The 57,671-nt window shown below is 71.2% G+C and carries 45 protein-coding genes (1 of these 45 running past the window's edge); 23 read left to right on the top strand and 22 right to left on the bottom strand.

The features are described from left to right. The 5 genes from ACFKCF_RS44640 to ACFKCF_RS44620 form a co-directional block, all read left to right on the top strand. Positions 1-962: the 3' portion of an MFS transporter gene (locus tag ACFKCF_RS44640; protein WP_394501451.1), read on the top strand. 367 nt of this gene lie to the left of the window's left edge; only the last 962 of its 1,329 coding nucleotides appear in the window; its start codon lies beyond the left edge, outside the window; the stop codon is at positions 960-962. Positions 963-1,027: 65 nt separating this feature from the next. Further along, entirely contained in the window at positions 1,028-1,960 is a 933-nt protein-coding gene (locus ACFKCF_RS44635; protein ID WP_394501450.1) for an SPFH domain-containing protein, read from the top strand. A gap of 103 nt (positions 1,961-2,063) precedes the next feature. Beyond that, on the top strand, positions 2,064-2,831 hold the full coding sequence (locus ACFKCF_RS44630; protein ID WP_394501449.1) for a sirohydrochlorin chelatase: 768 nt from the start codon (positions 2,064-2,066) through the stop codon (positions 2,829-2,831). A gap of 43 nt (positions 2,832-2,874) precedes the next feature. Continuing rightward, on the top strand, positions 2,875-3,423 hold the full coding sequence (locus ACFKCF_RS44625; RefSeq protein ID WP_394501448.1) for a GNAT family N-acetyltransferase: 549 nt from the start codon (positions 2,875-2,877) through the stop codon (positions 3,421-3,423). A 78-nt stretch (positions 3,424-3,501) separates the two neighbouring features. Beyond that, the gene (locus ACFKCF_RS44620; RefSeq protein ID WP_394501447.1) at positions 3,502-3,957 is read left to right on the top strand and encodes a hypothetical protein; all 456 of its coding nucleotides are present in this window, start codon (positions 3,502-3,504) and stop codon (positions 3,955-3,957) included. A gap of 204 nt (positions 3,958-4,161) precedes the next feature. On the opposite strand, the gene ACFKCF_RS44615 is transcribed toward ACFKCF_RS44620, so the two are convergent. The 8 genes from ACFKCF_RS44615 to ACFKCF_RS44580 all read right to left on the bottom strand — a co-directional run bounded on the left by ACFKCF_RS44615 (position 4,162) and on the right by ACFKCF_RS44580 (position 18,101). Further along, complete coding sequence (locus tag ACFKCF_RS44615) at positions 4,162-4,725, bottom strand: TetR/AcrR family transcriptional regulator (protein WP_394501446.1); 564 nt, start codon at positions 4,723-4,725, stop codon at positions 4,162-4,164. A 53-nt stretch (positions 4,726-4,778) separates the two neighbouring features. Continuing rightward, positions 4,779-10,619 (bottom strand): CHAT domain-containing protein, encoded by a 5,841-nt coding sequence (locus tag ACFKCF_RS44610; protein ID WP_394501445.1) that lies wholly within the window; start codon positions 10,617-10,619, stop codon positions 4,779-4,781. Between the two features lie 80 nt (positions 10,620-10,699). Next, positions 10,700-12,484: a hypothetical protein gene (locus tag ACFKCF_RS44605; RefSeq protein ID WP_394501444.1), complete on the bottom strand. Its 1,785-nt coding sequence runs from the start codon at positions 12,482-12,484 to the stop codon at positions 10,700-10,702. Beyond that, positions 12,481-13,986 carry a glucoamylase family protein gene (locus ACFKCF_RS44600; protein WP_394501443.1) on the bottom strand — a complete coding sequence of 502 codons (1,506 nt, stop codon included), beginning with the start codon at positions 13,984-13,986 and terminating at the stop codon, positions 12,481-12,483. Before ACFKCF_RS44600 ends, ACFKCF_RS44605 begins: the two co-directional genes overlap by 4 nt. Before the next feature lie 11 nt (positions 13,987-13,997). After that, positions 13,998-14,819, bottom strand: coding sequence for a carbohydrate ABC transporter permease (locus ACFKCF_RS44595; RefSeq protein WP_394501442.1), 822 nt, complete (start codon positions 14,817-14,819; stop codon positions 13,998-14,000). Continuing rightward, positions 14,816-15,739, bottom strand: coding sequence for a carbohydrate ABC transporter permease (locus ACFKCF_RS44590; RefSeq protein ID WP_394501441.1), 924 nt, complete (start codon positions 15,737-15,739; stop codon positions 14,816-14,818). Before ACFKCF_RS44590 ends, ACFKCF_RS44595 begins: the two co-directional genes overlap by 4 nt. A 40-nt stretch (positions 15,740-15,779) precedes the next feature. Then, on the bottom strand, positions 15,780-17,045 hold the full coding sequence (locus ACFKCF_RS44585; RefSeq protein WP_394501440.1) for a sugar ABC transporter substrate-binding protein: 1,266 nt from the start codon (positions 17,043-17,045) through the stop codon (positions 15,780-15,782). A 21-nt stretch (positions 17,046-17,066) separates the two neighbouring features. After that, a complete protein-coding gene (locus tag ACFKCF_RS44580; RefSeq protein ID WP_394501439.1) occupies positions 17,067-18,101 on the bottom strand; it encodes a LacI family DNA-binding transcriptional regulator in 1,035 nt (344 codons plus the stop codon). 141 nt (positions 18,102-18,242) lie between these two features. On the opposite strand from ACFKCF_RS44580, the gene ACFKCF_RS44575 reads away from it, so the two are divergent. Further along, on the top strand, positions 18,243-18,647 hold the full coding sequence (locus ACFKCF_RS44575; RefSeq protein WP_394501438.1) for a nitroreductase family deazaflavin-dependent oxidoreductase: 405 nt from the start codon (positions 18,243-18,245) through the stop codon (positions 18,645-18,647). A 48-nt stretch (positions 18,648-18,695) separates the two neighbouring features. On the opposite strand, the gene ACFKCF_RS44570 is transcribed toward ACFKCF_RS44575, so the two are convergent. Continuing rightward, positions 18,696-22,031, bottom strand: coding sequence for a S8 family serine peptidase (locus tag ACFKCF_RS44570; protein ID WP_394501437.1), 3,336 nt, complete (start codon positions 22,029-22,031; stop codon positions 18,696-18,698). A gap of 91 nt (positions 22,032-22,122) precedes the next feature. Here ACFKCF_RS44570 and ACFKCF_RS44565 point away from each other — a divergent pair, with 91 nt between their 5' ends. Further along, entirely contained in the window at positions 22,123-23,292 is a 1,170-nt protein-coding gene (locus tag ACFKCF_RS44565; protein WP_394501436.1) for a TrmB family transcriptional regulator, read from the top strand. Positions 23,293-23,612: 320 nt separating this feature from the next. Here the strand turns inward: ACFKCF_RS44565 and glgA are convergent, their stop codons facing one another. Further along, on the bottom strand, positions 23,613-24,785 hold the full coding sequence (glgA, locus tag ACFKCF_RS44560) for a glycogen synthase (RefSeq protein ID WP_394501435.1): 1,173 nt from the start codon (positions 24,783-24,785) through the stop codon (positions 23,613-23,615). 183 nt (positions 24,786-24,968) lie between these two features. Here glgA and glgC point away from each other — a divergent pair, with 183 nt between their 5' ends. Further along, the gene (gene glgC / locus ACFKCF_RS44555) at positions 24,969-26,204 is read left to right on the top strand and encodes a glucose-1-phosphate adenylyltransferase (protein ID WP_394501434.1); all 1,236 of its coding nucleotides are present in this window, start codon (positions 24,969-24,971) and stop codon (positions 26,202-26,204) included. 361 nt (positions 26,205-26,565) lie between these two features. On the opposite strand, the gene ACFKCF_RS44550 is transcribed toward glgC, so the two are convergent. Continuing rightward, positions 26,566-27,159, bottom strand: coding sequence for a TetR/AcrR family transcriptional regulator C-terminal ligand-binding domain-containing protein (locus ACFKCF_RS44550; protein ID WP_394501433.1), 594 nt, complete (start codon positions 27,157-27,159; stop codon positions 26,566-26,568). 126 nt (positions 27,160-27,285) lie between these two features. On the opposite strand from ACFKCF_RS44550, the gene ACFKCF_RS44545 reads away from it, so the two are divergent. After that, complete coding sequence (locus ACFKCF_RS44545; protein ID WP_394501432.1) at positions 27,286-27,909, top strand: VC0807 family protein; 624 nt, start codon at positions 27,286-27,288, stop codon at positions 27,907-27,909. Positions 27,910-28,826: 917 nt separating this feature from the next. On the opposite strand, the gene ACFKCF_RS44540 is transcribed toward ACFKCF_RS44545, so the two are convergent. Then, a complete protein-coding gene (locus ACFKCF_RS44540; RefSeq protein ID WP_394501431.1) occupies positions 28,827-30,074 on the bottom strand; it encodes a hypothetical protein in 1,248 nt (415 codons plus the stop codon). A gap of 539 nt (positions 30,075-30,613) precedes the next feature. Between ACFKCF_RS44540 and ACFKCF_RS44535 the strand changes: the two genes are divergently transcribed. Then, entirely contained in the window at positions 30,614-32,092 is a 1,479-nt protein-coding gene (locus ACFKCF_RS44535) for an Nramp family divalent metal transporter (protein ID WP_394501430.1), read from the top strand. Here the strand turns inward: ACFKCF_RS44535 and ACFKCF_RS44530 are convergent. From ACFKCF_RS44530 to ACFKCF_RS44520, 3 genes are all read right to left on the bottom strand, one after another. Further along, on the bottom strand, positions 32,064-34,127 hold the full coding sequence (locus ACFKCF_RS44530) for an alpha/beta hydrolase-fold protein (protein ID WP_394501429.1): 2,064 nt from the start codon (positions 34,125-34,127) through the stop codon (positions 32,064-32,066). The two genes, ACFKCF_RS44535 and ACFKCF_RS44530, sit on opposite strands and share 29 nt — an antisense overlap. Positions 34,128-34,256: 129 nt before the next feature. Then, positions 34,257-35,231, bottom strand: a complete 975-nt coding sequence (locus tag ACFKCF_RS44525; RefSeq protein ID WP_394501428.1) for an ArsR/SmtB family transcription factor — start codon at positions 35,229-35,231, stop codon at positions 34,257-34,259. 179 nt (positions 35,232-35,410) lie between these two features. Beyond that, positions 35,411-36,457: a sporulation protein gene (locus ACFKCF_RS44520; RefSeq protein WP_394501427.1), complete on the bottom strand. Its 1,047-nt coding sequence runs from the start codon at positions 36,455-36,457 to the stop codon at positions 35,411-35,413. 129 nt (positions 36,458-36,586) lie between these two features. Between ACFKCF_RS44520 and ACFKCF_RS44515 the strand changes: the two genes are divergently transcribed. The 5 genes from ACFKCF_RS44515 (at position 36,587) to ACFKCF_RS44495 (ending at position 41,441) form a co-directional block, all read left to right on the top strand. Then, positions 36,587-37,147 (top strand): RNA polymerase sigma factor, encoded by a 561-nt coding sequence (locus ACFKCF_RS44515; RefSeq protein ID WP_394501426.1) that lies wholly within the window; start codon positions 36,587-36,589, stop codon positions 37,145-37,147. Next, complete coding sequence (locus ACFKCF_RS44510) at positions 37,144-38,007, top strand: hypothetical protein (RefSeq protein WP_394501425.1); 864 nt, start codon at positions 37,144-37,146, stop codon at positions 38,005-38,007. The genes ACFKCF_RS44515 and ACFKCF_RS44510 overlap by 4 nt, the downstream gene beginning before the upstream one ends. Positions 38,008-38,307: 300 nt before the next feature. Next, positions 38,308-39,603 carry a xylan 1,4-beta-xylosidase gene (locus ACFKCF_RS44505; protein ID WP_394501424.1) on the top strand — a complete coding sequence of 432 codons (1,296 nt, stop codon included), beginning with the start codon at positions 38,308-38,310 and terminating at the stop codon, positions 39,601-39,603. Between the two features lie 73 nt (positions 39,604-39,676). After that, the gene (locus ACFKCF_RS44500) at positions 39,677-39,925 is read left to right on the top strand and encodes a hypothetical protein (protein WP_394501423.1); all 249 of its coding nucleotides are present in this window, start codon (positions 39,677-39,679) and stop codon (positions 39,923-39,925) included. Positions 39,926-39,962: 37 nt separating this feature from the next. Continuing rightward, positions 39,963-41,441, top strand: a complete 1,479-nt coding sequence (locus ACFKCF_RS44495; RefSeq protein WP_394501422.1) for a S8 family serine peptidase — start codon at positions 39,963-39,965, stop codon at positions 41,439-41,441. Between the two features lie 43 nt (positions 41,442-41,484). Here the strand turns inward: ACFKCF_RS44495 and ACFKCF_RS44490 are convergent, their stop codons facing one another. Continuing rightward, the gene (locus ACFKCF_RS44490) at positions 41,485-42,078 is read right to left on the bottom strand and encodes a TetR/AcrR family transcriptional regulator (protein WP_394501421.1); all 594 of its coding nucleotides are present in this window, start codon (positions 42,076-42,078) and stop codon (positions 41,485-41,487) included. Between the two features lie 81 nt (positions 42,079-42,159). Between ACFKCF_RS44490 and ACFKCF_RS44485 the strand changes: the two genes are divergently transcribed. From ACFKCF_RS44485 to ACFKCF_RS44470, 4 genes are all read left to right on the top strand, one after another. Continuing rightward, positions 42,160-42,975 (top strand): alpha/beta hydrolase family protein, encoded by an 816-nt coding sequence (locus tag ACFKCF_RS44485; RefSeq protein ID WP_394501420.1) that lies wholly within the window; start codon positions 42,160-42,162, stop codon positions 42,973-42,975. An 88-nt stretch (positions 42,976-43,063) separates the two neighbouring features. Then, the gene (locus tag ACFKCF_RS44480) at positions 43,064-44,467 is read left to right on the top strand and encodes an arabinose isomerase (protein ID WP_394501419.1); all 1,404 of its coding nucleotides are present in this window, start codon (positions 43,064-43,066) and stop codon (positions 44,465-44,467) included. A gap of 109 nt (positions 44,468-44,576) precedes the next feature. Beyond that, positions 44,577-45,191, top strand: coding sequence for a TetR/AcrR family transcriptional regulator (locus ACFKCF_RS44475; RefSeq protein WP_394501418.1), 615 nt, complete (start codon positions 44,577-44,579; stop codon positions 45,189-45,191). Between the two features lie 227 nt (positions 45,192-45,418). After that, the gene (locus tag ACFKCF_RS44470) at positions 45,419-47,512 is read left to right on the top strand and encodes a SpoIIE family protein phosphatase (RefSeq protein ID WP_394501417.1); all 2,094 of its coding nucleotides are present in this window, start codon (positions 45,419-45,421) and stop codon (positions 47,510-47,512) included. A gap of 15 nt (positions 47,513-47,527) precedes the next feature. Here the strand turns inward: ACFKCF_RS44470 and ACFKCF_RS44465 are convergent, their stop codons facing one another. The 6 genes from ACFKCF_RS44465 to ACFKCF_RS44440 form a co-directional block, all read right to left on the bottom strand. After that, entirely contained in the window at positions 47,528-48,748 is a 1,221-nt protein-coding gene (locus tag ACFKCF_RS44465; protein ID WP_394501416.1) for a MalY/PatB family protein, read from the bottom strand. 83 nt (positions 48,749-48,831) lie between these two features. Next, on the bottom strand, positions 48,832-49,158 hold the full coding sequence (locus ACFKCF_RS44460; RefSeq protein ID WP_394501415.1) for a hypothetical protein: 327 nt from the start codon (positions 49,156-49,158) through the stop codon (positions 48,832-48,834). Between the two features lie 52 nt (positions 49,159-49,210). Further along, a complete protein-coding gene (gene secD, locus ACFKCF_RS44455; protein ID WP_394501414.1) occupies positions 49,211-51,421 on the bottom strand; it encodes a protein translocase subunit SecD in 2,211 nt (736 codons plus the stop codon). 39 nt (positions 51,422-51,460) lie between these two features. After that, positions 51,461-51,796 (bottom strand): hypothetical protein, encoded by a 336-nt coding sequence (locus ACFKCF_RS44450; protein WP_394501413.1) that lies wholly within the window; start codon positions 51,794-51,796, stop codon positions 51,461-51,463. A 109-nt stretch (positions 51,797-51,905) separates the two neighbouring features. Beyond that, entirely contained in the window at positions 51,906-52,556 is a 651-nt protein-coding gene (locus ACFKCF_RS44445) for a LysE family translocator (protein WP_394501411.1), read from the bottom strand. A 63-nt stretch (positions 52,557-52,619) separates the two neighbouring features. Then, positions 52,620-53,636, bottom strand: coding sequence for a homoserine dehydrogenase (locus tag ACFKCF_RS44440; protein WP_394501410.1), 1,017 nt, complete (start codon positions 53,634-53,636; stop codon positions 52,620-52,622). A gap of 476 nt (positions 53,637-54,112) precedes the next feature. Between ACFKCF_RS44440 and ACFKCF_RS44435 the strand changes: the two genes are divergently transcribed. From ACFKCF_RS44435 to ACFKCF_RS44420, 4 genes are all read left to right on the top strand, one after another. After that, complete coding sequence (locus ACFKCF_RS44435) at positions 54,113-54,718, top strand: aminotransferase class V-fold PLP-dependent enzyme (protein WP_394501409.1); 606 nt, start codon at positions 54,113-54,115, stop codon at positions 54,716-54,718. 250 nt (positions 54,719-54,968) lie between these two features. Continuing rightward, positions 54,969-55,703, top strand: coding sequence for a FadR/GntR family transcriptional regulator (locus ACFKCF_RS44430; RefSeq protein WP_394501408.1), 735 nt, complete (start codon positions 54,969-54,971; stop codon positions 55,701-55,703). 26 nt (positions 55,704-55,729) lie between these two features. Then, a complete protein-coding gene (locus ACFKCF_RS44425; protein ID WP_394501522.1) occupies positions 55,730-56,452 on the top strand; it encodes a maleylpyruvate isomerase family mycothiol-dependent enzyme in 723 nt (240 codons plus the stop codon). Between the two features lie 5 nt (positions 56,453-56,457). After that, a partial coding sequence (locus ACFKCF_RS44420; RefSeq protein ID WP_394501407.1) for an AAA family ATPase occupies positions 56,458-57,671 on the top strand: 1,214 nt, incomplete at its 3' end.

Genomic DNA, 57,671 nt, shown 5'->3' with positions numbered 1-57,671 from the left:
AGGGCCTGGGGCTCGGCGGCGAGTGGGGCGGCGCGGTGATCATGTCGCTGGAGCACGGCGACGGGCGGCGGCGCGGCTTCAACGCGAGCTGGCCGCAGGTCGGCGTGCCCGCCGGATACGTGCTGGCCACCGGGTTGCTGACGCTCCTGTCGTTCACGCTGTCCGACGCGGCGTTCCTGTCGTGGGGCTGGCGGGTGCCGTTCCTGCTGTCGGGCGTGCTGGTGTTCGTGGGACTGTGGGTCCGGCTGAGGGTCAGCGAGTCGCCGCTGTTCGCCCAGGTCGAGCAGCAGGGCGCCAAGGCGGAGATGCCGCTGCTGGAGGTGCTGCGTACGCACCCGCGGGCCCTGCTGTCCGCCTTCACCGCACGGATCGGGGTGGACGTGGCCTTCTACACCTTCACCGCGTACATCATCGTCTACCTCACCACGGTGCTGAAGCTGCCGCGTTCGTACGCGCTCAACGCGGTGCTGATCGGGTCGGCGCTGCAGCTCGCGCTGATCCCGCTGGCCGGCGCGCTGTCCGACCGGTTCGGGCGGCGGCCGGTCTACTTCGCGGGCGTGGTGGGCGCGGCGGTGTGGGTGTTCGCGTTCTTCCCGCTGCTCGACAGCAGATCGTTCCCGCTGATCGCGCTGGCCGCGGTGGTCGCGCTCGTCACCCACGCCGCCATGTACGGGCCGCAGGCGGCCTTCATCGCCGAGCTGTTCAGCACGCGGCTGCGCTACAGCGGCGCCTCCATGGGCTACCAGGTGGCCGGCATCGTCGGCGGCGCCCTGGCCCCGATCATCGCCCTCAGCCTGTTCGACACGTACAAGACCACGGTCGCGGTGTCGATCTACGTGGTGGCCGCGCTGGCGGTCACCGCCCTGGGCCTGGCCATCGCCCCGGAGACGCGCGACCTCGACCTGGCCGCGGAGCCCGAGGTCAAAGCCACCCTGCCCGGCCAGGTGGGACCGTTCGCCTGAGCCGTACAACGCCGCGAGAGCCGCGGGCGGCGGCTGCCGACGCCGCCCGCGCGGAAGGGGTACTGATGAGAATCGCCCTGATCGTCGTCGCCGCGCTCATCGCCGTCCCCCTGCTCGTCGGGGGCCTGGGGGGCTTGGAGAGCACGGGCGGCGGCGAGGTGGCCGTCATCCGCGACGGCGGCCCGCTCGACGACAACAAGGTACGCCAGGTGATCGACCCCGGCTCCGGCCTGACCTGGACCGGCATGTGGTCGTCCACGCACCTCTATCCGGGGCAGCAGCGCTTCTACACCATCACCGCCGACCCCAAGCGGGCCACGACGCTCGGTGTGGACGTGGTGACGGTGCCCAGCAGCGATGGGGTGAACCTCGGCATCGAAGGCACCCTCTATTTCACGCTCAACCTGGACCACGAGACGCTGAAGACGTTCGACGACAAGTACGGCACCCGTACCTTCCGCGCCCAGGACGACCGCTCGCTCTACGCGTGGGACGGCGACGAGGGCTGGTCGGCGTTCTTCGGCCAGGCGGTCCGGCCCGTGATCGACAACGCGCTGCGCGGTCAGATCGGCGCCATGCGCTGCGCCGAGCTCGTGCCGTCCTGCTCGCTGCTGGAGAGCTCCACGCTCAAGCCGCAGGACAGCAACGCCAACATCGTCAAGGTGCAGAACGCGGTCAACGCCTCGCTGGCCCGCGACCTGCCGGCCACGCTCGGCGGCGACTTCCTCACCGGGCTGCGCTTCACGCTGGCCAAGGTGACGCTGCCGGGCGAGGTGCAGCAGGCCGTGGACCGCTCGCTGGCCGCCTCGGCGGCCGTCTCCGAGGCGCAGGCGAAGGTCGCCCAGGCCAGGGCGGAGGCGGACGCGAACCGGGCCAGGCAGGACGGTTACGACAAATGCCCGGCGTGCGCGGAGATCGAGAAGCTGAAGTCGCTGCCGCAGGGCATCACGGTCTACGCCCCCGGGAATCCCCAGTCCGTCGTGGTTCCGTCTCGGTAGTCAAGGCGTGGTTGACTCGTTTTGCGCGCAGCGTCTGGGTTGTGACGGAATCGCCACCTATTCACAGAACAACTTCCACCTAATACGCATAAACTGCGCGGCTGTGAGCCTGCCTGTACGTGAACGTTCCCCCCGGCCGGGCGGCGGTCGCCACCGCCGTCCCGTCCCCACGTCCCTGCCGCCGGACGCCCCCATGCTCGTGCTCGCCACCCCCGGCGCCACGTCCGGCGTGGCCGAAGAGATCGCGGGCGTGGTACGCGTCGACCACCCCCAGATCGAGGTGCGGCTGACGAGCGTCACCGACCTGGCGGACTCCCTGCCCTCCGGCCGCGACGCCGTCATCGTGCCCCTGCTCACCTGGGACGACCCGGTCGTCCTGGCTGAGATCGGCAAGGCCGTCGCGGCGAGCGGCAGCGGCGCCGTCGTCACCGAGGCGCTCGGACCGCACCCGCTGCTGGCCGAGGCCCTGCACATCAGGCTCGCCGAGCGCGGCCTGGCCAGGGCCGACCGCGTACGGCTGCTGAACGTCTCCAGCCCCGTGGACGCCGTCATCATGGCCACGGTGGGCGGGGAGCGCGCGGTGCACGCGGTGCAGGCCACGGCGGTGCTCCTGGCCTCCAGGCTCACGCTGCCGGTCGTCTCGGCCTCGCTCGACAGCGAGCCGGGCATCGCGATGGCGGCCCAGCGCCTGCGCGCGGCGGGCGCCGAGCGCCTGGCCATCGCGCCCTGCATGATCGGCCACGAGGCTCCCACGGGGATCGTCGAACAGGCCGCCGCCTCGATCAGCGCGGGGCACGCGGAGCCGCTCGGCGCGCACAGCGCCGTGGCCGAACTCGTCGCGCGGGCTTATGGGAGCCAACTCGCCACTTGACCAGGGCTTGTAGAGATCACGGGACTCGCGTTACCGTCTGCAAATGCGGCGGGTGGTGTACAACGGCGAACGGCTCGGCCTCCGTGACGTCATGGAGGCCGACGTGGCCGCGCTGCACGCCGTCTACGGCGACACCGCGGCCATGCAGCACATGCCGTTCGCACCCCGCAGCGCGGCCGAGGTGGCGCGGCTCGTCGACCAGGCCCTGGAGGCGGCTGCGGCCGAGCCGCGCCGGCTCTACGTGCTGGCCGTGATCGACATGGCCCGCCGCGACGTGATCGGGGTGGCCCGCCTGCAGATCGAGGCCGACCACCCGCACAGCGCCGAGATCGGCTTCGGCCTCCACCCCGACCAGTGGGGGCGCGGGGTCGGCACGGACCTCGTGCGCTTGTTGCTGTCGTTCGGGTTCAAGCAGCTCGGGCTGCACCGCGTCTGGGGCGCCCGCTCCCCCGCGAACTTACCCGCCCAGCTCGCGATGCTGACGGCCGGGATGGTCGAGGAAGGCCGCATCCGGCACCACGTGCACACGCCGAACGGGTGGCGCGACTCGATCGTGCACTCGGCGTTACAGGACGAGTGGACCGAACGCTAGAGCGCCACGGGGAGTGGCGTGAACGGGGATTGTCGGTGCCGGGTCCTACGATGAGCCTCCTCACGGAGGGATAGTCCAATGCTCGACGCGCTGATCGTGCCCCTGTTCGTCACCACGGACCTGCCGCCCGAGTCGGAGCTGGCCGAGTTCGGGGAGTTGCTCGCCGAGACGGCGCGCGTGCTCCGCCACGAGGGCGGCGACTACGAGGCGTTCCTCGCGGGCAAGGTGTTCTGGCTGGACCGTCCCGTGCTGCCCGAGCAGCGCCCGGCCGCCGAGGCGGAGCTGCGCTTCGCGGGCATGCTGGGCTACCTCGCCGCCTCCGGCCCCGGCCACACCTCCCGTGACGTGGTCGGCGACGTGCGGCGGGCGATCGGCGAGGCCGTCACCGGCCGCTACGGCGACGTGGGGGTCGCCCCGGCCGTGTTCGCGATCCGCGACCAGGACGTCCGCGAGCGCACCCCCGATTCCGCCCTCTACTTCGACACCCGCGACGCCACCCCCGATCTGGTGAGCGCGACCAGGACCTACCTCTAGCCAGGCGGGCGCGCCTCGTGCGATCGTGCACGGCGATCAGACCCACGGGCCGCCACCGCGCCACACGGTGGCGGCTGACGACGAGGAAAACCTCGCATGGCCGTGCTCGGCGCGCTCTGCTTCGGGCTGGCCATCGGCTTCTTCGGCTATCTGGTCGCGGCCACGCTCATGCCGGACTCCAAGTGGCTGGGCGACTGAGCCGGCTTACGGGGCCAGCAGGCAGTCGAGCGCAAGAGCGGCCATCCGCCCCGGCCGGCCGGGGTCGGCGCGATGCCGCTCGGCGGTGATCGCCGCGAGGACGACGGCCTGCACGTCCTCGGCGTCCACGTCCGCCCGCACGGTGCCGGCCTCCTGGGCCCGCGCGAGCAGCTCGGCGAACGCGCGGCGCAGGTCCAGCGCGAGTCGCCGGGTGAGCTCCGACAGGTCGACCTCCGCCCTGGCGAGCGCGTCGGCGAGGTCCTGCTTGGCGCGGGCCTCACCGATCAGGCCGAGCAGGAACGGGAAGAACGCCGAGCCGTCCTGATCCTCCTGCACGGCCTGGCGGGCCTGCTCGAGGAGGCCGCCGAGGCGGTCGGCGAGCACCGCCTCGACCAGCGCCTCCTTGGCCGGGAAGTGGCGATGGACGGTGCCGGGGCCGACCCCGGCCCGGCGCGCGATCTCGTCGAGCGACACGGCCAGGCCCTCGGTGGCGAAGGCCTCTCGGGCGGTCTGCAAAATCCGCTCCCTGTTGCGCCGCGCATCGGCACGCATCGGCCGCTGGCTGTCCATCTTCCTCCTCGCGTCCTGCTGCGTCCCACCGTAGGGGCCGGCTCGCCGTCGCGTCAGGAGGGCAGGCCCACCAGGACGTACGAGGCCCACAGGTCGGGCTCGGCGGGTCCGTAGAGGTCGCGCAGCTCCAGCACGGCCTCCCGCAGCGCCCGTGCCGGGCCCAGGCCGGAGCGCAGCCTGGTGTGGACGTCGCGCATCAGAGCCCTGGTGACCTCGTCGGGGACCGGCCAGAGCGGGAGGAGCACGGACCTGGCGCCCGCGTGGAGGAACGCGTAGGCCAGGGCGGCCACGTCGTCACCGCCGCCCGGCGCGGGGCCGCGTTCGTGGGAGCCGAGGACGACGAGCCGGGCGTCGACGGCCATGCTCATGAGCCGCCTGCCGGTCAGGAGACCGTCGGCGAGCCTGACGCCCGAGCCGAACGGGTCGGCCGGGTCGAACACGCCCGGGCACGACAGCTGCACCACGTCCCAGGTTCCGGGGAGCCGGGCCGCGGTGGCGGCCGAGCCGGTGTGGGGCGGGACGCCCAGCAGGGCACCGGCGTCCTGCGCCGCCGCTTCGAGCGTGCCCCGAACCTCGCCTTCGGGGACGGCCCGAACCTCGCCTTCAGAGACGGCCCGAGCCTCCGAGGTGTATCCGAGCACCAGCGACCGGGTGCCCGTCGCGGGGCCCCGCCGGGTGAGGCGGGTCAGGGCCGCGACGGAGGGGGCGTAGGACACGGGGGCACGTTCGAGGAGCGAGCGGCCGTTCGGGGCGAGCGCGTGGAGCGGGACGCGGTGCAGCTGGGCGTGCGGGACGAGGTGGAGGTGGTCCAGGTCGTCGCCGAGCGCGTCGAGGGTGTCCGACAGCAGGAGGTCGGCCAAGCGGCGCCAGACGGCCGCGCGGTGGCGGCGCGCCTCGATGTCCAGCAGCCCCGGGCGGCGGCCGGCGGTGGTGGCGGCGAAGTCGGCCAGCAGCTCGTGGCCGACGGTGGTGGGGAAGGCGCGCGGCCCGGACCAGCCGGTGCGGTGGGCGAGCACCGTCACGCTCTGCTCACCGAGGTGGAAGCCGACCACGGCGATCCCGCCGCCGGATCGGCCTCCGGAGGTGACGAGGGCGTCGAGGTGGAGCCGGTCGAGCGGAGGAGCCCGGTGCAGGGCGACGTAGTCGGGGGCGAGGGGTTCCATCCGGCGCCACAGCGCCTCCACCTCGGCCTCGGCGGTGCGGGCTCGCCCGAGCAGCCTCGCGGCTTCCCCCGGGTCTCGGGTGTTGCGGGCGGCCGCTCTGAGCGTCCGCACGGTGTCGAGTCCGCGCCGCTCGGCCTCCACGAGCTCGGCGGGCACGCCGTCCGGCAGGTGGCGGTGACCGAGGTGGGTGGACAGGGTGGCGGACTTGGCGTGCTCCAGGTGCCGCCAGGCCGCCAGGCCGCGGCCCAGGCGTACGGCCAGCCGGATCGCGCGGTCGCGACCGGCGGCGTGGCCCAGGTCGCCGGCCCGTTCGGCGTCGGCGAGCGCGCTCGGCAGGTCGCCCAGCCGCTCGGCGGCGACGGAGCGGTCGTGCAGGGCGATCCCCAGCTCCAGCTCGTGTCCGAGCTCCTCCAGCGGCCCGATCGCCTCCGACAGGTGCCGGTGGGCTCGGGCGTAGGAGGTGGTGGCCACGTAGAGCGCGCCCAGGCGGCCGAGGGCGAGCGCCTCCCCCGGCCGATATCCGATCTCCCGGGCCAGGGCCGCGGCCTCCGCCAGGTCGACCTCGGCGCGGGAGGTGTCCTCGAGGCGGGCGAGCAGGACGAGCGCCAGGACCACCCCGCGGGTGCGGCCGCGGGCGTGTTCGATGTCCAGGGCGCGCTCGGCGAAGAGCCTGGCCTGGTCCGCCGAGTCCCGCAGGGCGCAGACCAGGCTCAGGTCGGCGTAGCTGTCGGCGAGGTCCGCACGGGAACCCGCTTCCTCCACGATCGCGATGGACTGCCGGTAGAGGGCCTCCGCCTCCGCCAGTTCGCCCAGCTTGAGGTGGAGTGCGGCCCGTCCGGCCAGCAACGGGGCCCGCAGCGCGCCCCAGACCGGCGAGGACAGCAGTTCGAGCCCCTCGTCGAAGGCGTGTGCCGCCTCCGGCCAGCGGGCCTGGTCGGCGCGGACGCGACCGAGCAGGTCGAGCGCCCGCACGAGGTCCGCGGGGAGCGCGGCGTCGGCGTCGCGGGCCCGGGCGACCGCCTCGGTGAGGTGGTCGGCGGCCTCGTCCAGGCGGCCCAGGTCCCGGGCCGCCGCGCCGAGGTTGCGCAGATGGTCGATCACGAGCGCGTCGCGCAACTCGTAGCCGCGGGCGGCGTACGCGCGGGCGGCCTCCAGGTCCCCCAGCGCCCGGCAGAAGGCGGAGAGCTTGGCCAGCAGGACCGAGTGGTACTCGGAGGCGGGCGGGCGGCCGTTGACGGGGTAGGCGGCGAGCGTGCGGGCGGTCTCCAGGTCGCCGGCGAGCGTCTGCTCGGCGAGCGTGCGGGCGGTCTCCAGGTCGCCGGCGGCCTCCGCCTCCTCGATGCGGAGCCAGGTCTCCAGCCGTTCGGCCCGGTCGCCGTCCGCCGCCCTGATCGCCTGGCTCAGGGTCGCGTGGCCGCGGGTCGCGTCGCCGAGCGTGAGCTGGATGCGGGCCAGCCGCGACAGCAGCTCCGCGTCCAGGCCCCCGCCCATGACCGCGACGAGCTCGAAGGCGCCGCCGGACGACGCCAGGTCAATGGATGGGGTGAGGCTGGACAGGCCGGCTTCGAGGGCGGCTCGGGCGCGGCGGAAGTCGCCGCGCTCCTCCAGCGCGAAGCCGAGCTTGATCGAGGTGAGCGCCGCCAGCCGGGGCTGGTCACCGGCGCGGAATCCGGCCACCGCCAGCTCCAGCGCCTCCACCTGCGCGTCCAGGTCCCCGGTACGGGCCGCCAGCGCTGCCAGCCGGTCGCGGACGACGGCCTCCTTGAGCGGGTCTCCGGCGGACAGCCCCAGGGCCGAGTTCAGCCGTTCCGCCGCCTCGTCCCACGAGCCGAGCCGCAGGTCCAGCGCGGCCCGCCCCAGCACGGCGATGAGGACGGCCCCCACGTCACCCTCGGCGGCGGCCAGCTCCAGCGCCCGCTCCAGGTCGGCCGGCGCGTCGTCGTAGCGGTCGAGGGCGGTCAGGCAGGAGGCGCGCATGGTCAGCGCGGACGACTCCTTGACCGGGGCACGCAGCCTGGCGAACGCCTCCGCCGCCGCCCCGAACTCCTCCAGCGCCTGCCCGGCCTCCCCCTCCGCGTACGACAGCGCACCCAGGTTGTAGCGCGCCGAGGCGGCCCCGTCGTAGTGGCCGAGCGACTCGTACTCGCGCTCGGCCAGCCCGAAGGCCGTCCTGGCGCCGTCGACGTCGCCGCGGCCACGGCGGCGGCCCGCGATGCGGTACCACTCGTCGGCGGGCTCGCGCCGCTCGCCCCTGCGCCGCACGATCTCCACCAGCCGGGTCTCGCACGCGGCGGCCTGGCCGGGATGACCGCGCTCCACCAGCAGGACGGCGTGCGCGTCGAGCACCCGGCAGGCGTCCTCCCACGCCCCGGCGGCCTCCAGCTCGATGGCGCAGGCGGCCATGCGTTCCGCGGCCGCGGTGAGGTCGTCCTGGTCGAGGGCCGCCCGGGCGGCGTGGACGAGCGCCATGGCGGCCGGGACGACCTCGCCCAGCTCCCGATGGAGCTCGCGGGCCCGGACCGCGCAGGCCACGGCGCCGGCCGGGTCGCCGGCGGCCAGGAACGCCTCGGCCGTGTGCCCCTGCTGGGCCGCCTCCTCCGCCGCCAGCCCGGCGCCCTCGCACAGGGCGATGGCGCGGTGGTGGTGTTCGAGGGCGCGGACGGGGTCGCCGGCTCTGAGCAGCACGACGCCCATGCTGCCGAGCTGGAGCGCCTCGGCCCGGACCTCGCCCAGCGAGCCGTAGACGGCCGCCGACCGCGCGAACGACTCCAGCGCCGACCCCAGCTCGCCCAGCTCCTGGTACGCGCGCCCCTGCTCGGCCAGCGCGTACGCCACCCGAGCCCCCTCAGCGGGGCCGAACGCCTCCGCCGCCCGCCCCAGCACGACGCAGGCCACCCGCGGCCGCCCCAGCGAGGCCAGCCGCAGCCCGGACTCCAGCAGGAACTCGCCGGGCGAGCCGGCCTGCCGCTCGGCATAGCGCAGCAGCTCGACCGCCACCTCGTCGTCCCGCGTGGCCATCGCCAGCTCGGTCGCGGCCGCCGCGAGCCGCTCGTCCGGCGCAGGCGTCCCGTCGAGTGCCGCGCCGAGCTGCGACAGCAGCTCCGGGTCCCCCTCCCCGGCGAGCTCGAGCACCTCCCCGAGGTCCCCCGGGTCGCCCTGCGCCGAGAAGCGCGCCAGCAGCGCCCCGCACAGCACCCGCCGCGCGGGCGCCGGGTCCTGGCCGGACTTCACGGCCAGCTCCAGTCCCTGGCGCGCGGAGGCCACCGCCTCGTGCAGGTCCTCGACCCGTCCCGAGTGCGCGGCCCGCCACCGCAGCACCTCCGAGACGAGCCCGTACGCCTCCGCCCGCGGCGACAGCAGCTCACCGGCCGCCAGGGCCTCCCGTAAGGCGGCGATGGCCTCATCGGCGTGCCTGGCGTCGAGGTCGAGCTTGAGCGCCTGGCCGAGCAGCATCAGAACCCCGGGCCTGGCCGGATCCCGCTCCCCGTGGGCCGCGAGCGCGGCACGCGCGGCTGTGATCGGCTCCGCGGGGTCCCCGCCGGTCACGACGGCCCGCCTGAGCAGCGCGTTGGCCAGGTTGGCGAGCAGCCTGGCGCGGTCGGGGTGCCCGCGCGGAGCCTGCCCGGCCGCCTCGCGCATGACCTCGACGGCGGTCTCCAGGTCGTCGGGGTCGCCGGTGACGCCGTAGCGGTTCCAGCGGCGGTCTCCCAGCAGCCCGAGCCGCACGACGGGGTCGGCGCCGAGCCCGAGCGCCGTCTCGCCGGGCGTCACGTGCAGGGCGGCCAGCATCTCCGTCCCGGCCTCGAGCGAGCGCTCGTCCCCCGTGACGACGAACCACTCGACCAGCCCGGCCGCGTACGGCGCGAGCACGCCGGGGTGGGCCCACTGCTCGTGCCAGAAGTCCAGCGCGCACTGCCCGACCCTGATGAACGCCAGCAGATCGCGGTCGGCGTACGAGCCGGCCGAGCGCGCCCGGGTGAGCTCGGCGAGCGCCAGCAGCGCCTGCGACCGCTCCTGGCCGGCCGGCGCCTGCGCGGCCGCCACGTACGCCCCGGCCAGCTCCTTGTCGCCGAACGCCGCCAGCCCGAGCGCCGTGGCCAGCTCGTCCACGTGCGCCGGATCGGCCAGCGCCGCCCTGAACAGCACGTGCACGGCGTCGTCGACGACCTCCAGCTCCCCCGTGGCCCCGAACAGCCGCACCAGCCCGTCGCCCAGCAGAGCCAGCGCGCCGGGCGCCCAGGCCGGGTCGGGCGAGCGCGCCGACTGCCGGAGCAGCAGCTCGCCGAGCCGGTCGGCCACCTCCGGCGTGGGCTGCGCCATGGCCCGCCGCACGAGGGCGTGGACCAGCAGCTCCACGTGCGGGTACGCGGCCGGGTCCACGTGCTGGAACATCTCTTCGACCAGCCCCGCCCACGTGCCGGCCGAGTCGCCGGGGGGCGCGTTCGAGCCGCGCAGCCGCTCCGGGAGCCGCCCGGGATCGACCACGGCCACGGCGGCGAAGAACGTGCCCGCCACCGCCGCGTCCTGCGTGAACCGCTGGTCCAGCCGGTAGCGGGCCAGGTGGAGCAGGCCGATCAGGCGCCAGGTGACGGCGTCGGTCCGGTCGCCGGCGCACGCCCGCATCGCCTGCTCGGCCTCGACCAGCGCCGCGGGGTCCCAGATCAGGTCGGGATCCGCGGCCTGCTCGAACCGCTCGATGCGGGCGGCCAGCGCCCGAGCCGGTTCGGTCATGGGCACAGGCTCTCACCGGCGTGCGCGCCCGTACAGAACCGTGCTTTTGACCTCCACATCGCCCCGTACGGTATCGCCCTTTACGGTGTCAGCTCGATGAAGGACACGCCCGGCATGGGCAGGTCGAATTCGAGGGTGACCGTGCTCCCGGCGGCCGTGGCCGGCGGGGCCAGCTCGTCCAGCGTGTTGGCTGCCCGGAGCTTGTCCCACTGCTCGTCCGCCGGCCAGTCGCCGCCGCCCATCGCCTGCCAGGCCGCCTGCACGTTGGAGTGGTCGCGGTCGATGCGGTGGTGGGTGAGCGTGTACTCCCCGTCGCCGAGCCCGTCGACGGTCAGGGACACCGTACGGGTGAGCTCGGGGGCGCCGTCGGCCTGGGCGTGGTTGAGGGTGCCGTTCCAGACCAGCACGCCGATCCTGCCGTCCGCGTGCCGGGCCGCCCACGCCTCGACGCCGCCCACGTCGCCGTCGAGCGTGGCGGCCAGCTCCGCGTCGCCCAGCCGGGAGGCCAGGGTGAGCGCGTGGAAGCGCGGCTTGCGCAGGTTGCCGACCGTCAGCAGGCCGAACCCGCCGTGGAACAGCCGCGGCGGCCGGCCCAGCTCCTCGAAGTGGTCGGAGGCCACCCAGTGTGACAGCGCGGCGATCCGGCCGGCGGCCGACTTCATGCCGTGCAGCAGGAACGCCGCCCCGAACGGCCCGTCGCCGATGCCGTGGAAGTGGGTGGGCGTGGGCCCCCATTCGGTCCACCAGACGGGGACGTCCACGCCGTACCTTTCCAGGACGGGACGCCAGTCGAGCGGCGCGTTGCCGTAGGTGTGGCTGGAGACGAAGTCGAGCGCCGCGCCCGACTCCTCGACGTGGGCGAGCAACTCCTCCACCCAGCCGTCGGCCGCCGAGGCGGGCCCGCCGACGCGCAGGTCCGGGTGGACGTTCTTCACGGCCGCGGCGGTGACGTCGTAGAGCAGGAAGTACTCCTCGGGCGTGCCGGTCCAGAAGACGGCCAGGTTCGGCTCGTTCCAGACCTCGAAGGCCCAGTGGTCGATCAGCTCGTGGATCCCGTACCGCTCGGCCAGGTGCTCGACGAGCGCCCTGACCAGGTCGCTCCACGCCTCGAAGTCCTTCGGCGGCGAGACGACGGCACCGTAGCCGAAGACGGTCCTGGAGGGATCGGCGGCCAGGTCGCGCGGCATGTAGCTGAGCTCCACGATCGGCCGCAGGCCCAGCGCCACCACCTTGTCGTAGACCTCGTCCACGCGGCTGAAGTCGTAGACCGCCTGACCGTCGACCTCGCGGTAGACGCCCAGGTCGTCGCAGAGGATGGCGTGCGCCCTGACCGTCTGGACGCCGAGCTCGTCGCGCATGACGCGCAGCGCCTCGGCCAGCTCCTCGCCGATGGGCCGGCCGCCGCACTCGTCGGTGCTCAGCAGGTGCGACAGGTGCTCCGACCCCACCATGTACGCCCACGGGCGCGGCAGCTCGCGGGTCACCCGCCCCGCGTCCACGTGGATCGACACCCCGGCCGGCCCTTCGAGCGGGACGGCGTGGACGGGCTCGGACAGCGGGCCGGCGTGGTCCACGGCGGCGACCGCGGCCACCTGGTAGGACGCCGCTCCGTGGCCGGTGTCCACGTACCGGCAGGACGGGACGGCGGGCACGTCCACATCCGGCGGCGTGGCCGGCGCCCCGTCCCTGTGCACCACGTAGCCGATGGCGCCGGGCACGGCGTCCCAGGTCAGCGTCACCTGGCCCGCTCCCGGGAGCGCCGACAGGCCCGTCGGGGCCGGCAGCTCGGGCCGGGCGGCCGGGGTGATCGCGCCGGACTCCTGGCCGATGCGCTCCTGCCAGTCGCGGTGGGCAGCCATGTTCATGAAGAGACGTTCCATTCCTCGATTTCCATTACCGGGCGCAGCTTGGCCTCCACGCCCGAGCCCGCGAAGTAGCGGTGCAGGTCGCCGCCGGTGAGCACGTTGCCCAGGGCGGCCATCACCATGCCCTGGTCGAGTGCCAGGTACCACTTGGACACGGCCCCCGAGCGGACCGCGACGGCGTCGTAGAAGCCGCCGGGGCCGTAGGAGTCGAAGTTCCGGCGGAGCTTGTCCAGGTTGTCGATGGCCGCGGCCTTCGCGTACGGCAGCGCCAGGAAGCTGGCGTGCGGCGTCACCACGCCGTCGCCGTAGGCGGCAGGCTCCGCCTTGGCGGGGCGGCAGCCCTCGTAGCCGGGGTCGGTGCCGGTGCGCTCGCGGTCGGAGGTGTAGCCGGGCTCGTCCATGCCGAGCGGGTCCACGCCGTACTCGCGGTAGCCGCCGTGCGGGTCGTTGGACGGCGAGAAGCCCCAGTAGCCGTACTTGGCCTCGTCGAGGCCGTGCTCGATCTGGGCGCGGACGAACACCGGGTGGTTGCGGCCCCAGCTCCTGGGCGCCCACTTCGCCTCGGGGACCACGAGGTCCGGCATGAGGGCCTCGAACATGGAGCCGCCCCAGTTCGGGACGAAGCGCATGCCGCGGTAGGCGTACGTGCCCTCCCAGACGTTCACGCCCAGATACTTCTTCCACGAGCCGACCGGCTTCTGGTCCTGCCAGCCGAAGTCGCAGCCGTTGTCGGGGAAGGTGCGGTACGGGCCGAAGTAGCTCTCGCGCGGGAGCTGGCCGAGCGCGATGCCCACGTACTGGCCGATGCGGGTCTCGGCGGGCGCGCCGTAGTGGTGGCAGGTCGAGTAGACGGTCGTGCCGGTGCCGGCGTAGTCGCTCGCGACGTGGCAGCCGTCGGGCGGCTCGGGCCAGAAGCCCCCTCGGATCAGCCCGGTGCCCGCGTCGGGGCGGGCGGCGGGGTCGTAGTAGGAGGCGAAATTCATGGAGGTCAGCAGACGGTTGGCGCGGGTGGCGTATTGCGGGGTCGCGTTGCGGACCATCATCAGGGCCGCGGCCAGCCAGCCGTTGTCCACGCTGGAGGCGAACAGGCGCACCGGGTCGCCGGTCTCCGGCCAGGTGTGGATCAACTGGAGGGTGCCGGGATCGTACCAGTTGTAGAACTGGCCGGTGGGGGTGTTCCGCTCAAGCCGCTCCAGCGCCCTGATCACCCTGCCGACCCTGGCGGCGGCGTCCGCGCCGCTGATCAGGCGCAGGTCGCGGGCGGCGAGGGTGCTCCACAGGTACGTGCCGATGTTGGTGGGTGAGGTGACCTTCGCCCTGGTCGCGAGGTCGCCGGTCACCTTGTCGGCGGGCAGGCCGGTGGCCGGCTCCACCATGGCGGCGATCGACCGCCAGGTGTCCTTGGCGTAGCGAAGCAGGGTGGCGTCCGTGGAGGCGGCGGCGGGGGCGGCCGGCACCGCCAGGGCCAGCACTAAAACGCCGGACAGGACTGTCTTGCGCATGAGGGGCTCCTCTACTTGAGGCCGGTGGTGGCGATGCCCTGGATGAAGAAGCGCTGCAGGAAGACGAACAGGAACAGGATCGGCGCGATCACCACGACCGAGCCGGCGACCAGCAGGTTGTAGTGGGTGGCCTCGTGCCCGTTCAGGATGTTGAGCGCGACCGGGAGGGTGTACATGTCCTCGCTCTGCGCGACCACGGCCGGCCACAGGAAGTTGTTCCACGAGCCGAGGAACGTGATCAGCCCCAGCGTGGCCAGCGGCGGCCCGCACAGCGGCAGGATGATCGTGAAGAAGATCCGGAACTCCCCCGCGCCGTCCACCCTGGCCGCGTGGATCAGCTCGTCCGGCAGATCGGCGATGAACTGCCGCATCATGAACACGCCGAGCGGCGTGACCACGGTCGGCAGGATGATCCCGATGAACGTGTTGACCATGCCGAGCTTCGCGATCAGCACAAACTGCGGCACCATGAGCACGATCGCCGGGATCGCGAGCTGCACCAGCACCAGGCCGAAGGCGAGGTTCTTGCCGCGGAAGGACAGCTTGGCGAAGGCGTAGCCGACCATGGAGCAGAACAGCAGGTTGGTGGCGACCAGCACGAGCGCGATGAGCATGCTGTTGGCGAAGGCGTTGCCGATGTTCACCCGCTGGAACAACTCCGCGAAGTTGTCCAGGGTGAACGTCTGCGGCCAGAACGTCGGCGGGTCGCGCCTGATCTCCCGCTCCGGCTTGACCGAGCTGAGCGCCGTCCACAGGAACGGCCCGGCGACCAGCGCCAGCCCCAGGCTCAACCCCAGGTAGACGACCGCGCGCTGGCGGCGGGTCCGGCTCATCTGCGCCTCCCCATTCTCAGCTGCAGTACGGCCAGCGCCACGATCACCACGAACAGCACGGACGAGGCGGCCCCCGCGTAGCCGTAGTTGCCGACGCCGAACTGGTTGAAGATGGCCAGCGAGGCCGACAGCGTGGAGTCGAGCGGGCCTCCCCTGGTCATGACCAGCGGCTCCTCCAGGAACTGCATGAAGCCGACCGAGCTGTAGACGGTGCAGAACAGCAGCACGGGCCGCAGCGAGGGCACGGTGACCGCGCGGAAGCGGGCCCAGCGCCCGGCGCCGTCCACCTCGGCTGCCTCGTACAGCTCCTTCGGGATGCTCTGCAGCGCGGCCAGCAGCACGACCATGTTGAAGCCGAAGCTGCGCCAGGCCGTCATCACGATGATCGACGGCAGGGCGGTGGAGGTGCTCTGCAGCCAGTTGGGGCCCTGGACGCCCACCAGCTCCAGCAGCCGGTTGACCAGCCCGGCCTCCGGCTCCAGCAGGAACTTCCAGGCCACGGCGATGCCGATGATGCTGGTGATGTTCGGCAGGTAGTAGCCGAGCCGGAAGAACGCGGCCGGCAGCCGGGCGATACCCGAGTTGAGCAGCACGGCCGCCGCCAGCCCGAGCCCGATGGTCAGCGGCAGCGCGGTGACCACGAAGACCACGGTGTTGAGCGCCGCCTTGCGCATGGCGCCGTCGTTCATGAGCCGCAGGTAGTTGTCGACCCCGACCACGTTGACGGCGAGCGGGTCGCTCACGTCGGTGCTGCGCATGTCGGTGAAGCTCATGCCGATGCCGACCAGCAGCGGGCCCAGGTAGAAGACCGCGAACAGCACCACGAACGGCAGGATGAAGATCCAGCCGATGCCGGCCTGGCGTAACGTGCCCCTGAGCCTGATCGGCGCCACCCGCCGGGCGGGAACCGCCACGCTCATGGGCCCTCCCGCGTCGGCTCCGCGCCGGCGTCCCATCCGCTCACAGGCCGGTGCCGATCGTGTCGGCCTGCGACTGGATCGCCTTGAGCGTCTGCTCGGGCGTCTGCGCGCCCCGGGCCAGCTTCTCCAGCTCGGTCTCCAGCACCCTGGCCACCTGCTCCCACGTCGGGAACGGCGGCGGCGTCTTGGCGTCCTTGAGCTGCTCGCCGAAGACCGCGAGCTGCTTGTCGGCGGTCAGCTCCGGCTCCTGCCAGGCCTTGACGACCGCGGGCAGCGACTTCACCGTCGTGTACCACTTGGCCTGGACCTTCGGCTCGCTCAGCCACTGGATGAACTTCCAGGCGGCGTCGCGGTTCTTGGCCTTCTTGAACACCACCATGTCGGAGCCGCCCAGGAAGCTCGTCGCCGAGACCGGGCCCTTGGGGTAGGGCGCGACGTCGAACTTGTCCTTGAAGCCGGGGCCGCCGTCGTTGTTCAGCACGCCGACCATCCACGGGCCGGAGAAGAAGCCGCCGACCTCCCCCTTGATGAAACTCTGCGGGAAGGCGCCCTCCGGGGTGTTGTTGGGGGCGAGCTTCTGCGTGAACAGCGACGCGTACTGCTTGAGCGCCGTGAGCGCCTCGGGGGTGTCGAACGTGTACTTGCCGTCCTTGACGATCTCGCCGCCCGCCTGCCAGATGAGCGGCAGCACCTCCTGCCAGGAGGCTCCCTGCGTGTAGCTCTGGTTGAAGCCGTTCTTCGCGCCGCCCTTCTCCTTGAGCGCCCTGGCGAACGCGGTGAACTCCTCCCACGTCTGCGGCGGCTCGACGCCGGCCTTCTTCGCCTGGTCGGTGCGGTAGTACAGGACCCGGGTCTCGACGTACCAGGGCACCCCGTACGCGGTGCCGTTGACGTCGACCGTCTGCCAGGCACCGGGGAAGAACACGGACTTGTCGACCAGGTTGCCGGGCGTCGGCTCCAGCGCGCCGGTCTTGGCCAGCTCGCCCGACCAGGTGGAGCCGACCATGCTCACGTCGGGCGTGGCGCTGCCCGCGATGGCCGCGGTGATCTTGTCGTGCGCCACGTCCCAGCCGATCGCCGTGACGTTGACCTTCACGCCGGGGTTGGCGGCCTCGAAGTCCTTGACGAACGCGCCGAGCGCCTTGCCCTCCTCGCCCATCGCCCAGACCGTGACCTCCCCCGTGATCTTGCCGGTCGTGACGTTCTGTGCCTGCTCAGGAGTTCTGTCTGCGTTGCGGCCGCAGCCGGCGGCCAGGATCGCGAGGGCCAGCACGCCGCCCGCGGCGCGCCGGGTGGTGGTGTTCACGGACTACCTCCTGGGGGTTGGTCACCGCGGCCGGAACGGTTCTCCGGCTCGGCGGTCAGGACTCGGTGACGTCTCGGGGTGGTGGCCGCAGCTGGAGCGGACCACCAGCTCGGTGGGCAGGCTCTGGTGGCGGGGCAGGTCGCGGGCACCGGTGATCAGCTCGTCGAGCGCGCGGGCGGCGCGGGCGCCGAGCTCGCGCATGGGCTGGCGTACGGTGGTCAGCGCCGGGCGGGCGTGACGGGCGGCCATGATGTCGTCCCAGCCGGTCACGGCCAGGTCGCCGGGCACGCTCAGGCCGAGCTCCTCGGCGGCCAGCAGCGCGCCCAGCGCCACCTCGTCGTCGGAGCAGATGATCGCCTCGGGCCTGCCCTTGCCCCTGAGCAGGTCTCTGGCGGCCTCGAAGCCGCACTCGACGGTGTAGTGGCGCGTGTCCACGGCCTCGATCGCGCCGCCGAGCACCGCCCGCACGCCCTGCCAGCGCTCGTCCACGTCGTCCCGGCTGGTCATGGGCGCGCCGAGGAAGGCGAAGCGCTCGTAGCCGTGCCCGGCCAGGTGGGCGGCCAGCTCTCCCGCCGAGGCTCGGTTCTCGCTGCGCAGCGTGTCGGCGCCGGTCAGCGGGTCGCGCGAGATGAACACCAGCCGCATGCCGAGCCGCAGCAACTCGGCGACCAGCGGCTCGGGGACGGTGTGGCCGAAAATCAACATGCCGTCGACCCGCCCGGCGAGGTCCTTGACCAGGTCGTTGACCCGCGTGCGCCCCTTGGTGGACAGGATGACGACGGAGCGCCCCAGCTCGGAGGCGACCTCCTCGTAGCCGAGCAGGACCTCGGTGTAGTAGGGGCCCGCGAGGTCGGGGAAGACGATGCCGTTGGCGGCGTGGCGGCCCTCGGCCAGGCTCACCCCGAGGCGGCTGGGCGTGAAGTTGAGCTCCTCGACGGCCTTGAGCACCTTCTCGCGCGTCCTGGCCGCGACCGGGCCGGTGCCGCGCAGCGCCCGGGACACGGTCGCGATCGACACGCCGGCCCGCTGGGCCACCTCGTAGATGGTCACGTCCATCGAGCGTCTCCCTATTGTGTAAGCGCTTCCACCCTGGACTGTAAGCGCTTACACACACGCAGTCTGCCAGGATTGTTAACTTCTCGTACAGACCCCCGCAAGTAACGGTGAGGTCACGCCCCCGATGGGTAGTCGTGGATCATGCTCTATGGCGAGGAACATGTACGGCGATACCAGGAGACCAATGGCGAGGAGGGACACGACTGGAACAACACGACAGTCCTCCTCCTCACCACGAAGGGCCGCAAGTCCGGCCGGTCCTACACGACGCCGCTCATCTATCAGAAGCACGGTGACGACCACGTGATCGTCGCGTCCAAGGGCGGCGATCCCGACCACCCTGAGTGGTACAAGAACATCCTGGCCAATCCCGAGGTCGAGGCGCAGGTCAAGGGCGACAAGTTCAAGGCTCATGCCCGTACGGCGACGAAGGACGAGAAGCCGGAGCTGTGGCGGCTGATGGCCCGTACCTGGCCGGACTACGACGAGTACCAGAAGAAGACCGACCGCGACATCCCGGTCGTCGTGCTCGAACGCGTCAAATAAGGCAGGCCCCGCCGCACCCGGTCAGGGCGCGACGGGGCTCCTCTTACGTCACCTGAGCTGGTAGGCCCTGATGACGGTCTCGGTGAAGCCGTTGCCGCCGGTGTCGGCGGCGTTGACGCGCAGCGAGGCGAACCCGCCGCGCGCGCTGACGGGGTGCCACGTCTGCGCGGCCCACGTGCCCTTGCCCGCCGGATGCACCAGCGTGGGCAACCAGGTGCGGCCGTCGTCGTAGGAGATCTCCACCGTGAGCTTGCGCAGCGGCAGGCCGGGCGAGCCGTCCTGGCGCTGGACGCTCAGCGGGATGCTCATGTGACCCACCGCCGCCCGGTTGCGGTCGTCCAGCTCAGGGGCGATCTTGACGGTCAGCAGCGGCAGCACCTGGCGCTTGCCCGGCTCGGCCGACTTCGACCTGAACTTCCACTCGGCGCTGACCCGGGTGGAGAACTTGGTCTGCTTCGCCTCCCGGTCGGCGGTCATGGTCAGCCGGTATTCGCTCGCCTTCGTCTCGGCGGGCACCTCGACCGGGCCTGGCAGGTAGTCGGCGGCGTAGATCTCCTTGCCGTCGCGGTAGACCTTGGCCTGCGGGGCCGTGTACTCGCCGTAGGAGACGCGGTCCGGCGTGCTGTCCTCGAACAGCCCGGCCGAGAACTGCATCAGGTTCTCGTCGCGCCAGTTGTAGTCGCCGTCGGGGTTGAGCGCGGCCGCGAAGACGCCGGTGTTCCAGCGGTCGGCGGTCTTCTGGCCGGCCCGGTAGAAGGTGGTGTCGCCGAAGAAGAACTGGTCGACGTCGTTCCAGCCCTCCGGCGGCGTCAGGTACTGGATGAAGGACGGGTACCAGCCGGTGTCGGCGGGCGTGTAGTACTCGGTCCTGCGGAACGGCAGCGAGAAGCGCGACACCTGGCCGTACGGCATCCAGGCCAGCTCCTTCCCGTACAGCACCGGCAGGGCGAAGCGCTCGCCGAACTTGGCGTCCTGCTGCGTGGCGTACGTGGAGGTGACCTCGGCTAGGTCGCGGCGGCGCGGCTGGTAGCCGGGGTCGGCGGGGATGCGCGGCTCGGCCTTCATCAGGTGGTAGAAGTACGGGCTGTCGTCGTAGCTGCCGTCGGCCTTCGGCTTGGCCCACTGCGTCCACCGGTAGAAGGCGAAGTTCTTGCTCACGGTGCGGGCCGTCGGGATGGCCTTGATGCCCTCGACGCGGTCCGCGCCCCACATGCCGGCCAGGTCGACGTCCACGCCCATGGGCTGCACGCCCTCGGCGAGCTGCAGCAGGCCGAGCATGCCGATGGCCAGCCGAGCGGTGGGCTCCTCCGTACGGACGGTGACCGGACGCGCCTTGCGGCCCTCGGCGGCGACGGTGCGGTCGGCGTCGAGGGTGAACTCCGGGTCGGCGGCCATCACCAGGGTGCCGTCGCTGTCCATCATGAGGGTGACGACGGTGTAGCGGTGGCCCTTCTGCAGTCTGAGGTCCAGCGCGCCGTTCGCGATGTCGTAGTTGCGCTGGTCCTTGGCGTCGAGGTCGATCACGCCGGCGAACGCGGCCTGGGCGGGCTGCCCGTCGCTGCCGGTGAAGGTCAGCTTGAGCGCGCGCTTCTCCGGCTCGACCCGCATGCCGATGCCGGTGCGGACGGTGACGTCGGCGTTCCTGGCGATGACCGTGCCGCTGAACATGCCGACCGGGCCCGGCTGAGCCGTCACCTTGACCTGGGCGGTGCCGTGCGCGGGCACCTCCACGGCCGTGGCGCCGAGCTTGAACGGCGTCACCGTCGCGCCCTCGCCGTCCTTGGCGATAACGCTGAGGTCCAGCCGGACGGCGGCGTCGCCGTCGTTGCGGTAGGTGAGCGTCTGGTCCTTGGGAGCGGGGCTGGGCAGCTCGATCTCGCCCAGGTTCAGGGTGGCGGGCTCGGCGGTGATCTGCTGGGTGACGGCGCGGGCGACGTCCACGCGGCCGGAGCCCTGGACGTAGGCGCCCAGCTCGTCGCCGGGCGCGGTGGAGGCCATCAGCGCCGACTTGATCCGGTCGGCCTTCCAGTCGGGGTGCTGCCCCGCGACGATCGCGGCGGCCCCGGCCACGTGCGGGGTGGCCATGGAGGTGCCGCTCAGCGAGGTGTACGAGTCGTCGACCGGGGAACCCAGGCCCGTGCCCGCGGCCCGCGCGGCGACGATCTCCACGCCCGGCGCGATCAGGTCGGGCTTGACCGCGCCGTCGCCCACGCGCGGGCCCGTGCTGCTGAACTGGGCGACCGTGTCGTCGTCGCGGTAGGAGGCGCCGACGGAGAGCGCACGGTCCGCGGTGCTCGGCGAGCCGAGCATCTGGGGGCCGTCGTTGCCCGAGGCGATGACGAACAGCGTGCCGTACTTCTCCGACAGGCTGTTGACGGCCTGCTCCACGGGGTCCACGCCGACCGAGTCGGGCTCGCCGAGGCTGAGGTTGGCGACGCGGGCGCCGTTCTCGGCCGCCCAGGTCATGGCCTCGATGATGGCCGAGTCGGGGCAGTCTCCGGTGCGCACGCAGACCTTGCCGATCAGCAGCTTGGCGCCGGGGGCGACGCCCTTGTACCGGCCGCCCGAGGCGGCGCCGGAGCCGGCGATGGTGGCGGCGACGTGGGTGCCGTGGCCGTTGAGGTCGCGGACGTCGGGCTCGTCGGTGAAGTTCTGGGCCTTGGTGACCAGGCCCTGGAGGTCGGGGTGATCGGCGTCGTACCCGGTGTCGAGGACGGCGACGGGCACGTCCTTGCCGGTGTGGCCGGCCGCCCACGCCTGGGGCGCGCCGATGTGCGGAACGCTGACGTCGAGGGAGAGCTTGGCCTTGCCGTCCAGCCAGATCTTCGCGGGCGCGGCCGCGGCCGTCCTGGCCTGTCCGGTCAGGGCCTTCCACAGCATGCCCGCGCTGGTGCGGGGCTCGCTCTGGGCGACGCCGTTGATCGCGGGCAGCGGGTGCCCGCCCGCGGCGCGCAGCGTGGCGGCGCCGGGCTGGTCCGGGTACGTCGTGATCAGCGGCAGCGCCGGGCTGGCGGCGTCGTCGTAGCCGAGCGCGGCGAGCCGGGTGACGTTGAACAGCCGGGGGTCGAGCCGTCCGGCGGCCAGGAGGGGCATCGCGTCCGTGGGGACGATGCTGAGCCCGTCCTTGCCCCGGCGGTGCACGAACGTGACCTTCTCCCTGCCGGGGCCGGGCTTGACGTCGAGCTGGGTCTGCTTGCCGGGCAGCTCGCGGAGGGTGACCTTGTCGCCGGTGACGAGGGTGATCGTCTTGGGCGGTCCGGACGGCTTTGCCGGCTGGGTGGTCGCCTTGGTGGAGGGGGCGGGGGTGGGGGCCGCCTGGGCCGGCGTGGCGGCCGCGATGAGGGCCGATACCACGACGCCCAGAAGGGCGGTTCTCTGAAGCACATCCCGATTTCTAGTTGTCCGTGAAATTTGGTGACAAGGTGGCAGGTGTGGCCTATTGCGGCAACTGCCGGAATTGGCCAAGATCGTGGGCATGCTTGAGGACGGCCGGGCGCTGGAGGTCGTGGGCATCAGCGCCTTCGACGAGCGGGTCTACCGCGGGGTCCTGGCCAGCCCCGGGATCACGGTGCAGGAGCTCGTCAGGCGCAGCGGCGAGAGCGCGGGGCGCATCCAGTCGTCCCTGAGTCGGCTGCGCGCCAAGGGACTGGTCAGCCGCCTGTGGGGCCGCTCGCCCCGCTGGACGGCGACGAACCCCGGGGCCGCGATCCGCTCGCTGGTGCGCGGCATGCAGGGCGAGCTCGACCGGCTCACCGACACCGCCGACGAGCTGGAGGCCGCCTTCCGCACCGTCGGCCAGGGCACCGACGAGGGCGGTCAGCTCGAGGTCCTGGCCGGGCCCGAGGAGCAGGCCCGGTGGTACGTCCGCCTTCAGCAGGAGGCCAAGGAGGAGGTGCTGACCTTCGACCGGCCCCCGTACGTGCTGGACTACCACAACCCGCTCCAGACCGGCCTGCTCCGCAGCGGCGTCCGTTACCGGACCATCTACGTGCCGGAGGCCTTCGACCACGCGGGGGCGCTCGACGAGGTGGGCAGCCTGATCAAGGCCGGCGAGGAGGCGCGGGTCCTGCCGGAGCTGCCGTTCAAGATGGCCATCGTCGACCGGTGGCGGGCCGTGATGCCGCTGCAGATGGACCCGCCGCTGACGCGCGGCGTGCTGATCACGGGGTCCACCATGGTGATGGCGTTGGTGGAGCTGTTCGAGCGGATGTGGCGCGAGGCGCTGCCGGTGCGGGCGGAGCTGTGGCAGGAGTCCGGAGATTCGCCAGACCTCGGACCGTCAGCGGCGGACCTCGCCCCTGAGGCGGGAGCACTCAGCCCAACGGCGGGGGCACTCAGCGCCGCGGAGGGCACCCTCAGCTCTGGTTCCGGGGCGCTCAGCCCTGGATCTGGGGCGCTCAGCCCTGGGTCCAGGTCCCTCATCCCTGCGGCCAGGTCGCTCAGCCCTGCGGCCAATGCGCTCAGCCTGGAGGACCGCAGGCTCCTGGCGCTGCTCGCGGCCGGGCTCAAGGACGACGCCATCGCCCGCCAGCTCGGCACCAGCCCGCGCAGCCTCCGCCGCCGGCTGCGCCACCTCCTGGACGAGCTCAACGCGGAGACCCGCTTCCAAGCCGGCGCCCAGGCCAGCCGCCGCGGCCTGGTGTGACCGAGAGCGGCGGCTCGCGGGCCGCCGGGGGTCAGCGTGCTGGTTGCGATACCGGGAGCGGCACGTCCCACTCCCTCTCCCCCGGCTGGCCGGCCGTCGTGACACAGCAGCCCGCGGCCGTACCCCCATCACCACCGCCTCGCACAGCACGCTTCTCCCGGGCCCAGCCTGCATAGCGCGATCCCCTACCAGGGCGGGTTCGCACGGCGCGATCGCGGTCCCCGCCGGTGCCCGTTCGCACGGCGCGGTGGCCCCCTCGAAGGGACCTCCACCGCCGTCGGCCGGGCCGCCTCACCCCGCCGCGAGAGCCCTCATGACGCTCAGGGCCGCAGGGTCGCGTACAGGTCCATGGTGCGATGGGCGATGCGTTCCCAGGAGAAGTGCTCGACGGCCCTGGCCCGCCCCGCCACCCCGAGCGCCTTGGCCCGCGCCGGGTCCCGCAGCAGCGCGTTGACCCGCTCGGCCAGGTCGGCGGCGAAGCGGTCGGGGTCGTAGGGCGTGCCGTCGGGTCCCTGGGAGATCGGGACGAGCAGGCCCGTCTCCCCGTCGGCCACCACCTCGGGGATGCCGCCGGTGGCCGTCGCCACCACGGCCGTCTCGCAGGCCATCGCCTCCAGGTTCACGATCCCCATGGGCTCGTACACCGACGGGCACACGAACACCGTCGCGTGCGTCAGCAGCTGGATGACCTCGGGCTTGGGCAGCATCTCCTGGATCCAGAACACCCCGTCGCGATCGAGGCCGCGTACCAGCTCGGTGACCTCCGCCGCGATCTCCGGCGTGTCCGGCGCGCCCGCGCAGAGCACGAGCTGGGCGTCCCGGTCGAAGGACCGCGCCGCGTGCAGGAGGTGGACCAGGCCTTTCTGCCGGGTGATGCGGCCCACGAAGACGACGTACGGGCGGCGCGGGTCCACCCCGTGCTTCTCCAGCACGTCGAGATCGTGGTCCGGGGCGTATTCGGCGGTGTCGATGCCGTTGTGGATGACGCTGACCCTGTCCGGCGGGATCTCGGGGTAGGCCGCCAGGACGTCGCGGCGCATCCCCTCCGACACCGCGATGACCGCGTCCGCGCTCGCCAGGGCGGTGCGCTCGGCCCAGGACGAGATCGTGTAGCCGCCGCCGAGCTGCTCGGCCTTCCACGGCCGCAGCGGCTCCAGGCTGTGCGTGGTGATCACGTGCGGGATGCCGTGCAGCATCTTCGCGACATGCCCGGCGAAGTTGGCGTACCAGGTGTGCGAGTGGACGACGTCCGCACCCTCGCACGCGGCGGCCATCTCCAGGTCCACGCCGAGGACCTGCAGCGCGGCATTGGCGGGCGCCAGTCCCTCGGGCACCCGGTAGGCCGATACTCCGGGCTCGGCGCGGTCGGCTCCGAAGCAGCGCACGCGTACGTCGGCCAGCTTCCGCAGCTCCCTGGCCAGGTATTCCATGTGCACCCCGGCCCCGCCGTACACCTCGGGCGGGTACTCCCGGCTGAGCAGATCAACACGCATGAGACGACCTTATGGTGGGCCGCGGCCGGGGGGCCACCACCAGCAGCGAGTTTCGCGCTTGAGGTCAACCGGGGCGGCTCGATGATCTCCCGACGTCCATTGCGCAACAAATCTGGACACGAAGGGAGGTCTCCATGCCGGGATTCGTCGATAGATCGGCCATTTGAGGGTAGCGTCCTGGGCATGAGGTCCCGGAGGGTGCTTGCGGTTGTGCTGGCAGGTGGAGAGGGCAAGAGGCTCATGCCGCTCACGGCGGATCGGGCGAAACCGGCGGTGCCGTTCGGGGGGATATACAGGCTCGTCGATTTCGTCCTGTCCAACCTGGCGAACGGCGGCTTCCTGAAGATCGTCGTACTGACCCAGTACAAGAACCACAGTCTTGACCGGCACGTGTCGCGCACGTGGCGGCTGTCGGCGATGCTCGGCAACTACGTGACGCCCGTGCCCGCGCAGCAGCGGCTCGGCCCGCGGTGGTTCTCGGGGTCCGCGGACGCGCTGTTCCAGAACCTGAACCTGATCTATGACGAGATGCCCGAGCACGTGATCGTGTTCGGGGCCGACCACATCTACCGGATGGATCCGCGGCAGATGGTCGAGCAGCACGAGGACTCGGGCGCCGACGTGACGGTGGCGGCAATCAGGCAGCCGCTGTCGCTGGCCGACCAGTTCGGCGTGATCGAGACCGATCCGCAGGGGCGCAGGATCGTGGCGTTCAGGGAGAAGCCGAAGGACGCGGTGGGGCTGGCGGACTCCCCCGACGAGGTGTACGCCTCGATGGGCAACTACGTGTTCAAGACCCAGTCGATGATCGACGCGCTGCGGGAGGACGCGCTCGACCCGACCAGCAAGCACGACCTGGGCGGCAACATCATCCCGATGCTCGTCAAGTCGGGCGGGGCCGACGTCTACGACTTCAAGAACAACATCGTGCCGGGCTCCAGCGAGCGCGACCGCGGCTACTGGCGCGACGTGGGGACGCTCGACGCCTACTACGAGGCCCACATGGACCTCATCTCGGCGCACCCCGTCTTCAATCTCTACAACGACAAGTGGCCGATCTTCACCGGCCACGATCCGCTGCCCCCGGCCAAGTTCGTGCACAACGACGGCGACCGGGTGGGGCGGGCCATCGACTCGCTGGTGTCACCCGGCGTGATCGTCTCCGGCGGCACGGCGATCCGGTCGATCCTGTCGCCCAAGGTCGTGCTCCACTCGCACTCGCTGGTGGAGGACTCCGTGCTGATGGAGAACGTCAAGGTCGGCCGGGGCGCCGTCATCCGCAAGGCGATCATCGACAAGAACGTCGTGATCCCCGACGGGGCCAGGATCGGCTTCGACCTCGACTACGACCGCACCCGGTTCGCCCTGACCAGGGGAGGCATCGTGGTGATCGGCAAGAACGAGATCGTCGACCGCTGACCCGCCGGCCCGCCCCGAGCCAACCCGCGCACGCCCGCCGGCCGACAGCCCGTGCCGGCCCGCGTACGCCCGCCGGTCGGCGGCCCAGGCCGCCCCCGTGGTCCCGGCTGACCAGCTGTCTCAGCCGGCCGGCCGCACTGCCTCCAGCCAGCCCACGCACGCCCACGCAGCCCGCTGGCTGGCCGCCGACCGAACGTCCAGCCAGCCCAGCAGCCGAGCAGCCAACCCACGCACGCCCCTCTGCGCGCCGCCCCCATATGCACGCCCGGCCGTCCCAGCAGCCCAAGCAATCGGCCCGGTCAGCCCCGTCAGCCGCGTCAGCCCCGTCAGCTCCCTCGGCCCCGTCAGCCCTGTCACCCCCTCAGCCCTGCCGGCCCGCAGGCTTGCCGGCAGTCGCCTGACCGGCCCGGAGCCTGAGCAGTCGGTCCACGTACGTCCTGGCGTGCTCGGGGCCGATCGGCCGGTTGAAGAAGATCGCGTGGTAGTAGATCGGGGCGAGGACCAGCTCGATGAGCTCCAGCAGCTCGGGCGGATCTTCGCCGCGCTCACGCGCCCGCGTCAGCATGACGTCGAGCTGCACAGCCCGCTCCGCCATGAACGTCTGGTAGTCCTCACTGCGCGTGCTGACCTGGGCCGCCCGCACGTACAGATGGCCCAGCGGACCGGCCACGTCGGCCGCCGCCTGCACCGCGTACGCCTCCAGGTCGCCGCGGAGCGAGCCCGTGTCGGGCACCGGCGAGCCCTTGGCGAGCTGCTCGGTCACCGCGTCGTCGACCAGCGCCGGCAGCGTCCCCCAGCGGCGGTAGATCGTCGCCTGGTGAACACCTGATCGTTCGGCCACCCGGGCGATGCTCAGCGTGTCCCAGTCCTGCTCGCGCAACAGGTCGATGACCGCGTCGTGGACGGCCGCGCGGACCTTCGCGCTGCGACCGCCGGGCCGTCGTACGGGTTGCATACCCCCACCTTAACGCGAGACCTCTTGCATTAGGACTTCCACCGTGTTTACCTTGAAGCGAAATTCTTCGCATTAATGGGGCGCGAACGGACACAACAGCCGGCGCTCCGACGAAGGGAGCCGCACGTGAACCGTTCTCTGATCAAGGTCGCCCTGTGGGACGTCCTGCCGCCGGTCGCCGCGTACTACGCCTTACGCGCCCTCGGCGTCAGCGAGCACTTCGCCCTGCTGGGCGCCTCACTGACGGGCTTCGTGCGCGCCGTCCAGGTCGGGATCCGGGAACGCAGGCTGGACGGCTTCGCCGCCTTCATGTGCCTGATCTTCGGCCTCGGGCTCGCACTCGCCTTCCTCACCGGCGACGAACGCTTCATGCTCGCCGTCAAGTCCATCACCACCGGCGTGATGGCGGCCGTGCTGGTGACCACCTGCGTGGCGGGCCACCCGGCGGCGTACGGAATGGCCAAGCGCTTCGGCGCCGACGACGCGGCCACCGCGGCCCGCTGGGACGTGCTCTACCAGGCGGATCCCAAGTTCCGGCGCGTGTACGTGGTCATGACGCTGACCTGGGCCGCAGCCCTGCTCGCCGAGTCGGCGGTGCGGATCCCGCTGATCTACCTGCTCCCGGTGGACATCATGGCGGGCCTGTCATCGGCCCTGCTGATCGGCACACTGGCGCTGGTGGCGGTATGGAGCGCCTGGTACGGCCGCCGCGGCGAACAAGCCGCCACAGCCCACCACCAAGCCACGTGAGCCAAACCCTTCCCCCGCACAACCTTCGCCCGCCCGTACCCAGACCCTCCGGCCTGGAAAGCATGGCGCCGGGCTGCACTTCACCCGACCGCACGCGGCGGAAGACGTCACAGCGGGCACAAAGAGCAGCACCCTCCCCACAGCCCCACAGCCCCACAGCCCCACAGCCCCACAGCCCCACAGCCCCACAGCCCCCAGAAGGACATAGCACCCGAACGCCCTTTGCCCGAGCCACGCGGACGTCAGAGGGCATAGCACCCCAATGCCCTTCGCCCGAGCCACACAGGCGTCAAAGGAAATGGCGCCCGAACGCCGTTCGCCCGGCACCCGGTGGGCCGGAAAGCTCAACATCCGGCAGCGCATCCAGGACCCTTCGCCCGGCCACGCAGACGTCGGGAAGGTAATGGCGCGCGACCGACTTATCCGAGCACAGATGTTTCACACCCGATTGCCCAACCAGAGCCCTTCCGGTTACCACACAGGGCTCTGCGGCATGGCACCTGACTGCATTTCGCCGGACACCTAAGGGGGTTCGCCCGACACCTAAGGGGCCGGAAGGCACACCATCGGGCAGTGCTGGCAGCGCTCTTCGCCCGGCCGCGCAGACGTGGGAGGACATGGCGGCCGACGGTACTCGCCCAATCGGACAGGGGGTTGGGATGACATCACGTCCGGCCGGCATGAGCAATGCACTTTGCCTGGCCGTGCAGGGGGGAGGGTGTCGCGTCCGACTACGTGAGCAGTGACGCGGACAACTATGAGGAGGGGCGCACATTCCCATCAGGCGCCGAGTGCGAATATCGAGCACCCTGCTGCGGAGATCGGGTTAAAGGGGTGGGAATGTGCGGCGGGGTGGGGCCCCGGGGCGCGCCGCGACGCGTCCCCGGGAGCCCGAATCAAACTGTCCGTCAGTTCCGTCAGTAACGAGCGCCCCAAGGCCAGCCGTAGTAGCCCCAGTCACCGCTCCAAGGCCACCAACCGTGGGCGTCCCACTTGTAGGGCCACCCCCAGTGGTGGTGGTGCTTGTGGCTGTCGTCGTCGTTGTCGTAGTCGTGGTTCTTCTTGCCGTGCTTCTTCTCGTGCCGGTCGTCGTCGTAGGAGTCGTACTTCTCGTCGTCGTACTCGTACTTCTTGTCGTCGCCGTAGGAGTCGTCGTACTTCTTGTCGTCGCCGTACGAGTCGTCGTACTTCTTCTCGTCGTAGGAGTCGTCGTACGTCTTCTCGTCGTAGTCGTAAGACTTCTCGTCCCGGTCGTAGTCGTACTTCTTGTCCTCGTACCCGTCGTGGCGCTTCTTGTCGTAACGGGCGTAGTCGTCGTACTTCTTGTCGTACTCCTTCTCGTACCGGTCGTACTCGTAGGAGTCGTAGTCCTTCTCGTACCGGTCAGAGTCGTACGACTTCTCGGACTCGTCGTAGTCGTAGGACTTCTCGTCGTGCTTCTTCTTGTCGTACTTCTTCTCGTCCCGGTCGTACTCGTAGGAGTCGTAGTCCTTCTCGTACCGGTCGGAGTCGTACTTCTTCTCGTCGTCGTACTTCTTCTCGTCCCGGTCGTACGAGTCGTAGTCCTTCTCGTACCGGTCGGAGTCGTGCTTCTTCTTGTCGTAACCGGCGTCGTCGTACTTCTTCTCGTCGTACTTCTTCTCGTACCAGTCGTAGGAGTCGTAAGACTTCTCGTAGTCGAAGTCGTAGTCGTACGACTTCTCGGACTCGTCGTAGTCGTAGGACTTCTCGTCGTGCTTCTTCTTGTCGTGCTTCTTGTCGTACCGGTCGTAGTCGTTGGACTCGTAGTCCTTCTCGTACCGGTCGTAGTCGTCCTTCTTCTCGTCGTACCCGTAGGAGTCATCCTTCTCGTAGGAATCGTCCTTCTCGTACGAGTCGTAGTCCTTCTTCTCCTGGTCGTAGGAGTCGTAGTCCTTCTCGTACTTGTCGTTGTCGTAGGACTTCTCGTCCTGCTTGTGCTTGCGGTACGAACCGTCGTGCTTGTCACAGGCGCCTGCATCACGACGGCCCGCGTACACGCCCCACTTGTCGATCTTCAGCGTGCTCCAGACGTCGGACACGCAAAGATCGCCCTGGCTAGCACTGGCCGGGCCGGCCATGCCGACGAGCGCGGCGGCGACAATCAACGCACCCCCGGCCCCGGCTGCTATGAAGTTACCTTTCATGATCTCCCCCCGATATCACGAAGTGACTTTGTCACTCTAAGTAGTTATCACCGTAACGCGGTGTAACGGCACGCCCGGAACCTCTCGTCACTTTGTCGACGTCCTCAACCAAGATCGCTCGGGTATGTCCCCTGCTGACGGCACATGCGGCCAGTTGAGCGGGGATGTCGATCTTGGGATGATCGTTCCAGGGGAGATAGCTTTTGGTTATGGCCCCAGGCCTTGGGCCTCCCGGGCTCAGGGACCACATCGCCGCCACCATGAACGACGCGACTTCTGCACGGGCGGGTGACGGCGGCGGCCTCACCGGCCGTCTGCACACGCTGCTGGCGAGCGCCTACACGACCACCCCCGCCATCACTGCCGCCATCCCCGCCATCACCCCCCGCCATGGGCCCTGCCACCGACGGGTCAGCGCGAGGGCCCTTGCGCCCTCTTCATCCGGAAGGGACCCGCAGGCGGCATTCCGCATTCTGTATGGCATTTGGGTCTTGTAGCCGGCCAGGTTGAGGATCACCCTGGCGGCAGGAGGCAGTGAGATGTCGCACCCACTCGGAGTAAGCCGACCGGATCTCGAAGTCACGGACCTGCCCACGCCGGAAGAGGTCTTCAAGGTCTCCAAGATCGGCACCAAGGAACTGTTCAAGTACGCCGTAGGGCCGAGCCTGATCGCGCTCGGCATCTCCATCGGCAGCGGTGAGTGGCTGCTCGGGCCCCTGAACGTGGGGCAGTACGGATTCGTCGGCGTCGGCTGGGTCATCGTGGTGTCGGCGCTGCTGCAGACGTTCTACAACGTCGAGTGCTCGAGGTACGTCCTCGCCACCGGGGAGACGCCGGTGGTGGGCTGGGGGCGGGTCCCGCCGGGGTGGCCGCTCTGGGTGCCGCTGTCCGTGCTCATCGTGATCTTCGCGTTCATCGCGGGCGGATGGGCCGCGTCGGCGGGTCAGGGCGTGTACGCGCTGGTCCACGGCGTCCCACCGGCGGCCGACGACGTCGAGCCGCGCTGGTGGGCCATCGGCCTGCTGGTGCTGGTGTTCCTGATCACCGCCGGGGCCAAGCGCGTCAGCCGCGCGCTCGAACTGGCGAACTGGGTGATGGTCGGCACCATCCTGCTCGCCCTGGTGGCCGTCGACCTGCTCGTGGTGCCGTTCAGCCAGTGGTGGGAGGGCATCCGCGGCTTCCTCACCCCGGCCGCCCCGCCCGCCGGGATCACGGCGACCCAGCTCGGCGCCCTGGCCGGGTTCACCGCGCTGGCCTCGGGCCTGAACTGGTACGTCATGGGCCACTACCGCGACAAGGGCTATGGCATGGGCTACCGCGTCGGCTACATCTCCGGCCTGCGCGGCGAGCGGCGCGAGATCCTGGCCAGCGGCGTCACGTTCCCCGACAATGAGCTCAACCGGGGCCTGTGGCGCAGGTGGTACCGGCTGCTGCTGACCGACATGTGGGGCGTGTTCTTCGTCGGAGCCATCCTCGGCATGCTGTTACCCACGATCCTCATGGCGCAGGCCGTCACGATGGCCGGGGAGAAGCCCACCCGGGCGAACGTGCCGACGTTCGTGGCCAGCGCGCTGGGCGAGGAGTACGGGCCGGTCAGCTTCTACGCCGCGCTCGTGATCGGCGTGCTGATCCTCTTCTCCACCCAGCTGGGCATCTTCGAGGCGATGGTACGGGTGACGACCGACGCGGCGAACGCCACCAGCCCGCGCCTGCGCGCCCTGATCGCGGGGGACCCGCGCCGGTTCTACTACCCGTTCATGATCCTGCTGCTGGTCCTCATCTCGATCGTCATCTTCCAGTCGCTGCCGGTCGGCCTGGTGGAGTGGTCGGCCAACATGTCGAACCTGGGCGCGCTGATCTATCCGTTCCTGCTCATGTATCTGAACAGCAAGCTGCCGCGCCCGGCCCGCCCGCGCCCCTGGCACTACGTCATCCTCGTGCTCAACTTCCTGTTCTTCGGCTTCTTCTTCGTGAACTTCATCGCCGACTTCATCGGAGATCCGCTGGTGACGTTCTGACGAGGAAGACGTCGCCGTTGCCCGGCGCGTCGCCGCCCTTCGGGGCGCCGTAGGTCAGGCCCGTGATCGCCACCTCGCCCGACGGGGTGGCGGTCGCGTACAGGTCGGGCTCGGCGAAGGCGTCCACGCCGTCGTCCCTGGCGGTGCCGAGCTGGGCCGCGCCGCGCTGCCTGCCCTTGCCGTCCAGGCGCAGCGTCAGCACGTCGGCGCCGCCCGCCTGGACGCTCACCCGGCCCCGGGTGTAGCCGGCGACCTCGACCTCGCCGCCCGCGAGCGGGACCACGGCGGCGCCGGCCTCCGTGGCGGTGGTGGCGAGGGTGTGCTGCCAGCGCTGCCTGCCCTGGCTGGTGTAGGCGGCGGTGTACGCGTCCCCGCCGATGCCGCCCGTGGCCACGGCCAGGCCCGTCGTGGTGACGGCCACCGCGTTCAGCCGGTCGCTCGCGCTGCCGCCCGCCGTGGCGGCCCACTTCCTGGTGCCGTCCGCCGTGAACGCGGCCAGCCAGCCACCCGGTGTGGTCGTCCCAGGCAGGACGGCGCCGGCACCGCCGGTGACGTAGACGTTCGAGGCGTCCGCGGCGACGCCGTAGGCCTTGTCCTCGCCCGCGCCGCCGTACTGGCGGATCCAGGACACCTGGCCGGCCGGGGTGAGGCGGGCGAGGATGGCGTCCTTGTCGCCGGCGTTGGCGCCGTCCAGCGCGCCCTTGGTGTAGCCCACGACGTACGCGCCGCCGTCGGGCGCGGCGGCCAGGCCGTAGAGGCGGTCGGCCACGCCCGGCACGCCGAACTGCGTGATCCAGCGGACGGTCCCGCCAGCGTCGAGGCTGACTACGAACGCATCGTCCGTGGTGTTGCCCGCGTGCCGCCCGTCCAGGTCGCCCTTGGTGTATCCGGCCGCCAGCACGCCGCCGTCCGGCAGGGCCGCCACACCGTACAACCGCTCGTCGGCCGCGGTGCCGAGCTGCTTGGTCCAGCCGCCGACGTGGGTGAGGACCGCGTTCCCGCCGGCGGCGTACCCGATGGTCAGGGAGCCGTCCGCGTGGGCCGCCACTCCCCCGGCCCAGTCGGGGCCGGCCGTTCCGTACAGCGGGGCGGGCAGCCCGATCGGCGGCGTGACGCTGAGGCCCGGGCCCAGGTCGGCCATGGCCTGCTCGAAGGCGGGCTCCCACACCGTCCAGTCGTGGCCGCCGTCCATGATGCGCAGCTGCGCGGAGAGCGCGGGCGAGCGCCGGGCGGCGTTGTAGAGGGCGGCGGACTCGAAGTCGAGGTCGTGGCGGGCGTCGGCGGGGTCCGGGTTGGCGTACTCGTCGTCACCGACCGCCACGAACAGCCGCACCGGCAGGTCGGGGTCCAGCTTCGGCAGCAGCGCCGGGTAGTTGAGCTCCCGGTAGACCTCGTCGGAGAACTTCTCGCCCTCCTTGCCGAACGCCCCGTAGTCGCGGGTGGAGGAGTCGGACGGCGGCAGCGGCGTGTAGACGGCCGGGCTGAGCACGGCTGCGGCGCTGAACAGGTCCTGGTGCGCCAGCGCGAACCGCAGCGCGCCCGCGCCGCCCATCGAGTACCCGCCGACCAGGCGGGCCTCCCTGATGGGCGCCGTACGGTACGTCGCGTCCACGTACGCCACCAGGTCCCTGGTCAGGGCCGTCTCGACCGGCCTTCCCGGCAGGTCGGCGCCGGTGTAGCGGGAGTCCACGTACCAGCCGCCGCGCTCGCTCCAGGGGGCGTCCGGCATGACGGCGATGACGGGCGGGATGCGCTTGGTACGGATCATGTCGTCGAGCAGGGTCTTGACCCGGGTCCAGGCCTGCATGGTGTCGCCCCGGCCGTGGAGCAGGTAGAGCACGGGGTGGCGGCCGGTGCCGCGGTCGTAGCCGCTGGGCAGGTAGAGGTTGAAGGCGATGCTCTCGCCCAGTGCCTGCGACGGGGCGGAGCCGGTCGTCAGCGTGCCGCTCGCCCGTACCTCCGTCTCGCCCGGAGCGGCCAGGAAGGTCAGTGACGCCAGGACGGCGAGCACGGCGAGCCAGCGGGGTTTGCGCATCAACCGCTCCCGTAAACGTTTACAGTAAGCACCTCGCGGTGTTTCGGGAGAGTTTCGTGGTGAACATGTGGCCGTGTCAACCGCCTCCCGGCCGGGCGCGCCGGGCGGATGACCCGGCTCGCCCCCGGCTCAGCGGCGGAAGACCTCCAGCAGTTCCTCCGCGCGCTGCGTGCGGGCGATCCACACCTCGCGTCCGCGCCGCTCCCTGGTGATCAGCTGGGCGGCGCTCAACCGGTCGCAGTGGTACGTGATGCTGCTGGGCGAGACCTGCATGCCGGCAGCCAGCATGCTCATGGTCATGGGCCGGCCGATCGCGACGAGCAGGTCCGCGCGCACCGGCCCGACCAGCGCCGACAAGTCGTCGAACGCCGGGGCGACGGGCCGGTGCCACAGCGTCTCCGCTCCGGGCACCGGGTACGCGATCCAGACGGCCTCGTCGTGGTCCAGGCTGACGATGACCGCGTCCTTGCCCGCCAGCATCGGCACCAGGACGATCTTCCGGTCACCCAGCTCGAACGTGCTCGACTCCACGTCGGCGATGAGCAGCCCGCGCTCGCCGTACATGATGCGGCTGTTGAGGGCGCCGAGCAGCAGCTCGGGTCCGCCGCGGACGGCGGCGACGCCCACCCGCCGGACCTCTCTGTCCAGCAGCGCGCGGGCCCGCCTCCACACGGGCTCGGTGGTGCTCCAGACGGCGCCGAGGGCGGCGGCGTAGCCGTCCAGCCAGCGGGCGGGCCGCTCGGCCGCCGAGCGCCAGTGCGCGGGCAGCGGCCCCTGGCCGAACGCCTGCTCCAGGTCCTTGATCAGGTTGTCGGGCGAGAGATCGCGCAGGGCGCCGATCTGCGCCTGCACGGAGATGTCCCCGCCGATGGGGGTACGCGGCACGATGCTGTCGGGGACCACCGAGTAGCCGGGGGCGGCGAGCGGGCGTACCGCCTGGTGCCCCTGCGGGCCGACCCGCGAGCTGATCGCCTTTCGCCAGAGCTCCGGAAGACCTCGGCGGCGGCCCGCGAGGGCGTCGGCGATCATGGCGAGGGCGGTCAGGTGAGGCGAGATCGAGATGGACAGCTGCGGCGCGGAGTTGATGCGCAGTTCGCTCCACATAGTGGTGCTGATTACGTCGGCTCCTTCAGATCGGAATCGATCGGGTAACGATCTCCAACCTATTGCCGGTGGTTTCGTCCCACTTACAGCCTGGTTGCACGGTTATGGCCCACCTCGGGGACCCGGCGCGGCCTGCGGCGATCGGGAGCGCCGGTCGCCGCAGGAGCCGCGCTAACGGGTCACCAGTCGCCGCCCTCCTCGTCGTCCCCCTCGAAGATCTCCTCGACGATCTCGCCCGCCACGAGGCCACCCACGACGCCCGCGGCACCGGCGGCGGCCACCGTGCCCCAGCCCGGACCGCCGCGGTGCTCGTCGTAGTGCCCGCCGTGGTGGTGCGGGTCGTGGTGTCCGCGGTGGTGCGGGGCGAAGTGCCCGCCGTGGTGGGCCGGCCCGTAGTGGGACAGGCCGTCCAGCCAGCGGCCCAGCTCCCCCGCCCAGTCGGTACGCAGCGCGTCGTCGTGGCTGACGTGGAAGCGGCCGATGGCGTCGCTCGAGGAGAAGCGGCCGGTGCGCTTGTCCGCCTCAAGCACCACCTCGAGCCCGGCGGGGTCGGCCACGAACGTCACCTCGACCTCGCCCACCTGGCCGGCGTAGTGGCCGGTCGGGTAGAACTCGATCTCCTGGTAGAACGGCAGTTGCTGGTGCACCCCGTACAGGTGACCCGCCTCCAGGTCGGCCGACCTGAACCCGAACCCGAGCCCCAGGAACGCCTCCAGGATGCGCAGCTGCGACGGCAGCGGCTCGATCGCGATCATGTCGAGGTCGCCCTTGTCGACGGCCTTGGCGATGGCCAGCTCCGTACGCACGCCGACCGCCATCCCGGTCAGCGGCTGCCCCCCGATCTCGCTGATCGGCGCCTCCCACGGCACCGGCAGCTCGAACCCGACGACGCGGTCCTCTCCCTTGCGCAGCGTGAACGGCCCGGAGACCCGGGAGGTGGCGAACTCGCCCAGCCCGCTGTGCTCGCCGTCGCCGTGCTCGATCTCGACCCTCGCCACCAGGCCGAGGGTGATGTGCTCGATCTCGGCGTCGAAGTCGCCGCCCTTGAGCCGTACCTCCCCTCGCAGCGTGCCGCCCGGCTGGGTCCGCGGGGTGGACAGCACGGTGTCCACCGAGGGCGCGCCGACGCCGAACGCTCCCAGCATCCGTTTGAAGACCACGGCTCTGTTCTCCCTGTCGAAGATCGGGTTGGGTTGCCTGCCGCTGGCCACAACGATCAACGCCATCCCCGGAGTTCCACCGCCCGGCGTCCCGGAACACTTTGCCGCGCTTCACCCCGGAGCGTCGGTGGGGGCTGAAATTCTGCCGTCGTCTGCGGACACGTTGGGAGTGAGACCCACAGACGAGGATGACGCGTGAATGAAGAAGATGACCGGTCCCGGTTCGAGGCGATCTACCGGCGAACTCATGAGAAGATCCTCGGATACGCCGTACGGCGATGCTCCTCTCCGGAGGACGCCGCCGACGTCGTGGCCGAGACCTATGTGATCGCCTGGCGGCGGATCGCCGAACTCCCGGACGGCGACGCCGGCAGGTTATGGCTGTACGGCGTGGCCCGGCGGGTCCTGGCCAACCATCGCCGCGGCGAGCGGCGCCGCCTCACCCGGCACACCGAGCTCACGGACGAGATCGAACACCTCTACGCCGCCACCTCCCACCAGAACGAGCACCAGAGCGAGCACGCCGGCGTGGACGAGGCCATGAGCACGCTCTCCGACGCCGATCGCGAACTGCTCGCCCTGGCCCTGTGGGAGGGGCTCGACCCCGGCGAGATCGCCCAGGTGCTGGGCTGCTCCCGCAACGCCGCCCGCATCCGCCTGCACCGGGCCCGCAAACGCTTCGCCAGGGCACTGGAGCAGGCCCGGCCGTCGGCCCGTTCCGCATCGCAACCGCTCGTCGAGAAGGAGGCACGGTGAACAACGACCAGATCTTCAGGAACCGGGCGAGGGTGCTGGACGAGGACCTGACCGGCCGGGCGTCCACCGCGGGGGCGGACGCGCTGCTGGCGCGGATCGTCTCGCTGGAGCCCGCGCCGGCCCGGCGCCGCCGCCTCATGCCCGCTCCTCGCCGTGCCCTGCTCGGCCTGGCCGTGGCCGCCGCCCTGGCGGGGGCCATCGTCGTCGGGCCGTCCCTGTTCGGCACGTCCGAGCGGGTGTACGCAAGCCAGGCCGTGACGATCGACCGCGTAGGCGACGAGTACGCCTTCTACTTCACCGAAGGCGACCCCGATCCCGCCGAGCTGAAAAAGGCCTTCCACAAGGTCGGCCTGGACAACCTCACGGTGAAGCTGATCCCCGTCTCGCCGCGGCAGCCGGGCTCGGTCTTCGGATTCGAGAAGTCCGACCCCGACGCGAAAGCCACGTTCACCGGGGACAGCTGCCCCGAGCGGGTCGAAGACTGCATCACGGCCTTCAGCGTCACCGCGGACATCGAGGGGCCCGCCGAGGTCAGGCTGGGCCGCCCGGCGAAACCCGGGGAGAAGTACGCCTTCCCCGCCGACGCCGATTGGCCGGGCGAGGCGCTGGCCGGGGTGAACCTCCAGGGACGCTCGGCGGCCGAGGCGGCCCGCGTCGTGCGCGAGCACCATCTGAAGGTGTCCTACGCCCTCGACTGGCCGCTGCGGAACGGCGACCAGGGCTGGCGGGTCGAGGAGGACGTGCCCGTCTCCCGTATCGATCCAGGCTGGCAGGTGGCGAGGGCGGACACCTACAACGACGGCGTGATCGTCCTGCACGTGGTGCCGGGCCCGTCAGCCACCCCGCCGCCCGGATTCTGATGCGATTTCTGATGCGATGTCACACTCCGGTCGCCCGCCCGCCTCCTGCTGGTCGAGCTGACCGGCGCGCTCGCTGACCCACGGTCGCGGAGTGGCGCGGGACCACGCGCGTCTTTCCTGGATAACGATTAGCTGTGAACCCCGCTCCCGATGTGCCCCTTTTAGGCCACCCGTGGAACGCTACAGACGGTATACCAGTGGCGAGGATCAGGTGAGAACCGGGTGGCATCGACTAGCGGGGGATCGATCGTGCGGAGGCTCGGCCGAACGAGCGTCTTAGCGGCCGTCATGGCACTGGCCATGACCAGCTGTTCCTTCGCCGGGCCCGCGGAGCAGGGGACCACGGGCGCCCAGCAGGAGCAGCAGCAGTCCCCCGCCACGTCCCAGGCGGCGCCCGAGGCGCCGCCGAAGGTGGACGACGGCTGGCCGCGCTGGGGCTTCACCCATACGGGCGTCAGCGCCAACAACATCACCCCGCAGTTCGAACGCGACGTCGCCGGGCGGCTCTCGCAGACCCCGATGCTGCAGAACCAGCACATCATGGGGTTCGGGGCGCTCAACCCCGAGCCCTACCCGGGGCAGTACTTCTGGGAGGACCTCGACAGCCGGATCAACCTGATGAGGGAGTCCGGCGGCGTCCCCGTCGTCACGCTCTGCTGCGCCCCCGACTGGATGAAGGGCGGCCCCAAGGGCCCCACCGAGGAGTCGGCCTGGGCCGAGCACCTGGAGGACGCCCCCTACCCCGAGCACTTCGACGACTTCGCCAAGCTGGCGGCGGCCGTGGCCACGAGGTACAAGGACGTCAAGTACTTCATGGTCTGGAACGAGTTCAAGGGCTTCTGGCGCGACCACTCCAAGCCCGCGGACTACAAGGGCTACACCGAGCTGTACAACAAGGTGTACGCCGCGGTGAAGCAGGCCCGGCCCGACGCCAAGGTCGGCGGCCCGTACCTCGGCTTCGACAGCAACGAGCGCGGCGACTCCGAGCTGCGCGGCGACTGGGGGGTCGTCAACCAGAACGTCCTGGACGCCTTCAACTACTGGTTCGAGAACAAGAAGGGCGCCGACTTCGTCGTGGTCGACGGCGCCTCGCCCACGGACGCGCACGAGCTGCTGCCCGACGAGTTCGGGGCGCTGGCGAAGTTCGGCGCGGTCACCAAGTGGCTGCGGGACAAGGTCGGCGACCTGCCGGTCTGGTGGTCGGAGTGGTACTTCGTGCCCGAGGACGGCACCACCTGGCCCGAGAACAAGCGGCTCGCGGTGCAGGCCGCCTCGATGATCGAGTTCGCGCGCAGCGGCGCCGCCACGGCCCTGTACTGGAACCCGCAGACCAAGGACCGCGACTGCCGGCCGTGCCTGTGGGACCCGCGCAGCGGCGCCGAGACGGACACCGGCCGGCTGCTGGCGAACTTCGTCAAGTGGTTCCCCGCCGGGGCCGAGCTGGAGCAGGTCGCCTCGTCGGACGCCAAGGTCAGGGTGCTGGCGCAGCCGCAGCAGCTGCTGCTGGTCAACACCGCCGACTCCGCCGTGACCACGACCGTGGACGGCAAGGAGTACGCGCTCAAGGCGTACGAGATCAAGTGGACCGGCCGCTGAGGGTCGCAACCCCAGGGTAATCCCTGGGCCGTCCCCTGTGTCGCGGCGTGCCCCGCGGGCGGAGCCTGAGGGCATGGCCGCTGCGGGTGACATCGTCTCGGCCGAGGTCGAAGCGGCGCCTGGCCGGCAGCGCCAGGCGGCAGCCGCTCTGGCGCGCCTCGGCCTCAAGGTGCTCCACATCGGGACGACGATCAGCGTCAGCGCGCCCAGGGACGTGTGGGAGCGGGTGTTCGGCCTGCCTCAGCCGGCGGTGCCCGCCGAGCTGAGCGGAGACGTGGTCGCCGTGCACCGGGTGGAGCCGCCCGACTTCCACGCCCTCTGACGACCCGTCCACCGGTCTCATCTCGCAAAGGAGCGACATGACCACGATGACCGAGCGACGTGAGGACACCGTCTACTTCGAAGCGGCCCTGCGGCCGGAGAGCGGCGCCTCGATGTTCGCCGAATCCTCGGCGGCGCAGGCCGCGAGCCTCGACCAGCTCAAGCCGGCCCCCGGTCTCGCCGAGCGCACCGCGAACGCGCTGCAGGCCAAGGGCTTCACGGTACGGCACGTCGGCACGTACTCCATCAGCGGCGAGGGACCGCGATCGCTGTGGGAGAGCACGTTCGGCACCCACGTCGAGGTGCGCCAGGCCGAACTGACCGGCCGGCCGCCGGACGTGACCTCCGCGACCGGCGCCCAGGTGTCCTATCTGTCGCACGTGAGCGGTGAGCCGTTCTCGATCCCGCCGGACCTGGAGCCGTACATCGAGCGGGCCTACCCGCAGGCCCCGCCGCGCTTCTTCGGGGCCTCCCCCATCCCGCCCCGCGTCGGCTACCACCACCTGCGGGTGCCCGACGACGTGGCGCTCCTCCTGCGCGCGCACCAGGTGCACGACCGCGGGGTGACGGGCCGCGGCGTGCTGGTCGCGATGCCCGACACGGGCTTCTTCCGGCACCCCTTCTACGACCACCACGGCTACAACTACAACGCCACGCTCGCTCCCGACGCCACCGCGGTGCAGCACGACGAGTACGGGCACGGCACCGCCGAGGCCGCGAACATCTTCGCCAGTGCCCGCGACATCGACTTCGTCGGCGTCAAGATGGGCGCCAACCCCACGCTCGCCTTCAAGACGGCCTCCGACCTGTCGCCGGCAGTCATGACCAACAGCTGGGGCTTCCACCTGCCCAACGTGACCTCCCTGCCGAACGCGCTGCGCCCGCTGGAGCTGGCGGTCATCGAGGCGGTACGCGAGCGCGGCATCGTCGTCTGCTTCTCGGCGGGCAACGGCCACGTCGCCTTCCCGGCGATGATGCCGGACGTCATCGCGGTCGGCGGCGTCTTCGTGGACGAGACGATGGCCAACGGCGAGTTCAGGATGGAGGCCTCCGACTACGCCAGCAGCTTCGACAGCCTCATCTACGCCGGCCGGCACGTGCCCGACGTGTGCGGGCTGGTGGGCAAGCAGCCGCGCGCCGTCTACATCATGCTGCCCGTCGAGCCGGGCGACGAGATCGACACGAGCCTGGCGGGGCCCGGCTACCCGAACAAGGACGGCACGGGCAAGGACGACGGCTGGGCCGTGATCAGCGGCACCAGCGCGGCCTCGCCGCAGGTCGCCGGGGTGTGCGCGCTGCTCAAGCAGGCGCAGCCGGGGCTGTCGCCGGCCCTCGTCAAGGCCGTGCTCAAGGCGTCGGCGCGGGACGTGGTCGACGGCAAGAGCGCGATGGGCGAGGTGGCCACCGACGGTTACGACGGGCCGACCGGGTCCGGGCTCGTGAACGCGGAGGCCGCGTACCGGCTGGCCCGCTCGGTCACGCCGCGCAACCTGCACACCCTCCCGCCGCCGCGCTGACGGGAGCCGCCGCGCCGGCAGATTCAGGCCGCGCCGGCGGATTTCAGGCCGTGCCCTCGCCCTGCCTGCGCAGCAGGGCGAGGGCCGCCTGCTTGGCCGTGGCGGCGGCGTCGCGCATGCCGTGGTGGTCGGCGAGCACGGTGGCCCCCTCGACCAGCATCAGCAGCTGCCTGCCCAGGACCTCCGGCTGCCGGGCGCCGGCCCGGCGGGCGATGCCGGTCAGCAGGTCGAGGTGGCGGTCGAGGTGCCGGGCGGCGACGGTGCGCGGGACGCCGTCGTGCCACTGCGTGGAGGCGTTGACGATCGCGCAGCCGCGGAAGGCGGGCTCGGCGTACCAGCCGGCGAGCGCGTCGAAGACCGCGGCGAGCTGGCCGGCCGGGTCGTCGCCCGCCGCCTGCGCCGCCTCGCGCAGCCAGCCTACGACGTGGTCGCTGCGGGCCTCGAGCACCGCCCGGACCAGCCCGTCCTTGGAGCCGAAGTGCCGGTAGAGCGTCTCCTTGGAGGCGCCGACGGTCGCGCACAGCTCGGCCACGCCGATGCCGTCGAGGCCGCGCTCGTACAGCAGGCCGGTGGCGGCGCGCAGGATGGTGGCCCGGGTCTGGACGGGGTCGAGGGACGCGCCTTTGGGTACGGGCATGCGTCAGATAGTACCGGCCGGTTCCAAGTCTCTGCTAAGTTCACATCGAAACGACCGGTTCGATGACGGACGGAGACCCGCGTGACCGACGTGTACGACCCTCCCGCCACCCTCGCGCCGCCGGCCAGCACGCCCGCGGTCACGTTCGAGAGCGGCGGACACCGGCTGCTCGGCGTCCTGCACCTCCCGGCCGGGCCCGGACCCCATCCGATCGTGGTGCTGCCGCACGGCTTCCCGGGCAACGAGCGCAACTTCGACCTGGCCCAGGCGCTGCGCCGGGCCGGCTACGCGGCGCTGGTGTTCCACTACCGGGGCTCCTGGGGCGTGGGCGGGTCCTACTCGTGGCGGCACGTGCTGGAGGACGCGGCCCGCGTGGTGAAGGCGGTACGCGCCGACTCCCGGCTGGACCCGGCGCGGCTCGGCGTGGTGGGGCACAGCATGGGCGGGTTCGCGGCTCTGATGACGGCCGCCGCCGATCCGGCGGTACGCGCGGTCGCCTCGGTGGCGGGCTTCGACGTGGGCCCGTCCGCCGCGGCGTGCCTCGCGGATCCGGCGGTGCGGGCGGCGTACGTACGGGATTTCGAGGGCGAGCTGCTGCCGCTGCGGGACACCAGCGGCGCGGCGCTGGTGGCCGAGATGGAGGCCAATGCCCAGGAGTGGAGCCTGGCCTCGCTCGCCCCCCGCCTGGCCGACCGGCCCGTGCTGCTCATCGGGACGGGGCGCGACCCCGTCACGCCCGCGGAGACCCACCACCACCCGCTGGTCCGGGCCTACGAGGCATATCCGGTGCCGCGGCTGGAGCACCACCTGTTCCCCACCGACCACGCCCTGTCCGACCACCGGCTGACCCTGGCCCACACGGTCGTGGACTTCCTGAACCGCACGCTCCACCCCTGATGCCCTCTGGTGAGGTTTCGGAAAAGATCTATACTTTTGTCCGAAACTCCGCCGGCATCCCCCCTTCACCCCTCAGGAGGGCATCACCGTGGCAAGCAAGACGAAGACCCGTGTCGGACTGGTCGCCGGCGGGCTGGGCGCATATTGGCCGCAGTTCCCCGACCTCCTCCCCCAGCTCCAGCGATCGGCCGACCGGGTCTCCGAACGGATGCGGGAGCTGGACGCGGAGATCGTGGACGTCGGGTTCATCTCCGACGCCCAGGAGGGCGCTGTCGCGGCCGAGAAGTTGCGGGCCGCGGACTGCGACCTCATCGTCGGGTTCCTCACCACGTACATGACGGCCACCATGCTCGTGCCCATCGCGCAGCGCAGCGGTGCGCCCGTGCTGCTGATCAACCTGCAGCCGACCGAGTCGATGGACCACGCCACGTTCGACACCGGCCAGTGGCTCGCCTACTGCGGCGCCTGCCCGCTGCCCGAGATGGCCAACGCCTTCCAGCGGTGCGGCATCCCGTTCCGCTCGGTGTCGGGTTACCTGGAGGACGAGCGCGCCTGGGCCCGCATCACCAGCTGGGTGCGGGCCGCCGGGGCCCGCGCGGCCCTGCGGCACGGCCGCCACGGCCTGATGGGGCACCTCTATCCCGGCATGCTGGACGTCTCCACCGACCTCACACTCGTCTCGGCGAACTTCGGCGGGCACGTCGAGGTGCTGGAGTTCGACGACCTGCGGGTACGCGTGGAGAAGGTCACCGACGCCGAGGTCGCCGCCAAGCGCGCCGAGACCGAGAAGATCTTCGAGCTGGCCGACAGCGTCAACGCCGTCGACCTCGAGTGGGCCTGCCGCGTCTCCGTCGGCCTGGACCGGCTGGTGGAGGACTTCTCGCTGGACAGCCTGGCCTACTACCACCGCGGTCTGGACGGGGAGACGCACGAGCGGCTCGGGGCCGGGATGATCCTGGGCGCGTCCCTGCTCACCGCGCGCGGCATCCCGGCGGCCGGCGAGTACGAGCTGCGCACCAGCCTGGCCATGCTGATCATGGACCGGCTGGGCGCGGGCGGGTCGTTCACCGAGCTCCAGGCGCTGGACTTCCACCGGGGCCACGTCGAGATGGGCCACGACGGTCCCGCCCACCTGGCCATCAGCGCCCGCAGGCCGCTCCTGCGCGGGCTCGGCGTCTACCACGGGAAGCGGGGGTGGGGCGTTTCCGTGGAGTTCGACGTCAAGCACGGGCCGGTGACGGCGTTCGGGATCATCCAGCGCCGCGACGGCCGCTTCGCCCTGGTGGCCTCGGAGGGCGAGACCGTGGACGGTCCGCACCTGCAGATCGGGAACACGACGTCCCGCGTGGACTTCGGCCGCGACCCCGGCGAGTGGACCGACGACTGGAGCGCCACCGGCATGTCCCACCACTGGGCCCTCGGCACCGGCCACCGCGGCGCCGAGCTCAAGGCCCTGGCCCACCTGATGGAAACGGACTACATCCAGGTGTGACCCCTGAACGCCCCTGCCGGCTCGGCAGGGGCGTTCGGAGGGGTACTTTTACCTCCGCTTGTCGATCAATTAACGAGCTGCATGCCGCTGCCGATCTAGGGTCGCGTGCATGGGCTCTCCAGAAGGCGGCCGGCGGGAGTTGATCCTGCGGACGGCGACCCGGCTGTTCGCCGCGCTCGGCTACGACGGCACCTCCACCGAGCAGATCGCGGAGGCCGCGGGGCTGGACACGGCGGCCCTCAGCGCGCATTTCCCCACCAAACGGGGGCTCTATCTCACGGTCATGGAGGAGGCCCACCGGGTGCTGGCGGAGGTCATCGCGGCCAGGGCCGACGAGCTGCGGGACGCCTCGCCCGAACGGCGGCCGGAGGCGCTGCACCGGTTCGTCGACAGGTACATCGACCTGTGCGCCGACCATCCGGAGGTGCCCGCGCTGTGGATGCACCGCTGGCTGTCCGACGCCAGCGACATCGACCTGGAGCCGCTCAACGCCCAGCCGCTGGCCCAGCGCGCCATCGACAGCATCGAGGCGCTCGCCAAGCTCGCGGACGCCGACGCGCACTTCACCACGTACACGATGATCTGGTGCATTCACGGGTTCACGCTGAGCGGGGTGCTCGACGGGACCGGGAGGCGCCGCAACGGCGACGATCCGCGTACGCTGCGGCGCTTCCGCGCGCACATGCACCAGCTGCTCGACCGGGCGCTCAAGCTGTCCGAGTGATCATCGTTCCCGGCGGAGAGGCCTTCAAGAATCTCCGAACGGCAGGGCCGGTTCATGACGAACATTTCGCAAACACGTCAAGCGAGATCTTCCCGAGCGCCCCTCCGCTAGATCTACGCCCTAGCGCACCGTAAGCAATCTGCTACATACGTGCGTGTATCCTGCCCATATGCGAGGTTTCAGACAATTCGGGCGCTCGCACGTCGTGAGCGAGACGGGCTGAGGCGGTGCAGGGAAACGGCGCCCTGGCGACTGGTTCGTCCCTCCTGGACGAGCTGCTGGTCGAAGCCGTCGTCAGCACACGGGCGCACATAGGCAACCTCTATCTCCTGGACGAGAACGGCGACGTCCTGAAAATGGACAGCCAGCTCGGGCTTCCCCCCATGATCGCCAAGGCGTGGGCCAGGGTCAGGACCAACGACCGCGCGCCGATCGCCACGTCGGTGGGCGAGCAGCGGCTGGTCTGGGTTCCCGACAGGGAGGGCCTGGCACGCGAGTTCCCGTCGGCGGCGCTCTCCGTGCCGTACGACTTCGCGGCCGCGGCACACCCTCTCATCTCCGACGGCACCATCTGGGGCGGATTCGTGCTGCTGTGGCCGGCGGGACGGGTGACCCGGCTGACCCAGCGCCAGCTCGACCGGATCGAGGACATCAGCGCCCAGATGGCCGAAGTGCTCCAGGAGGCCGCCGAGCAGGGCCAGCCGATCAGGCCGGGGCCGCGGCCCCGCGTGCTGGACCCGAAGCGCAAGGCCGACCCGCGGCCCGACCTGGTCGCGCTCGACTGCCTGAACCGGCTGCCCGAGGGTTACGGCTCGCTGGACGTCAACGGGCGCGTGATACTCGTGAGCGCCCCCGCCGCCGACCTGCTGTTCAGCTCCGCGTCCGAGCTGCTCGGCAAACGCCTGGGCGAGGCGCTGCCGTGGGTGAACAACCCCGCGTACGAGGACGCCTACCGCGCCGCGGTCGTCGGCCGCCAGGTCACCCACTTCACGGCGCGCAACCCCGCCGGGCGGCAGCTGTCGTTCCGGTTCTTCCCCGGCCTGTCCGGGATCACCGTGCGCATCACGCCGGCCGTCGGCGCCCGCGGCCCGGGCCACCTGATGGCCGGCGCCGAGCGGTCGTCACCGAACGTCGCGCTGCACGAGATCCTGCACCTGGCGACCAAGCTCTCGCGGGCGGTGACCGCGCAGGAGGTGGTCGACCTGGTGGCCGACCACGTCATGCCCGTCTACAACGTCCAGGCCCTGGCCATCCTGACCTCGAAGGGCGGCCGGCTGCGCGTGGACGCCTCGCGGGGCTACAGCCCGCAGGCCATCCAGGATTTCGACGGACGTCCCGTGATCCCGCCGGACCCGGCCAACCACTCCTTCGACGCCGGCCAGCCGTCGTTCTTCTCCACGTGGGACGAACTGCGCAAGGCGTATCCGGGCGCCATCCGCTCGGACGACTTGTCCGCCTGGGCCTTCCTGCCGCTGGTCATCTCGGGCCATCCGATCGGCACGTGCGTGCTCGCCTACGACCGGCCGCACCAGTTCTGCACCAACGAGCGGGCCACCCTGACGGCGCTCGCGGGGCTGATCGCGCAGGCGTACGAGCGGGCCCGGCTCTACGACGTCAAGCACCAGCTCGCCCAGTGCCTGCAGAAGAGCCTGCTGCCGCGCAGGCTGCCCGAGATCCCGGGCCTCGAACTGGCCGCCCACTACCTGCCCGCCACCCCGGGCATGGACATCGGCGGCGACTTCTACGACCTCATCCGCCTCAGCGACACCATGGCCGCGGCGGTCATCGGCGACGTGCAGGGCCACGACGTGACCGCGGCCGCCCTCATGGGCCAGGTGCGCACCGCCATCCACGCCCACGCCACCTCCGGGGCCAGCCCGGGCGAGGTGCTCGCGCGCACCAACCGGCTGCTCAGCGAGCTGTCCCCCGACCGGTTCACCAGCTGCCTGTACGTCAACATCGACCTGCGCAAGCGCATCGCCTGCCTGGCCAGCGCGGGGCACCTGCCGCCGCTGTTCGGCCGGCCCGGCTGGCGTACCGAGGCCATCGACTCCTCCCCCGGGCTGCTGCTCGGCGTGGACCCCGACGCCGAGTACGCCACCACGGAGGTGCCGATGCCGCCCGGCTCCGTGCTGGCCCTCTACACCGACGGCCTCATCGAGGAGCCGGGGCTCAGCATCGGCGAGGCCATCGACGACCTGGCCGAGCGCTTCATGCCCTCGTCCGGCCAGCCCCTGCACGACCTGGCCGAGTCGCTCATCAAGCAGGCCACGGCCGAGCAGCGCATGGACGACATCGCGGTGCTCCTCTGCAGGACGTGAGGCGCCGGCCGGCTGTCAGGGCTCGCGCACCGCGCGCCCCATCCTGGACAGCGCCTGGCGCAGGACGTCCGGCGAGGTGGCGAAGTTGGCGCGCACGCAGCCGGCCCCGCCGGAGCCGAACACGTGCCCCGAGCTCAGGGCGACGCGGGCGCGGTCGAGGAACATTTTCGCCGGTCCGGCGACGTCGCTGACGACGCCGAGCTCGTCGCCCTGCCGGTCATCGTGCAGGCCGAGCCAGGTGCAGTCGAGCCAGGCGAGATAGGTGCCCTCGGGCGGCCGATAGTGCGCCTCAGGGAGGTGTTCCGCGATCAGTTGCCCCAGAAGGGTGCGATTCGCGTCGAGTCCGACTATCAGCTCGTCGAGCCAGGCTCCGCCCTTACGGAATGCCGCGGTGTGCGCGATGACGCCCAGATGGCTGGGGCCATGGCCGACTTCCTCGGGCATCCGCCGAAGGTCGTCAGCGGCGCCGGGGCCCGCGATGACCAGGGCGGCTTTGAGACCGGCGAGGTTCCAGGCCTTGGACGCGGAGGTCAGCGCGAAGCCGTTCTCGGATCCTTCGATGCTGAGGAACGGGATGAAGGTGGCTCCGGGCAGCACGAGCGGGGCGTGGATCTCATCGGCTATCACCCGGACGCCGTGCTCTCCGGCGAGCCGGGCGATCGCCCGCAACTCTTCACGGGTGTGGACGACGCCGGTCGGGTTGTGCGGGTTGCTCATGAGGAACGCGGCGCGACGGCCTTGGCTCCGCGCGCGTACGAATGCCTCTTCCAGGGTGTCGAGGTCGACCCGCAGGTCCGGGCCGAGCCTCGCTTCGACGATCTTCCTGGCGTCGTGCGTGACGAACGCGTAGAAGGGCGGGTAGACCGGCGAGCACACGACGACCGCGTCGCCGGGGTCGGTGATCAGGCGGAGGACCTCGACGATGCCCATCATGACGTCGGGCACGACGGCTGTGCGCTCGACGCGCACGCCGTCCCACCGCCATCGCTCGCGAGCGAACTCCGCGAGAGCCTCGGCATAGGCGGTCCCGTACGGGTACCCGGTGTCGCCGAGGTCGATCGCTCTGTGCAGCGCTTCGGCGACGGGAGGAGCGAGCGGCACGTCCATCTCCGCCACCCAGAGCGGGAGCACGTCAGCGGGATGGGCGCGCCACTTCATGCTCGTGCGCTCGCGCAGCTGTTCGAGCGACAGCTGTACGAGAGGATCGGCCCGCCGGGCCTCCGAGGCTCTCTTCATCCGATCATCATGCTGGTCATGCATCCAGGTACGCTTTCACGTCCGCCGCGGTTGCGACGCCGTGGGGCACCCGGACGCCCTCGTCACGGTTCGAAGCTGATCCGTCCGACGACGGACGGCGTGGCGCGGCTGACCATCACCTCGCCGCGCTCGACGGCGGTCTCCCGCACCCCGAACCGGGCCCCGAGGCTCTCCTGGACCCCGACCACCGCGCTCTCGGCGCGGGAGGCCGCCTCCGCGTCCCCGAACATCGTGATCGTCATCACGGTCCCGCCGCCGGTGTCGACGGCGGTGTAGAGGACCGATCCCACCTGTTCGGGGACGCGGTCGGCGAACTCCCGGTCCACGTGCTTCACCATCTCGGCGATCGCGCTCGCGTCCGCGCTGTAGTGCCTGACTATCGCATACATGCGGATCACGTTATATCCCCATGCGAGGACTTTCAAGTCCCCAAATAAGGACTTAAACCACGGCCCCCGTGACGCGCCGGCGCTTGACGGGCGGCCCCGGGGGCGGCTTCCGGTCGAACCGGGCCAGCCAGACGGCCAGCGGCCCGGCCACGAAGGCTGACGACAGCGTGCCCGTCACGATCCCGGTCACCAGCGCCAGCGCGAAGTCCCGCAGGGAGTCCCCGCCGAAGGCCATGAGCGCCAGCAGGATGAACAGCGCGCCGAGGCCGGTGTTGACCGTGCGCGGCATGGTCTGCAGGATGGCCGCGTTCACGGCCGTGGCGAACGGGCGGCGGGGCGACCAGAGCTCGCGTACCCGGTCGAAGACCACGACCTTGTCGTTGACCGAGTAGCCGACGATCGTCAGCATCGCGGCCAGGAAGATCCCGTCGACCGGCTTGCCGAGCCACGCGAACATGCCCACCACCACGGTCACGTCCACCAGCAGCGCCAGCACCGCCGCCGCGCCGAACGTCCACCTGAACCTGACCGCCAGGTAGGCCAGCTGCATGGACACGGCCACGCCGAGCGCGACGAGGGCGTTGCGGCGCAGCTCCTGGCCCAGGCTCGGGCCGACGAACTCCTCGCTCCGCTTGGTCACCTCCCCCGCCTGCCGCTCCAGCTCCTGCTCGATCCTGGCCACGTCGTCCAGGCCGAGCCGCCCGGCGCGTACGGTGACACCGTCGCCGCTCGTCTGCACGACCGCCGAGGGGAACCCGGCCCGCGAGACGGCCTGCCCCGCCGCGTCGGCCGACAGCGGCTTCGCGGTGGCGAACTCGACGAGCCGCCCGCCGGTGAACTCCACGCCGAAGTTCAGCCCGCGGGCCAGCAGCCCGGCCACGGCCGCCGCCACCAGCGTGCCCGCGACGGCCAGCCACAGCCTCCTGGCCTTCATGAGCTGGGGGTTCCTGCGCGTCAGCCAGGTCCGTACGGCTCCCGGCGAGCCCAGGCCCGACAGCCGCGGCCCGACCCGGCCGATGACGGCGTGGGCGAGCACGCGGGTGATCAGCATGGCCGAGACCAGCGAGGCCAGCACGCCCACGGCCAGCGTCACGCCGAAGCCCTTGACCGGCCCCGAGGCCAGCCAGAACAGCAGGCCCGCGGCGATCAGGGTCGTGACGTTGGAGTCGGCGATGGCGCTCCAGGCGTTCCTGAACCCCCGGTCCAGGGCGACCTTCAGCCCGCGGCCGCGTCCCTGGTCGTACTCCTCCCTGGCCCGTTCGAAGACCAGCACGTTGGCGTCGATGGCCATGCCGATGGCCAGCACGAACCCGGCCAGCCCCGGCAGCGTGAACGTCGCTCCCATCGCCACCAGCGCCGCGTACGAGATCAGGCCGTAGCAGGCGAGCGCGAGCGTAGAGAGCAGCCCGGACATCCGGTAGACCGCGACGATGAAGGCGGCCGTCAGGGCCAGCCCGGCGACCGCCGCCTTGGCGCTCGCCTCGATGGCCGCCGCGCCGAGCGTCGGGCCGACCGTGCGCTGCTCGACGATGGTGAGCGGCACGGGCAGCGCGCCACCCTTGATCAGCACGGCCAGGTCGCGGGCCTCGCCGTGGGCGAACGAGCCCGTGATGTCAGCGCTCCCGCCGGGGATGCCGGTACGGCACGGGATCGACGGGTCGAGCGGCGGCGAGGAGATGACCTCGTCGTCGAGCACGATCGCGATCCGGCGCTTGGGATCGCCCACCGGCTCGCACGCCGCCGCGCCGCTCATCCGCTGCCAGGCGCCCGCGTCGCGGAAGTCGATGCTCACCCACCAGCCGGGGCCACGTTGGGGGTCGCTCTGCTCGACGGCGTCGGCGATGCCCTCGCCGGTGATGGCGGCGGGCCCGAGCCGCAACCGCCCGCCGTTCTCGTCGCGTACGCCGCCCTCGTCGCCCAGGACGGGGTGGAAGGCGAGCTGCGCGGTACGGCCGATGACCTCGGCCGCCTGCCGCGGGTCGAGCACGCCGGGCAGCTCGACGATGATCCGCCGCTCGCCGGAGCGGACCAGGGTGGGATCGACCACACCGAGCGCGTCCGCCCGCTGGCGGAGCACGTCGAGGGCGCGGTCGGTGGCGGCCGAGTCGGCCTTGACGGTGGGCGAGTCTCTCGTCTCGAAGACGAGCTGGGTGCCACCGCGCAGATCCAGGCCCAGGCGCGGCGCGCTGACGAGGGCCAGGATCGAGGAGATCGCGATGACGGCAAGGGCCGTCACCGCACGCCAAACAGGCGCACGGAACATGAAAGCCTCCACAGGCTCAGATGTGCGAAAAGGGGATCTTCAGCACCCTGTGGAGGGCGGCCCCCGCGCGGGGGCCGCCGCCGGCCGGCGGTCGGTGGGGACGTCGGCGGCCGGGCCCGCGACCACGGCCACCCAGCCCCGCCGGGGCCGCGGCAGGACCGACGGCAGCACGGCCGGCCCAGCGGGCGGGGCGGTGCCGAGCAGGCCGTTGCGGGCCTGACCCACGGCCTCCCGGTACGGCTCACGCTGGAGCCCCGGATGCTCCTGGACGGTCGCGTGCACCGCCACGACGTGCGGGGCGACCTGGGCCTGAGCGGAGGCCGGCAGGAACCACGACAGGAGAAGGAGCAACGCGGCAGGCAGCCTGGTGCGCATGTCGCCTCCTCCTCCTCGAAGCCTCAACCTAGCCCAGGAAAGGCCTCCCCGGGGGTACGGGTGTCCTCGCCCGGCGTGCTGGGGCTCCTGGTGCGGCCGGCCTGCCTCTTCAGCGGCTCTCGACGGCCATCCGCAGGCCGAGGGCGACCAGGACGGTCCCGCTGACGGCGTCCAGCCGGCGGCGGATGGCCGGTCGGCGAAACCACGCGCCGGCCCACCCGACCACTGCGGCCAGCCCGAGATAGAAGACGATCTCGACCGCCACCTGGAGCAGCGCCAGCAGCGCGGTCGTGGCCAGCAGCGGCTGGTCGGCGGGCACGAACTGCGGATAGAACGCGATCATGAACGCGGCGGCCTTGGGGTTGGCCAGCATCACCAGCGCCCCTTCCCCGAAGGCCTTCCACCAGGTCCGCGCCGAGGCGGCCGGCACCTCTGGGCCGGCTTCCTGCGCCGGCCCTTCCTTGCGGCTGCGCCAGGCGGCCCGCCAGGACTTCACCCCGAGATACAGCAAGAAGGCCGCGCCGACCGCGCGAAGGACGATGTAGGCGACCTCTGAGGCGGCCACCAGGGCGGCCAGCCCGGCGCCGGCGCACAACGCCCACACATAAAGGCCGGCCTCCAGCCCCAAAACAGTCGGCACGGCGCCGGCCAGCCCCCGCAACGCCGCACGGCGCAGGATCAGTGCCATCGCCGGGCCCGGTGACGCCGAGATCAGCACGACGGCGACGATGAACGTGGGAAGAGAGGCGACGATGTCCATGGCGAAGATACGAGTCCTTCTGTCGAGGGGCGCGCGATGCCCGGGCGTGGCACCAGGACGAGGTCATTCACGACGGGAACCGATGGTGAGGACATCGGACAGCAGTCCGTAAGCCGTGTCCCGCACGGTCGGCGCATGAGAGGACACCGAGATCGGGCACAGCAGCCGCGAGGTGATGTGCAGGCCCAAGCTGGTGCCCGACAGGGAATAGAACGGGCTTGTCGGACCCACCTCGGTGAGGCTGACCCGAGCGCCGGAGGGGGCCCCGTCGATCAGGCGCACCGAGCCCATGCTGACGAGGCGCCGTCCTGTGGTGTGCGCCGCGACCGCACGGGAGCGGGCGTCTTCGTTCACCGGTTCGATCTCGATCTGATCCAGCTTCAGCGGGGCGTCCCATACTGCGGCGCACAGAGCGGCAAGCTTCACCGCCGTGTCCCATCCGTCCAGGTCACAGGAGGGGTCCGCTTCGGTGATCTCCATGGAGTGCGCAAGCGACACGGCGTCTTGCAAGCTCGAACCGGCAGACAGGGCATCGAGCACGATGTTGGAGGTCGAGTTCAGGAGTCCGGAGATCTCCGTGATGCCGGCTGCCGGCAGCGTCCGCTCGATGAGATTGAACACCGGCAGGCCATCGGCGACGGCGGACTCGAAGCGGTAGCAGACTCCATGCTGTCGCGCGATGGCGCGTAGCCGGCTCAAGGCATGTGCCACAGGACCCTTGTTCGCGCTCACCACGCTACGGCCGCCGGCCAAGGCCGCTTCGGTGACCTCGATCGCGGCCGCGCCCGTGAAAGGTTCGAGCGGCATCGTCTCGACGATGATGTCCGCGGGGCACGTCGAGGCGAACCAGGCGGGCGAGGTCGCGGCGGGTCCCTGAGGAATCCCTCGGTCGGCCCGATCGAGGAGGTCTTCGAGGTTGAGACCCGATTCCGCCACCGCGCTTCCGAACCTGCGCGTCGTCACCCCGGTGACGCGAAGATCGATGCCGTGTTGACGGCGAATCCTCGCCGACTCCTGGAGGACGAGTCGGGCGAGTGCTGTGCCGACCGCGCCGAATCCCACCAAGCCCAGGCCGACCACGGCCGCCCGCCTCTCCCCCATGCGCTCAAGGCCCCATCAGAATATAAAAGGTCTACTTGCAGGCCCATAGAGTAGAACCCCTCCCGAACAAGGTCAACAGTGAACCTCCCGCGCAGGTCCCGACCTATGTCTTCGGCCCACCGGAAGCTTCGGTCGCGCCGCCAGCTGATACCTCCAGGGCCTGTCCGCCGATCACGAGAGTGAAACTGCCTCGGTCAGCAGGTCGCCGTGCGAGGTTGACGAGTATGCGGCTCGTCGATAATTTGGGCCAAACTTAAGCCCATTAACCGAGACGATGTCAGAGGCGCGCGCCACCCCCACGGCGACGGCCTTCCCCCCAGGAGACGCACAGTGAATGAAGACCTGGATGTAGCGGCGTTGAGATCGCAGTTCCCGGCGTTGAGCAGAACCTCACGAGACGGCCGCGCGGTGGCCTTCCTGGACGGTCCTGGAGGGACTCAAGTCCCCGAGCCACCTTGAACTTCAACCTGTCTCGCGCCCTGGGCCGGACGCTCAAGCCCGGGGACGAGATCGTCACGACTTCCCTCGATCACGAGGCCAACGTGTCCCCCTGGCGACTCCTGGCCGAAGACCGCGGCCTCGTGGTGCGCCAGGTCCGCCTGACGGACGAACTCACGCTGGACATGGACGATCTACGGTCCAAGCTCAACGACCGGACGCGGGTGGTGGCGTTCTACTTGGCCTCGAACGCCGTAGGCACGCTCACGGACGCACCGCGGATCGCCGAACTCGCGCACAGCGTGGGAGCGTTGGCATGGGTGGACGCGGTCGCCTTCGCGCCACACCGACGCATGAACGTCGAGCGCATCGGGGCCGACGTTCTGCTCTGCTCCCCCTACAAGCTCTTCGGCCCGCACCTGGGCATGGCGTGGATGCGGCCGGAGCCGGCCGAAGCCCTGCCGGCCGAGCGGGTGCGGCCGGCCGGCGAGCAACCGCCGGGCCACCGCTTCGAAACGGGAACGCTGTCTCACGAGGCGATCGCCGGCTTCATCGGCGCGGTCGTATATCTGGCGTCCCTGGGCGGCGGTGGGACCGCCCTCGGCAGCGCACGACGTCGATGAAGGTCTGCTGCGGGCCGGAATCGTTCATTACAACACCGAACAGGATGTCGACCGATTCCTGGCCGAACTCCAGCATATTCTGCGAGATGGATCTCATGCGCCGTCCGGCCCTGCCGCCGAAGGGCGACTGCAGTGTATGTGAAACGCCGATTTCCCGGCCTGGCAGTCGATCCGCGTTTCTGTGTGCCCGCCGTAGCGGACGCGTTTGTCTGGTGCGCGGTCGACGACATCGGCCCCATACAATGCGGATGTGTCCTTGCCGGAGCCGACCTTCACTCCCGTAGCCAATCTGACCGCCAGCGAAGCTGTCGCGGACGTCTTGCGGCGCGCTGTCGCGGTCGGTGCGATCCAGCCCGGTCAACGGCTGCCTCCCGAGCGCGAACTGGCCCAGTCGCTCGGTGTCGCACGGATGACGCTACGCGCGGCCGTTCGGACGTTGAACGACGAAGGCCTGCTGATCACCAGCCGCGGACGTTCCGGCGGCACAGTGGTGGCCCAGGACGCTCCTCCCCGAAAAGGGCCGGCGGATTCGGCAGGCAAAAGACTCGTCGCGATGGTCGCCGACAACATGGAAGTCCGGCTGGCCGTCGAACCGCTGGCGGCAGCCCTCTGCGCCGCACGCGGCAGCCGCGAGAACCACGCTGAGATCAACGCTCTGGTCGAAGAACAAGCGGCGAGCATGCGCCACTACCGGCTGCTGGACTCCCGGTTTCACCTGACGATAGCCCAGGCGTCCGGAAATTCGGTGCTCGTCGAGACGATCGAACGGCTGCGGACCGACTTCTTCCTGTGGGCCGACACGATGTTCATTCATCTTGAATGGGAAGGGCTTCCCGCGGTCGTTCAGGACTTCTCCGCAGAGCATCGAGATTTGGCGCGGGCGATAGCCGCCCGGGACGCCGCACGAGCCGAAGAACTCACGCGCCGACACATCTCTGCGGGGCTCGTCACAATCGAGAAATTGCTGGAATCAAGCGTTCGCTGACCGGGCGCCCACCCGGTGCGGCTGTGATGGTCAACATGCAAACAGATCCTTACGAGTTGCTACAAATTATCTCCCGCTCGCATGCCCGGCTGCTGAAATTGCTCGACGGCCTGGATGACAGAACGGCGAGCATGGACTCGGCCCTACCCGGGTGGACACGAAGCCATGTTCTGAAGCACCTCGCGGACAATGCGCGCGCCTTTGACCGCCAAGCGCGCCACGCGCTGCGTGGCCGGCTCGTCGACATGTACGACGGCGGCCAGACGATGCGTGATCTGTCCATCGACCAGGGCGCCTCCAGCCCGTTGGCCCAACTCCGGGAGGAACTCGAGCATGCCCAGCAAGCCCTGGAAGAAGCCTGGAGCCTGCTGACGCCGGAAGACTGGTCCCGCCCGGTGCGCTTCCGCAACGCCACCGTGCTGGACACCGCACTGGCACGGTGGAGAGAAGCGGAGATCCACGCCGTCGACCTCGCAGCCGGCTACAGGCCACGCGACTGGTCGCTGCGGTTCGCCCTGCACGCGCTGGATTTCCTGGCCGCCAGGGCCCCGGCCGGCACCCGGCTGATCTTGCGGGCCACCGACCATGACGTCCACAACGTCCTCGGATCTGGAGCAACAGTCGAGGTCTCTGGAGCAGTGCGCGACCTCGCGGCCTGGATGGCCGGCCGCCGCCTTGACGCCCACCTGCGCACCACCGCCTCCGAGTTGCCGGAACTGGGCCCTTGGCCCCCTGACCCAGCGGACTGAACACCTTGGACGCATTCCGTACCAGCTCTGCGCGCGTTGACCCCTCACGCGGTCACTCGCCCGCGCAACGGGGGCGAGAGCGAGAACAAGCGGCGATCGAGGCGCTGATCGCGCAGGCCAGGGGTGGCCGGAGCGGGAGCCTGATCCTGCGGGGCGAGCCCGGCATCGGCAAGTCCGCGCTCCTCGACCACGCCGCCCGGTCCTCGCCGGGCATGCGACAACTTCGTGGCACCGGTATCGAGACCGAGGCCGAGCTGCCGTTCGCGGCGCTGCACCTGCTGCTGCGCCCGGCCCTCGACCGGATCGGCCGGCTTCCCGAGCCGCAGGCCAGGGCGCTGGAGGGCGCGTTCGGCCTGGCCGCCGCCCCGCAGGACCGCTTCCTCATCGGCCTGGCCGCCCTGTCGCTGCTCACCGAGCTGGCCGAGGACGGCCCGCTGCTCTGCCTGGTCGACGACGCCCAGTGGATGGACCGGCCGTCGGCCGAGGCACTGCTGTTCGCGGCCCGGCGGCTGCACTCGGAGGGGATCGCCCTGCTGTTCGCGGCCAGGGACGCCTTCCCCGCGCCCGGGGTGCCCGAGTTGCGGCTCGAAGGCCTCGACCGGCAGGCCGCCGACGCCCTGCTGCGCGAGCAGGCGCCCGGCCTGGGCCCCGCCGTGCGGGAGCGGATCCTCGCCGAGAGCGGCGGGAACCCCCTCGCCCTGATCGAGCTGCCCCGGATGCCCGATTCGCCGCACCACGCGCAGGAACCGCTGCCGTTGCCGCGCCGGATCCAGGAGGCCTACGAGGCGCGGATCGCGGTCCTGCCGCCGGACAGCCAGACGATGCTGCTGGTCGCCGCCCTGGACGACGCCGGGGATCTCGACGTCGTCCTGCGCGCGGCCGCGAAGCTGGGGGCCGGTACCGCCGCCCTGGGCCCGGCCGAACGCGCCGGGTTCCTGTCGACCGCGGGCGGGCGGCTGTCGTTCGGACACCCGCTGATGCGGGCCGCGGCGGCGCGGCGGGCGGCCTACGACGAGCGCCTGGCCGTGCACCGCGCCCTGGCCGAGGTGCTGGACGAGGAGCAGGACGCCGACCGCCGCGCCTGGCACCTGGCCGCCGCCGTGACCGGCCGCGACGAGCCGATCGCCGCCGCGCTCGAACAGGCCGCCGGCCGCGCCCGTGAACGCGCCGGCCACGCGGCGGCCGGCGCGGCCCTGGAGCGGGCCGCCCGGCTCACCCC

Origin of the sequence: Nonomuraea sp. JJY05 (assembly GCF_043496855.1) — a bacterium.
Taxonomy (GTDB): domain Bacteria; phylum Actinomycetota; class Actinomycetes; order Streptosporangiales; family Streptosporangiaceae; genus Nonomuraea.
This window is presented reverse-complemented; position numbering and strand designations above follow the sequence as displayed.

Bases quoted from the DNA above. Each gene is read 5' to 3' on its own strand.
- ACFKCF_RS44550 (WP_394501433.1), bottom strand. From the start codon at position 27,159: ATGCAACCCGTACGACGGCCCGGCGGTCGCAGCGCGAAGGTCCGCGCG.
- ACFKCF_RS44595 (WP_394501442.1), bottom strand. From the start codon at position 14,819: ATGAGCCGGACCCGCCGCCAGCGCGCGGTCGTCTACCTGGGGTTGAGC.
- ACFKCF_RS44635 (WP_394501450.1), top strand. From the start codon at position 1,028: ATGAGAATCGCCCTGATCGTCGTCGCCGCGCTCATCGCCGTCCCCCTG.
- ACFKCF_RS44600 (WP_394501443.1), bottom strand. From the start codon at position 13,986: ATGCGCAAGACAGTCCTGTCCGGCGTTTTAGTGCTGGCCCTGGCGGTG.
- ACFKCF_RS44590 (WP_394501441.1), bottom strand. From the start codon at position 15,739: ATGAGCGTGGCGGTTCCCGCCCGGCGGGTGGCGCCGATCAGGCTCAGG.
- ACFKCF_RS44425 (WP_394501522.1), top strand. From the start codon at position 55,730: ATGGTCAACATGCAAACAGATCCTTACGAGTTGCTACAAATTATCTCC.
- ACFKCF_RS44445 (WP_394501411.1), bottom strand. From the start codon at position 52,556: ATGGACATCGTCGCCTCTCTTCCCACGTTCATCGTCGCCGTCGTGCTG.
- ACFKCF_RS44605 (WP_394501444.1), bottom strand. From the start codon at position 12,484: ATGAACATGGCTGCCCACCGCGACTGGCAGGAGCGCATCGGCCAGGAG.
- ACFKCF_RS44490 (WP_394501421.1), bottom strand. From the start codon at position 42,078: ATGCCCGTACCCAAAGGCGCGTCCCTCGACCCCGTCCAGACCCGGGCC.
- ACFKCF_RS44520 (WP_394501427.1), bottom strand. From the start codon at position 36,457: ATGGCGTTGATCGTTGTGGCCAGCGGCAGGCAACCCAACCCGATCTTC.
- glgC (WP_394501434.1), top strand. From the start codon at position 24,969: ATGAGGTCCCGGAGGGTGCTTGCGGTTGTGCTGGCAGGTGGAGAGGGC.
- ACFKCF_RS44540 (WP_394501431.1), bottom strand. From the start codon at position 30,074: ATGAAAGGTAACTTCATAGCAGCCGGGGCCGGGGGTGCGTTGATTGTC.
- ACFKCF_RS44615 (WP_394501446.1), bottom strand. From the start codon at position 4,725: ATGGACAGCCAGCGGCCGATGCGTGCCGATGCGCGGCGCAACAGGGAG.
- ACFKCF_RS44500 (WP_394501423.1), top strand. From the start codon at position 39,677: ATGGCCGCTGCGGGTGACATCGTCTCGGCCGAGGTCGAAGCGGCGCCT.
- ACFKCF_RS44610 (WP_394501445.1), bottom strand. From the start codon at position 10,619: ATGACCGAACCGGCTCGGGCGCTGGCCGCCCGCATCGAGCGGTTCGAG.
- ACFKCF_RS44465 (WP_394501416.1), bottom strand. From the start codon at position 48,748: ATGAAGAGAGCCTCGGAGGCCCGGCGGGCCGATCCTCTCGTACAGCTG.
- secD (WP_394501414.1), bottom strand. From the start codon at position 51,421: ATGTTCCGTGCGCCTGTTTGGCGTGCGGTGACGGCCCTTGCCGTCATC.
- ACFKCF_RS44505 (WP_394501424.1), top strand. From the start codon at position 38,308: ATGACCAGCTGTTCCTTCGCCGGGCCCGCGGAGCAGGGGACCACGGGC.
- ACFKCF_RS44620 (WP_394501447.1), top strand. From the start codon at position 3,502: ATGCTCGACGCGCTGATCGTGCCCCTGTTCGTCACCACGGACCTGCCG.
- ACFKCF_RS44495 (WP_394501422.1), top strand. From the start codon at position 39,963: ATGACCACGATGACCGAGCGACGTGAGGACACCGTCTACTTCGAAGCG.
- ACFKCF_RS44575 (WP_394501438.1), top strand. From the start codon at position 18,243: ATGCTCTATGGCGAGGAACATGTACGGCGATACCAGGAGACCAATGGC.
- ACFKCF_RS44475 (WP_394501418.1), top strand. From the start codon at position 44,577: ATGGGCTCTCCAGAAGGCGGCCGGCGGGAGTTGATCCTGCGGACGGCG.
- ACFKCF_RS44565 (WP_394501436.1), top strand. From the start codon at position 22,123: ATGCTTGAGGACGGCCGGGCGCTGGAGGTCGTGGGCATCAGCGCCTTC.
- ACFKCF_RS44450 (WP_394501413.1), bottom strand. From the start codon at position 51,796: ATGCGCACCAGGCTGCCTGCCGCGTTGCTCCTTCTCCTGTCGTGGTTC.
- ACFKCF_RS44525 (WP_394501428.1), bottom strand. From the start codon at position 35,231: ATGTGGAGCGAACTGCGCATCAACTCCGCGCCGCAGCTGTCCATCTCG.
- ACFKCF_RS44530 (WP_394501429.1), bottom strand. From the start codon at position 34,127: ATGCGCAAACCCCGCTGGCTCGCCGTGCTCGCCGTCCTGGCGTCACTG.
- ACFKCF_RS44580 (WP_394501439.1), bottom strand. From the start codon at position 18,101: ATGGACGTGACCATCTACGAGGTGGCCCAGCGGGCCGGCGTGTCGATC.
- ACFKCF_RS44535 (WP_394501430.1), top strand. From the start codon at position 30,614: ATGTCGCACCCACTCGGAGTAAGCCGACCGGATCTCGAAGTCACGGAC.
- ACFKCF_RS44625 (WP_394501448.1), top strand. From the start codon at position 2,875: ATGCGGCGGGTGGTGTACAACGGCGAACGGCTCGGCCTCCGTGACGTC.
- glgA (WP_394501435.1), bottom strand. From the start codon at position 24,785: ATGCGTGTTGATCTGCTCAGCCGGGAGTACCCGCCCGAGGTGTACGGC.
- ACFKCF_RS44460 (WP_394501415.1), bottom strand. From the start codon at position 49,158: ATGTATGCGATAGTCAGGCACTACAGCGCGGACGCGAGCGCGATCGCC.